Source organism: Tabrizicola sp., assembly GCF_022842145.1.
Taxonomy (GTDB): Bacteria; Pseudomonadota; Alphaproteobacteria; order Rhodobacterales; family Rhodobacteraceae; genus Tabrizicola.
Genome location: NZ_JALHQD010000001.1, coordinates 448541 through 504104, shown reverse-complemented (window position 1 = coordinate 504104; position 55564 = coordinate 448541). Strand labels below are relative to the sequence as shown.

Sequence of the window (55564 nt, the reverse complement as noted above, 5' to 3'; positions counted from 1 at the left end):
ACCTCAGCCAGACCCCGATCGAGCAGGAGCACATCCGCAGTGCGCTGTCCTTCGAACTCGGACGGTGCGAACTGGCGCGGGTCCGCCGTGCGATGGTCGGCCACCTGCGCAATATCGACGAAGAGCTGGCGCAAGGCGTCGCGCATGGGTTGGGGATGCCCGAACTGCCGCCGCCCGCCACGGCGGCACAGCCAACTCAGGACCTGCCCCCCTCGGACGCGCTGAGCATCCTGAAGAACGGCCCGATGAGCTTTGAAGGCCGTGTCATGGGTGTGCTGATCGCGGACGGGTTCGACGGCACGCTTCTGGACCGGCTGGCGGGCGCGGTGATGCAGGTGGGCGGCAAGATCAAGCTGATCGCGCCGCGCATCTATGGTGCGTTGGACGACCGGGGCGACCTGCGCGAGGCGCATTTCCCGGTGGCAGGCGGGCCTTCGGTGCTGTTTGACGCCGTGGCAGTCCTGGTCGGCCCCGAGGGCGAGGCGCAGATCGCGGCCATGCCCGAAGCGCAGAACTTCCTGCGCGACGCGTTTGCCCACGGGAAGTTCATCGGCCACGCGATGGCGGGTGAGCTGTTCAAGGCGGCTGGGTTGGAGGGCAAGGCAGACGACGGCTGCTTTGACCTGGGCCTCGTCGACGACGGCGAGACGGTGGATGCCTTTGTCGAATGCTGCAAGCTGCTGCGGCACTGGACGCGCGCCGGACTGGCCAAGACGGCGCCCTGAACGGGCGACACTTCGCAATCCAGAAAGGAAACTGAATGCGGACTTTGACGACGATTGCCCTGATCCTGCTGATTGTCGGCGGATTGAACTGGCTGGCCGTGGGCGCGGCCCAGACTGATCTTGTGGCGCTGCTTTTCGGCGGCCAGGATTCTCCTCTGGCCCGGATCGTTTACGTTCTGGTGGGAATTTCCGCGCTGATCGTGCTGTTCGCACTGCCCCGGCTGGTGTCGGACCATCGCGATCACCTGGGGGTGCCTCCGGTCCACCGGCCGTGATCCAGGAGCAGCGAAAAGGGGCCCGCCTGGCGGGCCCCTTTCCATATCGAACGGTGGTGCAGATATGGCACATCCAGCACGAGTTCGATCCGAGCAGGAACACCACCCCCAGCCCCGGGTTGGGTCTTTGAGACGGCTCACGGGGTACAGGCCCGGTGCAGGTCGCCGTCGTTCAGGAAAGGACTTGATATGACCAAAACACTCGCGCTCGCAGGGGCCAGCCTTCTGGCGCTTTGCGCTGCTACTGCCACCGCCCAGACTGAGATCACCGGGTTCGATGACATCGACGACCGCATCACCGATCTTGAGGAAGCCGCCACGGACGAGATCGAGCGCGGCGATGACCGCTTTCGCTATGGCAATCCCGAAGAACAGCAGGGCTTCTCTGGCTCGGCCTCGCTGGCCTATTCGGGCAAGACTGGGACCACCGAGTCCCAGGAACTGAGCGTCAGCACCCGGTTGCGCTATGCGACCGGCCCTTGGGTGCAGACGCTGGGCATAGCGCTGGACTTTGCCGAGGCTGAAGGCGTGCGGGACAAGGAAGATACGTTGATCGTCTATGACGCCAACTATTACTTCGACGACCGTTTCTACGCCTTCGTCCTTGGCCGAGCCGAGATCAACGGGCTGGCGATGGGAGACGACATCGAGACGGATGCCTTCATCGGGGTCGGTCCGGGCTACCGGGTCATCAACGAGGAAGACATGACCTGGCGCGTCCAGGCTGGCGTTGGCATCAGCTACCTGCGCGAGGGCGATGGCGACAGCGACACGGACGAGGGCGTGATCGCCAGCTCGCGCTTCTTCTACCGCTTCTCGCCCGATGTGTTCATGACCAACGACACCGATGTGCTGAATTCGGGTGACACGTTGCGGGTGAACAATGATCTGGGTGTCAGCTTCCAGATGACGGACGTGATGTCGACCCGACTGAGCTATGTCACTGACTACAACGAGGGACGCGAGATCCGGACCGACAACCGGGTCAGCCTGGCCATCGTTTACGGCTTCTAATACCTGCGGGGGGCGGCCTTGGTCGCCCCTTTCCGTCAGGCCGCGGCGGGAGCCACGACCGCTTCGGCGGGGGCGGTCAGGCGACAGACAAGGCCCGCCGGGTCATGGATGATTTCGACCGTGCCGCCCGTCTGCGCCGACAGGGCGTGCTTGATGACCTTGGACCCAAAGCCGGTGCGCTCGGGCCGGGTCACGGGCGGGCCGCCATGTTCGGTCCATTGCAGCGTGAAGTCCTGGCCTTTGTCCGACGGCTGCAACTGCCATTCGATCAGGATCTTGCCGGTGTCATTGCTGAGGGCGCCGTATTTCACCGCGTTGGTGCAAAGCTCGTGGATCGACATGCCGATGGCGGTGGCGACGTTGCCCTTGACCACAAGGTCTGGACCCTTCGTCTCGACCCGGTCGTGGGTGGTGCCGATGAAAGTGGCGACGCCGTTGCTGATCAGATGCCGCAGCGAGGTGCTTTTCCAGCCGGATTGCTTCAAAAGCCGGTTCGCCTCGCTGATGGCGTGCAGCCGGTCCGAAAAGACGCGCAGCGCCGTGTCATTGCCGGTGTCCGCAAAGGTTTGGCGGGCAACGGCCTGGATTGTCGCCAACAGGTTCTTCTCGCGGTGTTCCAGTTCGTCCCGCATGAGGTCGCGGGCTTCGTCGGCCTTTTGCCGGGCTTCACGGTTGGCGATGACCTCGGACAGGAAGGCGTCCAGCGCCGCACCCGCTTCGCCGATTTCGCCGTTGTCCTCGCTCATCCCGGTTCGGGCCGCAGTGTTGCCGCGTCTCCAGGCGGTGATCGTCTCGATCAGCGCCCCCACCGGCTGGGCTATGAAGACGCGCGCGGTATAAAGCGCCAGCATCGCCACCAGCACGGTGCCCAGAACCGCAAGGCCCAGCGCCTGAAGCACCACCGAACGCAGTGTCGCAAGCCCCTCTTCGATCGAATATCCAGCGCTTATGTACAGGCCCGAGGAATTCACCGCCGGCGGGTAATATCCAAGGATGCGCGGCGTGCCATCCCGGCTGACCATTTCCATCGAACCCGGGGTGGTTTCTTCAAGCAAGGGCATGAATTCCGGTCGGATCTTGGTGCCGACAAAGGTCTCCGGGTCCGGCACCCGCGCCAGCACCGTGCCGCTGCGGTCCACAATGGTCAACGAGTTGCCCGGGGACATCGATCGCGCCTGCAACCTTTCTTCCATCCAGGCAAGGTCAACAAGCGCCAACGCGATGCCGGAGGCGCCATTGCCCCCCCCGCCGATGCGTAAAGCGACTGGGAGGCGCTCTGCCCCGTCTTTGGCATCCTTCTGGTAGGTGCCGGACACCAGGTTCTCGGTCGTGGTCTCTGCCAGGAGGTCCTTTGAGACGAGGTCCAGATGCTCTGCCGTGGACGAGCCGCAGCGCAGGCTGCCGTCCGCGTTCAGGATGTAAAGTTCCGAAGCGAAAGGAACTGCCTTCACGGTGTCCGCCAGAAGTGCCGAACAGGCGGGACCATTCGCGTTCCGCACGACCGGCGCCGCGGCAAGGGTCCGCAGCACGCTTTCCAGACCCGCAAAGGTCTGCTCGACTTCCAGCGACACAAGCTCGGCCGTGCGCATCGCATCGCCGTGGAGTTCGGTGATGCGGTCGCGCTGAATCGTGATGATATTGGCGATCGCAATTGCCACGGCGGGCAAAAGGGCGACGGCCGTTACGACGAACAGACGGGACGAAAGCGACTTTAGCCGCATAGCTCGCCTCCCTTTTGTTATTGGGGTCAGTTTCACAACATTTGGCGGCTGATCAAGCTAAACCTCCGCCATAAGCGGCGCGGAAATCGACAACCTGACGTTGCCACGTGGGAAGGTTTGGCTCGCGACGTTCCGGCTTTGATGGATTCTTGCCCAGCAAGCCCAATTTTTCATCACAGGGGCGGGTTCGGTCAACGCAGGTCACCTTCGGGACCGGATCGCGAAAGACCGCAGGGCTGCAAGCACGTAGCTCTGGGGCGAAACCGCAGAAGGCCCACATGACTGCCTGTCCCGCCCTGCTTCCGGAACGCAGCAAAGGCGCTGCCCGCCTGTCCTTTCGCAGGACCGGGGCCTGGACGCGTCTGGCCGGCCTGCACCAGTCGGGTTCGGCCAAGGCTTTCGTGCACCCGACGGCCTTGGGACCCGAGGTGGTTTTCCTGAATACCTCCGGCGGGATGACCGGCGGCGACAGGCTTGCCTTCGGGCTGACGCTGGAGGCTGGTTGCCGGGTCACCGCCACCACCCAGACCGCCGAGCGCGCCTATCGCAGCAACGATGGCGTGGCGCGTGTCCTGATCGACCACGAGGTCGGGGCGGGCGGTCACCTGGACTGGCTGCCGCAAGAGACGATCCTGTTCGATCATTCCGCGCTGGACCGCGCCACCACCATCACCCTGGGCAAGGGTGCCTCCTGCCTGCTGATGGAGGCCGTCTTGCTGGGGCGCGCCGCGATGGGCGAGACGGTCCGGACCCTGAGCCTGACCGACCGCCGCAAGGTGCTGCGCGAGGGGACCCCCGTGCTTTACGAGCCGCTGCGGCTGACCGATGCGGCGCTGGTCGCCGGGACAGGCGTGTTGCAGGGCGCGCGGGCCTTCGCCTCGCTGGCCCTGGTCGGGCAGGGCGCAGAGGCGGCTTTGTCCGCGGTGGGTGCGGTTCTGGACGAACCCGGCGTCATTGCCGGGGCGTCGGGCTTCGATGGCAAACTGACGGTTCGGTTGATGGCGGCGGATGGCTGGCCCTTGCGGCGGCAGATCCTGCGGCTTCTTGCGGTCCTGCGCGATGCGCCGGTGCCGCGCGTCTGGCAGATGTAAGGAATATGAGATGAACCTGACCCCGCGCGAACGGGAAAAGCTGTTGGTCAGCGTCGCGGCGATGGTCGCCCGCGGTCGCCTGGCGCGTGGCGTCAAGCTGAACCACCCCGAGGCCGTGGCGCTGATCACCGACTTTGTCGTCGAAGGCGCCCGCGATGGCCGTTCGGTCGCAGACCTCATGGAGGCGGGCGCGCATGTCATCACCGCCGACCAGTGCATGTCCGGCATCCCCGAGATGATCCATTCGGTCCAGGTCGAAGCCACGTTTCCCGATGGGACCAAGCTGGTCACCGTCCACCACCCGATCCGCTGAGAGGTCCGTTCCATGAAGAAGCTCTGCACCGCTTTCGCCCTGGCGCCGTCCGCGGTACTTGCCCATCCCGGCGACCATCACGCCACGGGACTCCCCCACCTGCTGACCGAGCCCGACCACCTGGCGATGATCGCCGTCGTCGTGGGCGTTCTGGGCTATGCGCTATACCGCTGGGCGCGGTCATGATTCCGGGCGAAATCCTTGCCGCCGAGGGCGACATCGAGTTGAACGCGGGCCAGCCCGTCACCGTGCTGATGGTGGCCAATACGGGCGACCGTCCGGTGCAGGTCGGCAGCCACTACCACTTTGCCGAAACGAACGGCGCGCTGTCGTTCGACCGGGATGCGGCGCGGGGCCAGCGGCTGGACATTGCGGCCGGAACGGCAGTGCGCTTCGAGCCGGGGCAAAGCCGCGAAGTCCGGCTGGTGCCCTACGGCGGCGCGCGGGTGGTCTACGGGTTCAATCAGCAGGTGATGGGGCCCTTGGGATGATGCTTGACGTGACGGGCAGGCTGGGCGGACGGTGGGATTTCCTGCAACCGGAGATAGAATCCCATGTGTGACGCCTGCCTGATCGAGAACATCAAGTCTTCCATGCTGTCCCGCCGTGCGCTTTTTACCGGGGCTGCTGTCACGACCGCCGCCGTGGTCGCCACCGGCCTGACCACCGCGAAGCCCGCGCTTGCCCAGGCGTCGGGGAAGGTCGTGGACCTGACCCACGCCTATGACGGCGCCTTCCCGACCTTCGATGGCAATCCGGGCATCCTTTACGAGCCCGCCGTGAAGTTCGAGGGCAACGGCTACCAGCTGTGGAAGCTCACGATCTATGAGCACACCGGCACCCACATCGACGCGCCCCTGCACTTCACTGAGGACGGCACTTCTGTTGCCGATCTTGCGCCCGAGAAACTGGTCTGCCCGCTTTGTGTGCTGGACCTGACCGCCAAGGCCGCCGAAGATCCGAACGCGATGGTGGAACCCGCCGATATCGAGACCTGGGTCTCTGCCAACGGCGACATCCCCGCCGGGTCATGCGTGGCGATGCACTCCGGCTGGGCCGCCAAGGTCGCCGATCCCTCGTTCCGCAACACGCCCGATGGCAAGCTGGCCTTCCCCGGCTTTTCCAAGGCCGCGACGGACATGCTGGCCGGGCTGGACGTGGCCTGCATCGGGGTCGACACCCTTTCGCTGGACCCCGGCAATTCGCCCGATTTTGCCGTGCATTTCTCGTGGCTTCCCGGCGGCCGCTTCGGGATCGAGAACATGGCGAACCTTGACCAGTTGCCCCCCACCGGAGCGACCGTGTTCATCGGCGCGCCGAAGCACAAACAGGGCACCGGCGGACCGGCCCGCGTGATGGCGGTGGTCTGATGCCGGTCGTTTCGCTTCTGAACGACGGGGAGGCGGGGGCGGAAGCCCTCGCTGTCTTCGACGACATCCGCGCCAAGCGGCAGACGGACTACGTCAACAACTTCTGGCGCGCTCTGGCGCATGACCCGGCCACGCTGAAAGCCACGTGGGACCGTGTGCAAACCGTCATGTCCCCCGGCGCGCTGGACCCCTTGGTGAAGGAACTGATCTACGTCGCCGTCTCCACCGCCAACGGCTGCGACTACTGCGTCCACTCCCACACGGCCGCCGCAAGGGCCAAGGGCATGACCCCCGCCATGCATGGCGAGCTTCTGGCGGTCATTGCTATGGCCAGCCAGACCAATGCCCTGGCCACCGCGCTGTCGATCCCGGTCGATGAAAGGTTCAAGGCATGACTGATCCCGACGGACACCAAGAAGTGACCGGCGCTCGCAGCATGTCCGCCATCATACGGCGTTACCCCTTTGCCCGTCCGCCCGCCGCCACCACGGCGCGGGTTGGTGACTGGTTCAAGGAGAGAGCGCAATGTACCCGATAATGACCCCGACCCAGATGATCGACCTGTCGATGAAGACGGGCATGATGCTGGTGGAAGCGCAGATGGTGATCGGCATGCGGATGATGGGCATGGCCGGTTTCTGGCGTGTCCTGCCCAGCGAGAACGCCCGCATGTCGTCCGAGAAGGTCTCGGCCGTCAGCGCCTCGGCCTTTGCCACGTCGCGAGCCATCATGTCGGGCAAGTCCCCCGCCCTGATCGCCGAAGCCGCGCTGCGGCCTGTCGCCCGCACCACAAAGTCCAACGTCAAGCGCCTGGCCCGTCGCGGCCCCGGCAAACCCTGAGGTCACGATGCCCGCACTGATCAGCCGCCAGACCTATGCCAGCATGTACGGCCCCACCACCGGGGATCGGCTGCGCCTGGGCGACACCGACCTGATCGTCGAGGTGGAGCGGGACCTGACCACCTATGGGGAAGAGGTGAAGTTCGGCGGCGGCAAGGTGATCCGCGACGGGATGGGGCAGTCCCAGGTCTCCCGTGCCGGTGGCGCGGTGGACACGGTGATCACCAACGCGCTGATCATCGACCACTCCGGCATCTACAAGGCGGACGTCGGTTTGCGCGACGGGCTGATCGCGGCCATCGGCAAGGCGGGGAACCCGGATACGCAGACCGGGGTGACGATCATCATCGGGCCGGGAACCGAGATCATCGCGGGCGAAGGGCGCATCCTGACCGCCGGAGGGATGGACGCGCATATCCACTTCATCTGCCCGCAGCAGGTGGAGGACGCACTGCACTCTGGCATCACCACGATGTTGGGAGGCGGCACCGGCCCGGCGCACGGCACCTTGGCCACGACCTGCACGCCCGGCCCGTGGCATCTGGGGCGAATGATCCAGGCGGCGGATGCGCTGCCGATGAACCTGGCCTTTGCCGGAAAGGGCAATGCTTCCCTGCCCGAGGCGCTGGTGGAGCAGGTGCGTGGCGGGGCGGCGGCCTTGAAGTTGCATGAGGATTGGGGGACGACCCCCGGCGCCATCGACTGCTGTCTGGGCGTGGCCGACCAGATGGACGTGCAGGTGATGATCCACACCGACACGCTGAACGAATCCGGCTTCGTCGAGAACACCCTGGCCGCCTTCAAGGGCCGCACGATCCACGCCTTCCATACCGAAGGTGCTGGCGGGGGCCATGCGCCGGACATCATGAAGGTGGTGGGCTGGCAGAACGTGCTGCCGTCCTCGACCAACCCGACGATGCCCTACACGGTGAACACCGTGGAAGAGCATCTCGACATGCTGATGGTCTGCCACCACCTCGACAAGCGCATCCCCGAAGACGTGGCCTTCGCCGAAAGCCGCATCCGGCGCGAGACGATCGCGGCCGAGGATGTGCTGCATGACATGGGGGCGTTTTCAGTCATTTCCTCGGACAGCCAGGCGATGGGCCGGGTGGGCGAGGTGATCACCCGCACCTGGCAGACCGCCCACAAGATGCGCCAGCAGCGCGGGCGGTTGGCGGGCGAGGTGGGGCAGAACGACAATCTGCGCGTCCGGCGCTATATCGCGAAGTACACGATCAACCCGGCCATCGTGCACGGGATCAGCCAGCACATCGGCAGCGTCGAGGTGGGCAAGCGCGCCGATCTGGTGCTGTGGAACCCCGCCTTCTTCGGGGCCAAGCCCGAGATGGTGCTGATCGGCGGCATGATCACCGTGGCGCAGATGGGCGACCCGAACGGGTCGATCCCCGTCCAGCCGATGTATTCCCGCCCGATGTTCGGGGCCTTGGGGCGGGCAGTGGAACGCTCGGCGGTGGTGTTCGTCTCGAAGGCCGCGCAGGAGGACGACCTGCGGTCAAAGCTGGGCATCGCCAAAGCGACAGTGGCGGTCGAGAACACCCGCGCGGTCAACAAGCGCGACATGATCCACAACTCCGCCACCCCGAAGGTCGAGATCCACCCCGAGACCTACGAAGTCCGCGCCGATGGCGAAGTCATCACCTGCGCCCCTGCGACCGCGCTGCCGCTGGCGCAGCGCTACTTCCTGTTCTAAGCCATGACCCACCTGCTGAAAACCGCCCCGCCCTTGGCCCACGACCGCGTCGTCATGGACTACGACCAGCGCCTGATGCGCCGGAAGCTCCTGACCAGCGCGGGGGGCCGGGAGTTTCTGGTGGACCTGCCAAGCGTCACCAACCTGGACGATTACTGGGGCTTCGATGTTGACGGGATCGCCATCGAAATAGTCGCATCCCCCGAGGCCGTCCTTGTTATCACCGGCGACCTTACCCGCCTTGCCTGGCACATCGGCAACCGCCACACGCCCTGTCAGATCCTGCCCGACCGTCTGATCATCCGTGAGGATCACGTCCTGGAACGGATGCTGCAGGGCCTGAACGCCACGATCCGCCGCGAAAGCCTGCCGTTCAAGCCAGAGGGCGGGGCTTACGGCCACGGCCGGACGATGGGCCATTCGCACGGTGACGAGGCCGAGGCGGCCCAGTTCGGCTGGCACCACCACGGCGACGGGCAGATGCACTTCCACGCGCCCAAAACGACGTGAGCGCGCTTCTGACCCTTGTGCACTGGCTCTCGCCCGCCTTCCCGACGGGGGCCTTCGCCTATAGCCACGGGCTTGAAAGGGTGATCGCCGCCGGGGACGTGACCGACGCGTCAAGCTTCGAAGAATGGCTGCACAACATTCTGCACCACGGTGCGGGTTGGCAGGATGCGGTGCTGATGACCCATGCTTTGGCCGAAGATGCGGACCACGACGCGCTTAACGCGCTGGCCCGCGCCCTTGCCCCCTCGGCCGAGCGGCTGCAGGAAAGCGCCGAACAGGGGGCAGCCTTCGCGCGGATGGTTTCCGGGCTGTCGGGGCGCAGCCTGAAACCGCGGATGCTGCCCATTGCCATCGGCGAAGCTGCCGTGCCGCTTGCCCTCCCCCCCGGACAGGTCGCCCAGCTGTATCTGCAGAACTTCGCCAGCAACCTGACCACTATCGCCACCCGCCACGTCCCGCTTGGCCAGACCGACGGCCAGCGCGTCCTGAGCCGGCTTCTGCCCGAGATCGAGGTCCTTGGCACCCGGGCCGCGCTGGCCAGCCTTGACGACCTTGGCAGTTGCGCACTTGCGGCCGACCTTGCCGCATTCCAGCACGAAACCCAGGATGTAAGGATCTTCCGCACATGACAAACGGCCCCCTCCGCGTCGGCATCGGCGGTCCCGTCGGCGCTGGAAAGACCACGCTGACCGAAAAACTTGCCCGCATTCTTGGTCCGCGGCTGTCGATGGCTGTGATCACCAACGACATCTACACCCGCGAGGACGCCGAGGCGCTGACCCGCGCCCAGGTCCTTCCCGCAGCCCGCATCCTGGGGGTCGAAACCGGGGGCTGCCCGCACACCGCGATCCGCGAGGATGCATCCATCAACCTCGCCGCCATCGCCGATCTGAACAAGGCGTTCCCCGATCTGGATCTGATCCTGATCGAAAGCGGGGGCGACAATCTGGCCGCCACCTTCAGTCCGGAACTTGCCGACCTGACGATCTACGTCATCGACACCGCCGCCGGTCAGGACATCCCGCGCAAAAGGGGCCCTGGGGTGACGAAGTCCGACCTCCTCGTGGTCAACAAGACCGACCTTGCGCCGCATGTCGGCGTCGACCCGGTGCTGCTGGAGGCCGACACCGCCCGCGCACGGGGCGCGCGGCCTTATGTGATGGCCCAACTGCGCCACGGCAAAGGCGTGGACGAGGTGGTCGATTTCATCGTCATGCACGGCGGTCTGCGACTGAAGACTGACGCAGCGTAAGTCCGACTCACTGCACGACCGGCGGGCGGAAAGGGTCGACCTTTCCGCCCGTTGCCTTTTCCACAGGCCGCTTGCCCGCATCTTCGGCGCTTTTGCGTCTGCAGAATGCACGTTTTCCGCGCCGCAGCATTGATCACCGCCTAAATTTCAGCCGTGTGGCCCGGATCGCCCGCGCAGGGGACCCCGCGTACTATGCGCCATCCTCCCATGCAGCTTTCCTGATGCCAGCCGAGGCCGACGCCACGGCCCAGACAAATGCTCGAATGCCGGGCCACAGGTGCCGCGGCCAATGAAACAGGGGATTGAAGCAATGAAACTTACCAGACGGACCCTTTTGTCCAGCGCTGCTGCCGCCGCTGCCATGACCATGCCGCGCTTTGCCTTCGCGCAGGCCGAGACGATCAAGATCGGCGTTCTGCACTCGCTCTCCGGTACGATGGCGATTTCCGAGACGACGCTGAAAGACACCATGCTGATGCTGATCGAACAGCAGAACGCCAAGGGCGGTCTTCTGGGCAAGCAGCTGGAAGCCGTGGTCGTGGACCCGGCTTCGGATTGGCCGCTCTTCGCCGAAAAGGCGCGCGAACTGCTGACGGTGTCCAAGTGCGACGTGATGTTCGGCTGCTGGACCTCCGTGTCCCGCAAGTCCGTGCTGCCGGTGATCGAAGAGCTGAACGGCCTTCTGTTCTACCCGGTCCAGTACGAGGGTGAAGAGTCCTCGAAGAACGTCTTCTACACCGGCGCCGCCCCGAACCAGCAGGCGATCCCGGCGGTGGACTACTACCTGGAAGAGCTTGGCGTGCAGAAGTTCGCGCTTCTGGGCACCGACTACGTCTACCCGCGCACGACGAACAACATCCTTGAGGCCTACCTGATCTCGAAGGGCATCCCGAAGGAAGACATCTTCGTCAACTACACCCCGTTCGGCCACAGCGACTGGTCCAAGATCGTGGGCGACGTCGTGGCGCTGGGCGCGGACGGCAAGAAGGTCGGCGTCATCTCGACCATCAACGGCGATGCGAACATCGGCTTCTACAAGGAACTGGCCGCCGCTGGCGTCACCGCCGACACGCTGCCCGTCGTCGCCTTCTCGGTCGGTGAAGAGGAACTCTCGGGCCTCGACACCACGAACCTTGCCGGTCACCTGGCCGCCTGGAACTACTTCATGTCGGCCGACACCCCGGAAAACGCCGCTTTCATCGCGGCGTGGAAGGCGTTCATCAAGGACGACAAGCGCGTCACCAACGACCCGATGGAGGCCCACTACATCGGCTTCAACATGTGGGTGAACGCGGTCACGGCGGCGGGCACGACCGAAGTCGACGCCGTCCGCACCGCGATGTGGGGGCAGGAGTTCCCGAACCTCACCGGCGGCATGGCGGTGATGGGCACCAACCACCACCTGACCAAGCCAGTCCTGATCGGCGAGATCCGCGCCGACGGCCAGTTCGACATCATCAGCCAGACCGACCCGGTCCCCGGCGATGCCTGGACCGACTTCCTGCCGGAGTCGGCGGTGCTGGAAGCCGACTGGAAGGACCTGCAGTGCGGGATGTACAACAAGGACACCAAGACCTGTGTCCAGCTGACCTCCAACTACTGACGCAGAGGTGGGAGGGGGAACGCCCCCCTCCCACAGCCTCCCTTTCCCCGGACATCCCATGCGCCTGACCGCCCTTGTCGTCGCGGCCCTTTGCTGGCTTGCGCCTATGCCGACCCTCGCGCAGGAGGCGGCCCGGATCGTTCAGGAAAACCGCGACCAGATCGTAAAACCCTCGCGCCAGACCATCGGCCCGGTGATCACCGCGCTGGCAGCCAGCGGCGACCCGATGGCCGACGACATCCTCTCGGCCTGGGAGGCGAAGCGGCTGGTGATCCGCAAATCCGACGAGGCGTTGTTCCTGGCCCTGCCCGAGGGCGACGGCTTTGCGCTTACCGCACTGGACGGCACGCCTGCCGGGACTGCGGTCAAAGCCGATCTCACCGAATTGAAGCCCAACGCCGGGGTTCGTGGCCTGATCGCCACGGCACTGGTGCAGTTCACCCTGTCGGACCCCGACCCGGTCAAGCGGCAAGAGGCGCTGACCTCGATCGCGCAGGACCCCACTGCCGAGGCGCTGGAGCCATTGCGCGCCGCGATCGCCTCGGAAGCCGACCCGGCCATGAAAGCGCAGAAGGAACGGCTGGAACGCCTGCTGACCCTGCGCTTCGACCCTGCGTCCGAGGCCCGCGTTGCCGCCATCGACAGCTTCGGCGCGGACCTTGGCCTCGACCTTCGCGCCGCGCTGAACCCGCTGGTCGTCACCACGCGCGTCGCCTCGGCCACTCCGCCCGACGGCAACGTCGCCGGCGAGCTGCGGCTGGGCACCGACATCCCCGAGGACGAGGCCTATGCCCTTCTCGTCGCGGCCAATCTGGCCCCCGCCCGCCTGACGCTGGAAGAACAGCGCGCCGCCCTGCTGGCGAACCTGTCAGGTGGCATGGTCGGCGGCGTGCCAGTGGCCGAGCTGGACACCCAGGCCGCCCGCGACCGCGCCTATACCGCGCTGGAGGCCAGCGGGGCCGTCCCCGTTGCTGCCACCGACGACGAGGCAAAAGCCGCTCTTGCCACCGCGAAATTCTACGAGGTCTACGCCGAACCCGACCCCGCCGTGACCAGCGCCGCGCAGGCCGCGCTGGGCCGGATCGGCACCAAGGTCGGCGTCATGCAGACCGCCGACCTGGGCCTTGATGCGCTGTCGCTTGCTTCGATCTACTTCCTGGCCGCCATCGGCCTGGCGATCACCTTCGGCGTCATGGGCGTGATCAACATGGCGCATGGCGAGTTCATCACCATCGGTGCCTACACCGGCTATGTCGTCCAGCTGTTCGTGCCCGACTACACCCTCTCGATCCTCATTGCGCTGCCCCTTGCCTTCGCCATCACCTTCGGCGGCGGGGTGGCGATGGAGCGGCTGGTGATCCGCCATCTTTACAAGCGCCCGCTTGAGACCCTGCTGGCGACCTTCGGCATCTCCATCGCGCTGCAACAGATCCTGAAAAACGTTTTCGGCACACAGGCGCGGCCCCTCACCTCGCCTGCCTGGCTGGACGGGGCCTGGGTGCTGAACGACGTCGTGTCTATCAGCTATATCCGCATCGCGATCTTCGTGCTGGCGCTGATCTTCCTTGGCTTCTTTCTGTACCTGATGAAGCGCACCCGCCTTGGCCTTGAGGTCCGCGCTGTCACCCAGAACCCCGCGATGGCCGCCAGCATGGGGATCAACCCCGACCGGATCAACATGCTGACCTTCGGCCTTGGCTCAGGCATCGCGGGGATCGCCGGGGTCGCCATCGGCCTTTTCGCCAAGGTCACGTCGGAACTGGGGACCGACTACATCGTCCAAAGCTTCATGACCGTGGTCGTCGGTGGCGTCGGCAGCATTTGGGGCACGCTTGCGGGGGCCACGATGATCGGGGGCTTCCAGAAGGTGATCGAGTTCTTCAACCCCTCCAACACTTTGGCTGCGCAGACCTACATGATCCTCTTCATCATCCTTTTCATCCAGTTCCGGCCCCGCGGGATCATCGCCCTGCGCGGCCGCGCGGCAGGGGATTGAAGCCATGACCCGGATCCTTGCCGTCGCTTTGGCCACGACCCACTCGCCGACCCTCCCCCTTCTCGGGGAGAAGGAGGTACCCGGCCTCGCACCGGCGCCCCGAGCGGAGGCCACGAAATGACCCTGCTCCAGCCCCGCCATCGCTCGGCCCTGATCTTCATCGCCTGCCTTGCCGTCTTCACCATCGCCGTGACCATCGCCGCCCACTTCGGCCTCGTCTCCACATCCTTCGTGAAGACCCTGGGCAAGACCCTGTGCCTTTGCCTCGCCGCGCTGGCGATGGACCTGATCTGGGGTTACGCGGGTATCCTCAGCCTTGGTCACATGGCCTTCTTCGCCCTCGGCGGCTACATGATCGGCATGTGGCTAATGTATGCCCGGACCGAAGAGATCGTGGTCGCCTCGCTTCTGAACGGGGGCTTGCCCGCGACACCCGAGGAGATATCCCAAGGCATCGCCACGCAGATCTTCGGCGTCGTCGGAGCCTCGGACCTGCCCGCGATCTGGAGCTTTGCCTACAGTCTGCCTTTGCAACTGGCGTTGGTCGTCGCCGTCCCCGGCCTCCTGGCGCTGGTCTTCGGTTGGCTCGCCTTCCGCAGCCGCGTGACTGGCGTCTACCTGTCGATCCTGACCCAGGCGATGACCCTCGCGCTGGCGCTTTACCTCTTCCAGAACGACTCCGGCCTGCGCGGCAACAACGGCCTTTCGGGCCTGCAGAACCTGCCGGGAGTGACTGCCAGCCAAGACGCCGTCAGCCTGTGGTTCTTCTGGGCCTCTGCCGCAGCACTGGCAGTGGCCTACCTGACCCTCCACGCCATCGTTTCGGGCAAGTTCGGCAGCGTGATCCGCGCCATTCGCGATGACGAGGCTAGGGTGCGGTTCCTCGGCTACTCGGTCGAGGGCTACAAGCTCTTCGTCTTCACCCTGACCGCCGTGATCTGCGCCTTGGCCGGGGCGCTGTACTACCCCCAGGCGGGCATCATCAACCCGGCCGAACTGGCCCCCATCGCGTCGATCTACCTTGCCGTCTGGGTCGCCATCGGCGGGCGCGGCAGGCTTTACGGAGCCGTCATCGGGGCCGCCATCGTCTCGCTCCTGTCCAGTTGGTTCACCGGGGGCCGCGTGCCGTCGATCCCCCTCGGGTTTGCCACGATCAACTGGGTGGACTGGTGGCTGGTGCTGCTGGGTCTGACCTTCGTCTGCGTGACCCTGTTTGCGCCCAAAGGCATCGGTGGGCTGTTCGACCGCTTCGCAGGCGTCCTGACCCCCGACCGCAAAGGCGCACCACTGGGGCCCGACGACGGGTCGCTCATGGAACAGGAGGCGCAGAAATGACCGCGCTTCTGGAGGTTTCGGGGGTCACCGTCAGCTTCGACGGCTTCCGCGCGATCAACAACCTGACCTTTGCAATCCAGGCCGCCGAACTGCGCGCGATCATTGGCCCGAACGGCGCGGGCAAAAGCACCTTCATGGACATCGTCACCGGCAAGACCCGGCCCGACAGCGGCTCGGTCACCTTCGGAGAGAAGTCCCTGTCCCTCCTGAAGCTGTCCGAGGCAAAGATCGCCCGCGCCGGGATCGGTCGGAAATTCCAGCGCCCCACGGTGTTCGAGGACCAGACGGTGCACGAGAACCTGACCCTGGCGCTGAAAGCCGCGCGCAGCCCCTGGGCTGTGCTGGCCTGGCGCAAGACGGCACAGGATGAAGACCGCATCCAGGCGCTGGCCGCCCAGGTGGGGCTGGGTGACAGCCTGGACCGCAAGGCCGGCATCCTCAGCCACGGCCAGAAGCAATGGCTGGAAATCGCGATGCTGCTGGCGCAGGAGCCGCGCTTGCTGCTGGTCGACGAACCGGCGGCAGGGATGACGCTGGCGGAACGCGAGAAGACCACGGAACTCCTGGTGGACATCGCCAGGACCCGCGCCGTGGTGGTGGTGGAGCATGACATGGAGTTCGTGCGCCGCCTGAACTGCAAGGTCACCGTCCTGCACGAAGGCGCGGTGCTGGCCGAGGGGAGCCTGGATCACGTGACGAAGAACCAGGCGGTGATTGACGTCTATCTGGGGCGGGGCTGAGATGCTGAAGACCGAAGGCCTGACGCTGCACTATGGCGGCAGCCAGATCCTGCACGGGATCGACTTTCAGGCGAAGGCCGGGGAAGTCACCTGCATCATGGGGACCAACGGGGTGGGCAAGACCAGCTTCCTGAAGGCGCTGGCCGGAACGCATCCCCGGTCTGGCGGGACGGTGGAACTGGACGGCGAGAACCTCGGCCGCCTGCGCGCCCAGGACATGGCCCGCCGGGGTTTGGCCGTGGTGCCGCAGGGCCGGATGATCTTCCCGCTGCTGACGGTGCGCGAGAACCTGGAAACCGGCTTTGCGCTTCTGCCTAAGTCCGAGCACAAGGTCCCCGACGCGATCTACGACCTTTTCCCGGTCCTGAAGGACATGACCCACCGCCGCGGCGGGGACCTGTCGGGCGGCCAGCAGCAGCAGCTTGCCATCGCCCGGGCGATGATCATGAAGCCCAAGGTCCTGCTGCTGGACGAGCCTACCGAGGGCATCCAGCCCAACATCATCCAGCAGATCGGTCGGGTGATCACCTACCTGAAGGACCAGAAGACCATGGCGATCGTGCTGGTCGAACAGTACTTCGACTTTGCCTACGGCCTGGCCGACCAGTTCTACGTCTTGCGGCGTGGGGCGGTCTCGGCCTCGGGGCCGAAGTCGGGCTTCGACCAGGCGGCGCTGCGGGCCGAGGTGTCGGTCTAGCCCAACACCTTGTGCACCGTCGTTCGCCGCCTTGCAGGCCCGGCAAACGCAGAGAGCGCTTCATACAAGCTTCCAAGCGCAGCCGCGCCGCACCCGCGCGCTTCTGGACTACTTGGCGAAGAACCTTGCCGCCTCGCTGGCGGAGGTGTCAAGCCGAGGCGACCCCGGTCTCGGTCAGGATCACGTCCAGCCGGATATCGTGCGGCTGCGGGAAGATCGTCTCCAGCCGCGCTGACTGGAACCCGATCCCGATAGTGAAAGGCCTCGGCGACAGGGCCGCCAGCGTCCGGTCGAAGTACCCGCCACCGTAACCTAGCCGAAATGCGTCGCGGGTCCAGCCCATCACCGGGGCCAGCACGATCTCGGGCACCACCACCTCCGCCTCGGGCGGCGGCACCGGGATGTTCCAGTCGCCCCGCACCATCCTTGTCTCCGGCGTCCAGCGGCGGAACACCAGCGGAGCCTGCTTGACCTCGACCAAAGGCAGCGCCACCCGCACGCCTTGCCGGTGCAGCGCTTCCAGCACCGGGCGCAGGTCGGGTTCCCCCTTGATGGGCCAATAGCCCGAAAGGACCCGCCCGCGCAAATCCCCGAACCGGTCCCGCAGGAACCCACCCAGCGCCGCACACAAGGCCGCACTGACCGCCTGCCGCTCGGCCACGCTCAACCCGCCCCGCTTTGCACGCAGCCTCGCCCGCTCCGCCTTGCGCCAGCGCGCCACGTCCTCGGCCTGCTGCTGGTCGGCGTCCGACGGATCGAACCCCTCGGCCAGGCAGGGTGGAGAGGTACAGCGCCCCTTCACCGAAGTCGCTCCAGACAGGCTTCCGCCTCGGCCACCATCCGCCGCAACCGTTCGGCCGCCGGAAGCACCTCGCGGATCAAACCCGCGCCCTGGCCCGCGTAAAGCGCCATCTCTTCCAGCGACCCCGTCGTATGGCGCATCGGGGAATCGGTGGAATAGCGCAGCAAGGGCTGACCGCCATCCTCCGCAATCGCCTCGCGCGGAAGGGCGTCCGGGTCATGGCCCATCAGGTCTTCGCCCAAGGCATCGGTGATGCTGTTGCCGATCACCCGCACCGCGGCACCCTTGGGCCAGTTCAGCACGAAGACATCGGTCAGGACGGTATCGCCGCCCCCAGCCTCCACCACCCGCCGCTTGTGGTAGTCATGCGCCCAGGCCTCATCGGTGGCCAGGAACGCTGTCCCGCACTGCACGCCTTGCGCGCCAAGCGCCAGCGCTGCCGCCAACCCACGGCCGGACCCGATGCCGCCTGACACCACCACCGGCACCTGCGCCCGCTCCAGCACCTGCTCGGCCAGCGCAAAGGCCCCGATCCGGCCATGCACATGGCCCCCGGCTTCGATCCCCTGCGTGATGATGACGTCGGCCCCTGCGCCTTCGGCCGCCTCTGCCGCGGCCACCGTGCCGACCTGGTGCAGGACAAGACACCCCGCGCGCTTCACCCGCGCGATGACCTCGGGCATCGGGTCCCAGAAGAAGGTTAAGTGCCGGACACCCAGATCCAGGCAAAGCCCGATCTGGCGGTCCAGAAGGCCAGGGTCGGTTGCCGAGGGGATCACGTTCACCGCAAAGGGCCGGTTCGTCGCGGCACGCAGGGCCGTCACCTCGGCCTCGATCAGCGCGGGACTCTCCCGCACCATCCCCAGCATCGCGTATCCCCCAGCGTTGGCCACCGCCGCCGCAAGCTCGGACCGGGCAACCCCGCCCATCCCGGCCAGCAGGATCGGCACCTCGCAGCCCAGAAGATCGCACAATGGCGTCCGCAGCATCCCTGGTCCTCCACCGCAGGCAACGCCCCGCCGCGCCGCCGGTTCCTGCCTACCCAACACTGGCCTTTTGCCGGTGGCATCGCTAACCATACCAGTTCGACGGACCCGACAGGACCCTCCATGAAGCCCGAATTCCTGACCCTTGCCCGCCGATCCCTGCTGCTGGCAGCGTCGCCCGAACATGTGGCCAAGACCGTGCTGGACAGCGCCCATACCCGGACCTGCACCCGGGGCGAGACCATCTTTCTGCAGGGCGAACGGGCCAGCGCGATCTACATCGTCGCGGAAGGCTGGGTGAAGCTGTACCGCCTCGCTCCCTCGGGGACCGAGGCCGTGGTGGGCGTCTTCACCAAGGGTTCCAGCTTTGGCGAGGCGGTGGCGTTCCGCCACGACACCTATCCCGTGGCGGCCGAAGCGGTGACCGACTGCACCCTGATCCGGATCGAGGCCGACGTCCTTCTGCGCCAGATCCGCGAAAACCCCGAGGTCGCCATCGCGATCCTTTCGGCCACCTTCGTCCACCTGCACGGCCTTGTGGCCCAGGTCGAGGCGCTGAAAGCCCAGACTGGCGCGCAGCGGGTGGCGGAATTTCTGCTGGAACTCGCCCCTTGCCCGGACGGGGCCTGCGAGGTCACGCTACCCTATGACAAGGTCCTGATCGCGGGCCGCCTGGGGATGAAGCCGGAAAGCCTGAGCCGGGCCTTCGCGCGGCTGAAAGAGCAGGGGGTGACGATCCGGCAGACCATCGCCCATATCGACGATATCGCCGTCTTGCGCACCTATGTCGAAGAGGACCCGGCGCTGGCCTGGTCGAAGGGGGGACAATGACCGACCGTCTTGCACGGGCGCTGGCGCTGATCGACACCGCCAACGCCGCCGACCCGAAGGGCGAGGCTCTGGTCTACGGTCAGCGGATGACCCAGGAACTGGCGCGGCTGTTTCCCGGGGCGTCCGAGGTGTTGCAGGTGGCCGCACGCGGCCAGCATGTCGAACGCTGGCTTTTGCCTCGCTCGGACTACCCGGAGGGCAAGGCCGGCTACCTTGAGTGGCGGCGCGAGCAGGGGCGTCGGCATGGCGCGCGCGTCGCAGGGATCATGGCCGAGGTGGGGTTTCCGGCCGAGGACTGCGACCGCGTCGGAGTTCTTTTGCGCAAGGAAGGCCTCAAGCGCGACCCGGACGTGCAGGCTTTGGAGGACGTGATCTGCTTCGTCTTCCTGAAGTGGCACTTCGCCGACTTCGCGGCCGAAAGGGGCGCGGAGTCCACTCTGGACATCGTCAGGAAGACCGCCCGCAAGATGTCCGAGGATGGCCGCAAGCGGGTCCTGCAAGAGTTTGCATTGCCCGATGCCTTGGCCGAGGCGTTTCGCGCAGGGTGAGGGTGCCGGGCTGACGTCGTCCGGGCGGCTGATGCGCAATCTCCGGCGATCGTCACGGAACTGATGCGGCTGCGGATGGTTCATCTTCTGGCCGCGCATCCCCGCGCGATCCGCGAAAGGATCCGTCATGCTGAAACCATTGCTTTCCACCCTTGTCCTTGTGCTGGCCTCTCCTGTCCTGGCCGAACCCGATGCAGCCAAGGGCGAGACGTCCTTCCGCAAGTGCAAGTCCTGCCATTCCATCGTCGCCCCCGACGGAACCGAAGTGCAGAAGGGTGGCAAGACCGGCCCCAACCTCTGGGGTATCGTCGGCAATCCGGTCGCCTCGAACCCCGACTTCAAATATGGCGATGGGATCCTGGCCGCCAAAGCCAAGGGCGCGGTCTGGGACGAGGCGCAGCTGACCGCCTACCTGCAGGACCCCAATGCCTGGGTGAAGCAGGCGTCGGGCGATGAAGGAGCTTCGTCGAAGATGACCTTCAAGTTGCCGAAAGCCGAGGAAGCAGCCGACATTGCGGCCTATCTGGCGACGATCAAGTGACCTCTGGCGGGCGGTGCGTGGATTCGTGATGTACGGTCCGTGAATGCCCGCAGCCAAGCCTCTGATTTTCTTGGCCCCGGACATCGCACCACGCGTGGCGGCGTCGCTCTTGCCCGCCCGCCGCCCCCGCGCTAGGCTTTCCCCGACCTCAGCCGGAGACCCCGATGCACCCGATCGACCAGCGCCTTGCCGAGCTTGGCGTGACCCTACCCGACGCCCCCGCCCCGGCGGCGAACTACGTACCCTTCGTCCAGGTCGGGAACCTGGTCCACGTCTCGGGCCAGATCAGCCAGAACGAGCAGGGCCTCATCAAGGGCCGTCTGGGCGAGGACCTTTCCTTCGAACAGGGCGCCGAGGCCGCGAAACGCTGCGCGATCTCTCTCCTCGCCCAGCTGAAGAAGGCCACGGGCGGCGACTGGGACCGGCTGGACCGGGCGGTGAAGCTGGTGGGCTTCGTGAACTCCACCCCCGATTTCACCGACCAGCCCAAGGTCATCAACGGCGCCTCGGACTTCCTGGTCGCCGTCCTGGGCGATGCGGGCCGCCACGCCCGTTCCGCCGTCTCTGCGGCCTCGCTGCCGCTGGGGGTCGCTGTCGAGATCGAGGCGATCTTCGCCCTGAAATGACCACCTGAAATGACCCGCGTCCCACTACCCGACAGCTTCCTCCGCCTGCCGATCACCCACCGCGCCCTGCACGACCGGGCCGCGGGGCGGATCGAAAATTCGCCGTCCGCGATCAAGGCGGCGGTGCAGGCTGGCTACGGGATCGAAGTGGACCTCCAGCTTTCGTCGGACGGCGTGGCGATGGTTTTCCACGACGAAGAGCTGGACCGCCTGACCAATGAGGTCGGCCCGGTCAACGCCCGGACTGCGGCCGAACTGGGCCGCATCCCCCTGAAAGGGTCGACCGACACCATCCCCACCCTGGCCCAGGTCCTGGGGCTGATCGACGGCAAGGTCCCGCTCCTGATCGAGATCAAGGACCAGACGCTGGAAATGGCCCCGACCGACGGCAAGCTGGAAGCCGCGACGGCGGAGGACCTGCAGGACTACAAGGGCGAAGTCGCCCTGATGTCCTTCAACCCCCATTCCATCGCCCACATGGCCCGCCTGGCCCCGCACCTGCCACGCGGGCTCACCACCTCGGCCTACGACCCCGATGACTGGGCGCCGCTTCCGAAGGACGTCTGCGACCGGCTTCGCCTCATCCCGGACTATGACGCCACCGGGTCCAGCTTTATCAGCCACGAAGGGCGCGACCTTGGTCGGGACCGGGTGGCCGAACTGAAAGCCCAAGGCGCCAAGATCCTGTGCTGGACCATCCGCACGGCCGCGGACGAAGCCAGTGTCCGCCAGATTGCCGACAATGTGACCTTCGAGGGATACCGGGCCGCGCTTCCGACTTGACCTTCCCGCCCCGCCCGCCACCTATCCCCCTGACCCGAGGGCGCGCGAATGGCTGACCTGACCCTGCATGAAACCTTGTCCGAGATCGACGCCGCCGAGTGGGATGCGGTGGCTGCGCCCGAACAGGCCGATGGCCGCCCGCTGGACCCCTTCACCACGCACCGGTTCCTCGCGGCTCTGGAGGAGTCCCGATCCACCGGCGCGGGCTCCGGCTGGCAGGCGCGTCCGCTGGTCCTGCGCGACGGCGGCACGCTTCTCGCCGCAACGCCGCTTTATGTGAAGTCCCACAGTCAGGGCGAATACATTTTCGACCACGGCTGGGCCGACGCGCTGGAGCGGGCAGGGGGGCGCTACTACCCCAAGCTGCAGATCGCGGTGCCGTTCACTCCGGCCACCGGGCGGCGCTTCCTGGGCGACGCCGCCTACCGCGAGGTGCTGTGGCAAGGCGCCATCGCGGTCACGGCGCAGAACAAGCTTTCCAGCCTGCACGCCACCTTCTGCACTCAGGAGGAGGCGGAGGCGCTGGCTGGCGTGGAAGGCACGCTCCACCGCATCACCCAGCAGTTCCACTGGGAAAACCGCGGCTACGACAGCTTCGACGGATTCCTGGGTGACCTGGCCAGTCGCAAGCGGAAGATGATCCGCAAGGAACGCGAGACGGCCCGCGCCTCGGGCCTGACGATCCGCGCTTTGACCGGGGACGAGATCCAGCAGCAGCACTGGGATGCCTTCTGGCAGTTCTACCAGGACACCGGCAGCCGCAAATGGGGCACGCCTTACCTGACCCGCAAGGCGTTTACCCGCTTTCACGAGACGATGCGGAACGACATCCTGTTGGTCGTCGCCTGCGACGGCGACCGGCCCGTGGCCGGCGCGCTGAACTTCATCGGGCGCGAGACGCTGTATGGCCGCTACTGGGGTTGTACCGAGGACCACCCCTGCCTGCATTTCGAGCTGTGCTATTACCAGGCCATCGACTGGGCCATCGCCAACGGGCTGCAACGGGTGGAAGCAGGCGCACAGGGCGAGCACAAGCTGGCGCGCGGCTACTTGCCCACCGAGGTCCATTCCCTGCACTGGATCGCGGAACCCTCGTTCCGGACCGCGGTTGACCGCTACCTGCAGGCCGAACGCCGCGCCGTGGGCGAGGAGATCGAGGTGCTGACCTCCTACGGCCCCTTCCGCAAGCACGAGGGAAGGGAGTAGCCTGCCGCAACAAAAGGCCCCGATGCTGACCAGGCGCGCGACTCGCCCACGGGCGTTTCACAGCGGCGGATGTCCATGTCGGCAGCCAGATCGGCAGGGGGGATGCAGTTCGGCACAATCCTGGCCAACGACGTGCTGACCACTGACTGCTCGCGCCTCAAGGACCGCCCCGCGCTGCAGGCCACCAATGCCAAGGACAATGCCCTTATCCCGGAGACGAAGACATGACCCCGCTCCTGCCCGAAGCCGACCGCAAGATCCACCTGCCGCCCCTGGCCGAAACCGGCTGGGCCGCTGTTCCCGGCAAGGATGCGATCCGCAAGGTCTGGAAGTTCCGCAGTTTCAGCCAAGCCTGGGGCTTCATGTCCCGCGCGGCTTTGGCGGCGGAAAAGCTGAACCACCATCCCGAATGGCGGAACGTCTACAACCTGGTCGACGTGACGCTGACCACGCATGACTGCACCGGGATCAGCCAGCTGGACATCGACCTCGCGACCGCGATGGACAAGCTGGCCCCCGAAGCCCAGATCGAACGCAACCACGGCGAGCCGATCAGCTGCCTTTGCGAGTTGCGAGCCAGCAAGGCCTGATGTTGTCCGGTGCGGCTAATGCGTTCCGGTCTAGAGCAGCCCCGCCATCCGCGCGCCGGTCAGCAGGTCGGGCGCCAGATGATGCGCCCAGCGGCCCTGGCTTGGCACCACGTCCGGCACCTGCACCACCACGCATCCGGCGCGATGCGCGGCTTCGGCCCCGGTTTCGCTGTCCTCGAACACCAGGCAGCGCGAGGGGCTGACCCCGAACAGCGAGGCCGCCAGCAGATAGGGTTCCGGGTCGGGCTTCGGGGCGCGCACGTCGTCCAGAGTGACGACATGGGTGAAGGCATCGGCGATCCCGGCAATGCCCAGCTTGCGATGCGCGCCGATCCGTCCGGTCGAGGTGACGATGGCCAGGGGCGAGGACAGTGCGGGCAGAAGGTCCAGCGTGCCGGGCTTCAACGCAAGCCCGCTGTCCACGCCGTCGTTGAACCCCTTGCGCCAGTGCAGGTTGACTGCGTCGAGGTCAATTCCCGGTAGGGCGGCGCGGATGATCTGGGCGGCGGTGGGCTCGTCCTTGCCGACAAGGCCGTGCATGAAGGCGGTGTCCACATCATGCCCATGTGCGGCAAAAGCTGCCAAGCCGCTGGCCAGGGCGATGCTTTCGCTGTCGATCAGCGTGCCGTCAAGGTCGAAGAGAATGGCGTCGTACATCGGGGCCTCCGCGCGGAGGCATAGCCGATCACAGGTGCAGCCGGTAGTGGGTAAACCCATCACAGTCGCGGTCGATCGCCTGCGGACGATAGGCGGCAAGGTCGGAAAGGTGCGACGCCGCGCCGTCCCCTGCGGCCAGGGTGACGCTGGTGCCGGGCATCGGCAGGAAGTGCCAATGGCGGGCCGGCGCGGCTCCGACCTGGCGGCTGGCCTGAACGTGGGCCGCGATGATCGATTGCACCCGGGCGCCGTCGGTGAAGGCAACCTGCAGGTCGGCGGACGGGTCCTGCAGCCGCGCGCGACCGGCACGGTGGCTGTTGGTGACCAGCAGGAATTCGTCCTGCGGGGCCACGGGGCGGTCGCCATGCCGCAGGCCGGTGATCCGGCGGGCATCCGGCTGGACCAGGCGGCCCTGGCCATCGAAGCGCGCTGGCTGTGAAAGGTCGATGGCATAGGACAGCTGCGGAATTGCCTCGAAGATGAACGACGGCACGTCGGCGTCATGCAGGGGGGCGTCCACCGCGCCCGGCGTGATCCGGCGGAAGATTGCGGCAGACCGTTCCAGCCAGTCGGCGACCTCGGCCCCGGTGACGAGGAGGGTGACGATGGTGTTGGGAAACGGATAAAGGTCGGACAGGTTGCGCATCCGCAGCGGTCCGGCCGGGATCTCGGTAAAGTTCGCCGGTCCCCCGCGTCCCCCAGCCCGGAACGGGGTCGCCGACGACAGGATCGGCAGGCTGGCAAAGCTGGTCCCGGCCACGGCGGCGCGGACATGATGGGCCTTGGCCTCGGCGATCAGCGCCAATGCGGCCGAAGGGGCGGAGGTGGCAAAATGGGTATGCAGCGGGACCTCGGTCACGCCAAGCTGGCGCCGTGACCACGCCAGGGCTGCACGGTGATCGGGTGCCAGCGCCTGGTGCAGCGCGGGGGTCGGCGTCCGGTCGCTGCGATGGCCGATCCGGGCACTGGAGCCGACGACCTGCCAGCGGCGCCCTCCCAAGGTGCAGCGTTGCAACGTAAGGTCGATGATGCCGACGTGGTTGGCCGAATGCCCCGGCATCACCGCAGGCTTGCCGGCCAGAAGGCCCCGCACCGGATCGACGTCGGGCGACGTCGGATAACTTGGCCCCGGAAAAAGCTGGTGGCTATGGCCCGCGACGACGGCGTCGATCTCGGCCAGAGCAGCCAGAGCGGTGGCCATGTTCTCGCTGCCGTCCTCGGGGGCGATCTCGCCGATCCCGGTATGCGCCAAAGCCACGATGATGTCCGCACCCTGCGCGCGCAGCCGCGGCAACCAGGCGCGAGCCGCGGCCAGGATGTCGCGTGTGTGGACGCGCCCACCGGGCGTATCTCGGTCCCATTCGGCGATCTGCGGCGGCGCAAAGCCGATTACGCCCACCCGCAGGACATGGGCACGGCCCTCGGTGTCGAAGATCTGCCGCCGCAGGATGGTGAAGGGCGGGACCAGCGTTTCATCCCGGGCGGGGCTGGTACCCAGCCGCGTCGCGATGTTCGCCGATACGAAGGGAAAACGGGCTTCGACCAGCACCTCCGACAGAAAGCGCAAGCCATAGTCGAATTCGTGGTTTCCCAGCGTCGCCGCGTCATAGCCCAGCGTGTTGAAGGCGGTGATCACCGGATGCGCCCGGCGGCGGCGGGCGTTGGCGGCGAAATCGGCCAGGGGACTGCCCTGCAGAAAATCGCCGTTGTCGAACAAAAGGCAGTTCTGCGCTTCGCCGCGGGCCACGGCGATCTGCTGCGATATTGCCCCAAGGCCCAGATTCGCATCCGGTCGATTGGCGCAATAGTCATAAGGCATCAGGCTGGCATGGAGGTCACTGGTGGCGATGAGCCGAAGCGCTGCGGTCGGCCGGTGCGCAAGTCGGGTCTGCGCCGCGTCCGGGTCCCGGTCCTCGGTTTCGGAGGCCTGTGAATTCAGCAAACTGGAACGTGACACAGCGGGGACCTGATACATCAATCTTCCAACAACTGTCCAAACCTGAAAACTTAGAACTATTGCCTGCGGCCCGACCGCCAATACCGATCTTCAACTTCGGATGTATCGTTCCGGTTGTGTCAATGTTATGGCAAATTGTCGTTATTCGCGCGCAGGTTGTTAACGCAACGCGTGATGGGAATTGATCTTTCCGACAATGCGACTGAGGGTCCATTGCGAGGCGAATTAAAGCAATCGAGGTCGGGGCGGGCATGAAGATAGCAGAGACGGTGACCTTCGGCGGATCGGGCCTGGACCGGCACGCCGGGCTGCGCCGGGACGCGGCCGGTCTGGCCGAGGCGCTGGTGCAGGGGCGGGTCCTGCCGGTCTGGCGCGGCAAGCCGATGATGGACGGGGCGCGACTGGTCTGGGTTCCCGCGGGGCATCCGGTTCTGGCGCTGGCCGGGCCTCCTGTCTTCCTCGGCGTTGATGACGGGGTCCCGCGCTTTGCAGCCGACCTGTCGGACTGGTCGCCCGAGGCTGGTGCCGATGCGCCCGATGCAGGGTTCTTCGACGCGTCCGTGCAACGCCACCCCGCGCTGGGCGGCGGTGAGGGATTCGTTGAACTCCGCGGCGTGATGACCGACCTGACCCCGCGGGAGGCCGAACTGGTCGCCACCGCCAAGGCAGTCCTGCAATGGCACCGCAGCCACGGCTTCTGCTCGGCCTGCGGCGCGAAGTCGAACAGTGCGGTGGGCGGCTGGCAACGATCCTGTCCTGCCTGCGGAACGCAGCACTTCCCGCGCACCGATCCGGTTGTCATCATGCTGGTCACGCAGGGAAACTCGGTGCTGCTCGGGCGCAGCCCGGCCTGGCCCGAAGGCATGTTCTCGCTGCTAGCGGGATTCGTCGAACCGGGCGAAACGCTTGAAGCCGCCGTCCGCCGCGAGGTCCTGGAAGAAACCGGCGTGCCCTGCGGTGCGGTCACCTACCTTGCCAGCCAGCCCTGGCCCTTCCCGGCATCGCTGATGATCGGTGCCCGGACCGAAGCCCTGGGCCGCGAAATCCGCATCGACCCCGAAGAGCTGGAGCAGGCCCTGTGGCTGACCCGGGAAGAGCTGGTGGCAGCCTTTGCCGGGCTGCATCCCGTGGTCCGCCCGGCCCGAAACGGCTCGATTGCTCATTTCATTTTAAGCAACTGGCTTGCGGACCGGCTTGATTGAACCAATGTTGCAGGTGAAACCGGGATCTGAATTGCTGGGAGTATAGATGAAACTCACCGCGAAGACCGATATGGAGGTCCCTGCGGCCTTTCTCTTTGCCTCTCTGGTCGATCACGCAACCTGGGAACGTGAAGCCGTGCGCAACGGGGCCGAGGTCGAGCGCCCTCCCGGAAGCCCGGCCACGGGTCCCGGGGCAGAGTGGCGTATCCGCGGGCATTTCCGCGGCAAGCCGCGCAAGGTCCTGCTGAAGATCGCGGAAATGGTCGAAAACCAGCTTGTCGTCCTGTCGCTTGACGGCCCTTCGATCGAGGGCAGCGCCCGGTTCGAGGTGATGGTCCTGTCCCCCCGCCGCAGCCGCTTGCGCGTGGATGTCGAATTCAAGCCGAAAACCCTGGCCGCACGGCTTTTCATCAACACGATGCGGCTTGCCAAGGGACGGGTTCAGGCCAAGTTTGAAACCCGGCTGGGCCAGATGGGTGCGCGGATCAAGGACCGCTACGAACGCAGCCAGGTTCAGGCCTGAGGCCCGGCCTACCCGCGCTCGCGGTCAGCGGGGTAGACGCCCAGAATGCGCACTTCCGAGGTGAAGTAGCGCAATTCTTCAAGCGCCAGGGCCACATTCGGGTCCTCCGGGTGGCCCTCGATGTCGGCGTAGAACTCGGTCGCGGTGAAAGTGCCGCCGACCATGTAGCTTTCCAGCTTGGTCATGTTCACCCCGTTGGTCGCAAACCCTCCCATCGCCTTGTATAGCGCGGCCGGAATGTTGCGGACCCGGAAGGTGAAGGTGGTGATCATCTTGCCCTGGCCGCGGCGGGTCAGGTTGGGCTCGCGCGACATGACCAGGAAGCGGGTGGTGTTGTTGGCCTGATCCTCGATGTGACGGGCCAGCACGTCCAGCCCGTAAATCTCGGCTGCCAGTTCGCTTGCCAGTGCGGCCCTGGATCTGTCGCCCCCCTCGGCCACTTCGCGCGCCGCGCGGGCGTTGTCGCTGGAGACCTTGCCCAGGATGCCGTGCGCCTTCAGGAACCCCGCGCATTGCGGCAGGATCACCACATGGCCGTGCGCTTCCTTGACGTCCGCAAGCGACGCACCCTTCACGCCCAGAAGGTTGACATGCACCCGGACAAAGGCCTCGTCCACGATGTGCAGCCCCGCGCGTGGCAGCAACGAGTGGACGTCGGCGACCCGGCCATAGGTCGAATTCTCGACGGCGAGCATCCCGAGGTCGACGTCGCCCCGTGCGACCCGGTCGACCACTTCCTCGAACGTGGTGCTGGGAACGGGTTCGAAATCCGGACGCGACTGCTGGCAGGCCTGGTGCGAATAGGCACCAAGTTCCCCCTGAAACGCGATGCGACCGGCCATCTGACGTCATCCCCTGTCGAAAACCTGCCCCACGGGGCGTTTCGTCGCGCGTCTACACCTTGAAACCGGATGGTGGAAGCGGATACATACCGCGCAACTCGAGACCCCAGATAGGTGAACCATGTTCGACACGATGACGATGACCAAGACGGTGGGTGCGGTCTGCGGCTCGCTTCTGGTCCTGATGCTGGTGAACTGGGCGGGCGACGGGCTGTACACCGTTGGTGGCGGGGACCACGGCGGTGAACATGCCGAGGGTGAGATCACCCAGGCCTACACCATCGACACCGGCGAAGAAGAGGCAGCCCCTGCTGAAGGCGAAGGCGAACCGGTTGATGTCGCGGCCCTGGTTGCAGCAGGTGACGCGGCAGCCGGTGAGGCTGTGTTCAAGAAATGCGGCTCCTGCCACAAGCTGGACGGCTCGGATGGCGTTGGTCCGCACCTGAACGGTATTGTCGGCAAGATGCACGCCGCGTCCGAGGGCTATGCCTATTCCGAAGCGATGGCCGCCAAGTCTGCTGAGCCCTGGACCCCTGAAGCCCTGTATGCCTTCCTGGAAAACCCCAAGCAGGCGATCCCTGGCACCAAGATGGCCTTCGCCGGTCTGCCGAAGTCGGAAGACCGCGCCAACGTCATCGCTTACCTGGCCGCGAATCCCTGAGCTTCGCACGCTTTCGAACTGTGCAAAGCCGCCCCCTCGGGCGGCTTTTCCATTTTGCTCACGTAAACGCGCAGGCAATCGCGGCTTGTTGCCTCGACAAAGCGCAAAATAGGATAAATGAATAATCCAGACGGCAAGCAGGGGAGATTGGCGAATGCGGACAGGCAAGCGGGGGACAGCACAGGCAAAAGCGGCGCGGCTCAACTTGGGTCCGGTGTTCGCCACTGGCGCGCTGATCGCGGCACTTGGGGCTTTGGCCCTGCCGGTCCGGGCCGAAACCGTGATCACCTCGCATGGCATCTCCACCTTCGGTGACCTGGCCCTGCCAGCCGACTTCACCCACCTTCCTTACGTCAACCCCGACGCCCCCAAGGGCGGCGAGATGAGCCAGTGGGCCCCCGGCAGCTTTGACAGCTTCAATCCCTATGCCATCGCCGGCAACTCGGCTGCCCTCGCGTCGATCTTCTACGAATCCATCCTGACCGGCACCGCGGACGACATCAGCGCCGCCTACTGCCTTTTGTGCGAGACGATGGAATACCCCGAGGACCGGTCCTGGGTGATCTTCAACCTCCGCAAGGACGTGACCTTCTCCGACGGCTCGCCGATGACGGCGGAAGACGTGCTCTTCAGCTACGAGCTTTTCCGAGACAAGGGCATCCCGGAATACCGCAGCGTCGCAAACGCCAAGTTCCAGTCGGTCGAGGTCCTGGACCCCCATCGCATCAAGTTCACCTTCACTCCCGGCACGCCCTTCCGCGACATGCCGGGGCAGGCGGGCAGCCTGACGATCTTCTCCAAGAAGGACTACGAAGAGAACAAGCGCGACCTGGAGAAATCCAGCCTGGAACCCTTCCTTGGCACCGGGGCCTACGTGCTGGAAAGCTTCAAGCCCGGCCAGCAGGTCATCTACGCGCGCGACATGGACTACTGGGGCGAGAAGCATCCGCTGAACGTCGGCCAGAACAACTTTGACCGGATCCGCATCGAGTATTTCGCCGACGACAACGCCGCCTTCGAGGCGTTCAAGGGCGGGGTCTACACCTTCCGCAACGAAAGCCTGCCAAAGCGCTGGGCGCTGGAATACGAATTCCCCGCCGTGCAGTCGGGCGGCGTGGTCAAGGAAATCCTGCCTTCCGGCAATATCGCCGGCGGTCAGTCGATCATCTTCAACCTCCGCCGCGCGCAATTCCAGGACCCCCGTGTGCGTGAGGCGCTGGGCCTGATGTTCAACTTCGAATGGTCGAACAAGTCGCTGTTCTACGATCTGTTCGCCCGGGTGAACTCGATCTGGGAAAACTCGGACATGGCCGCCGTCGGCGCACCCACGCCGGAAGAGGTGGCAATCCTGCAGCCGCTGGTGGATGAAGGCCTGCTTCCCGCCAGCATCCTGACCGCCGAAGTGCCGGCGGGGTCCGTCTCCTCGGCGGACAATGCGCTGGACCGCAAGAACCTCCGCCGCGCTTCGCAGCTTCTGGACGAGGCAGGCTGGGTTGCCGGCGACGACGGCATCCGTCGCAACGACAAGGGCGAAACCTTGCGGATGGAGATGGTCCATTCCCGCACCGACCTTTTGCCGGTGATGAATGCCTATGTCGAAAACCTGCGGGCGCTGGGCGTGGATGCCAGCTTCGACATCATTGACGACCCGCAACTGCAAGAGCGCGCAAGCCCGCCGAACTTCGATTTCGACGCCCTGCCGACGACTGTCGTGAATGGCGGGCCAGAGCCGGGTGGCGTCCTGAAACAAGCCTGGGCCTCGGTCGCCAAGGACAACTCCAGCCGCAACCGGATGGGCTATGCCAACCCGGCAGTGGACAAGATGCTGGACCTGGTTGAATCCGCGGCAAGTCGGCAGGACCTGACCAATGTCATCAAGGCGCTGGACCGGGTGCTGCGGTCCGAATTCGTGATCGTCCCGCGTTACTACAAGAAGGACAACTGGGTCGCCTATTACAACATGTACGAACGGCCCGAGACGCTTCCGCCTTATGCGGTAGGCGAGCTTGCCTTCTGGTGGTACAACCCCGAAAAGGCCGAGGCACTGAAGGCCAGCGGCGCGTTGAAGTAACAGGATCGGTCGGGGACTTTGGGCGCCTACATCCTTCGCCGCTTGCTGCTGGTGATCCCGACGTTGTTCGGGGTCATGCTGATCAACTTCGCGCTGACCCAATTCGTCCCCGGCGGCCCGATCGAACAGGTCCTGGCCCGGCTGGAAGGCGAGGGCGACTCGATCCAGAACATCTCCGGCACCGAAGGTGGCGGGGTGCAAGAGGAAGACTCCGGCTATCAAGGCGCCCGCGGGTTGCCGCCGGAATTCCTGGCCAAGCTTGAGGTCCAGTTCGGTTTCGCCCGCATCGTCTGCGACGAAGGCTTTACCGGCGAGCCGTCCGTGACCGCGCCGGAGTGCCGGAAGGAAGCGATCCCTGCCACCGAACGGTTCTTCATGATGATGGGGAACTACCTGACCTTCGACTTCGGCGAGAGCTATTTCCGCTCGATCTCGGTCGTGGACCTGATCCTGGAAAAGATGCCGGTCTCGATCACCCTCGGCCTCTGGTCGACGCTGATCGCCTACCTGATCTCGATCCCCCTTGGCATCCGCAAGGCCGTCCGCGATGGCTCGCGCTTCGACACTTGGACCTCTGGCGTCATCATCGCCGCCTATGCGATCCCCGGCTTCCTGTTCGCGATCCTGTTGATGGTGATGTTCGCGGGCGGCAGCTATTTCCAGTGGTTTCCCCTGCGCGGGCTGACCAGCGACAACTTCGAAGAGCTGAGCCTTTGGGGCAAGATCGTCGACTACCTGTGGCACATCACCCTGCCGGTGACGGCGCAGCTGATATCGTCCTTCGCGGTCCTGACCCTGCTGACGAAGAACAGCTTCCTGGACGAGATCAAGAAGCAGTACGTCCTGACCGCCCGCGCCAAGGGCCTGTCCGAGGCGCGGGTCCTTTACGGACACGTCTTCCGCAACGCCATGCTGATCGTGATCGCGGGCTTCCCCAGCCTGTTTTTGGGCGTCTTCTTCGGATCAAGCCTGATCATCGAGGTGATCTTCTCGCTCGACGGGCTGGGCCAACTGGGCTTCAAATCCGCCGTCGAACGCGACTATCCGGTGATCTTCGGCACGCTGTTCGCGTTTGGCCTGATCGGCCTTGTCGTCGGCATCCTGTCGGACCTGATGTACGTGCTGGTCGACCCCCGCATCGACTTTGACAGGCGCGACTGATGGCTCTTTCGCCCCTGAACCAGCGCCGCTGGCGCAATTTCAAGTCCAACCGCCGCGCCTACTGGTCGCTGTGGATCTTCCTGATCCTTTACGGATTCTCGCTCTTTGCCGAGCTGATCGCAAACGACCGGCCCATCCTGGTGCAGTACCAGGGCAGGTATTACACCCCGGTCTTCAAGTTCTACCCCGAGGTGGCCTTCGGCGGCGACCTGCGCACGGAAGCCAACTACACAACGCCCGAGGTGCAATGTTTGATCGTCTCGGGCGGCTCGCTGGATTGCTGGGACGACCCCCGCGGCATCAAGGCCGAGGTTGAAACCCAGGGCACCGCTTTGGGTGAACCTGTGCAGCAGCAGGGCTGGATGGTCTGGCCGGTCATCCCCTACAAGTACAACAGCATCGTCGATACGGGCGGCGTGGCCCCCGGCCCACCTTCCGCGCAGAACTGGCTTGGCACCGACGACACCAGCCGCGACGTGCTGGCCCGGGTGATCTACGGCTTTCGCCTGTCCGTCACGTTCGCGCTGATCGTCGTGGCGCTGACCTCGGTCATCGGCATCGCTGCCGGGGCCGTGCAGGGCTATTTCGGCGGCCTGACCGACCTTCTCTTCCAGCGCTTCATCGAGCTTTGGTCCTCGGTCCCCACCCTCTACGTCATCATCATCATCACCGCGATCTGGGCCAAGAGTTTCTGGTTACTCGTCGCTCTCATGGTCATCTTCGGCTGGACCGGCCTTGTCGGTGTCGTCAGGGCCGAGTTCCTGCGCGCCCGCAACTTCGAATACGTCCGCGCCGCCAAGGCACTGGGCGTGTCTGACCCGCAGATCATGTTCCGCCACGTCCTGCCGAACGCGATGGTCGCCACGCTGACCATGCTGCCCTTCGCGATCACCGGCACCATCGCGGGCCTTGCCACGCTGGACTACCTCGGCTTCGGCCTGCCCTCGGACCTGCCGTCGCTCGGCCAGCTGACCCGGCAGGCGCAGCAGAACCTGCAGGCACCGTTCCTGGCCTTCACCGCCTTCTTCACCTTCGCCATCATGCTCTCGCTTCTTGTCTTCATCTTCGAGGGCGTCCGCGATGCCTTTGACCCGAGAAAGACCTTCAGATGAGCGTGCTGGAGGTCAAGGACCTGTCCGTCAGCTTCCGCCAGGACGGCCGCATCATCCAGGCCGTCAAGGGTGTCTCCTTCTTTGTCGACAAGGGCGAAACCGTAGCGCTGGTCGGCGAAAGCGGTTCCGGCAAGTCCGTCACGGCGCTGTCGACCGTCGGGCTGCTCTCAGACAGTGCCGAGGTGTCCGGCTCGGTCACCTATGCCGGCAAGCAAATGGTCGGAGCGTCCGAATCCGCCCTTCGCACGATCCGCGGCAACGACATCAGCTTCATCTTTCAGGAGCCGATGACCTCGCTGAACCCGCTTCACACCATCGAAAAGCAGCTGGCCGAGAGCCTCTCCCTGCACCAGGGCCTGAGCGGGGCCGCAGCGCGGGCCCGGATCATCGAGCTTCTGGGCAAGGTCGGCATCCGCGACGTCGAAAGCCGCCTGGGGGCCTATCCGCATCAACTGTCCGGGGGCCAACGCCAACGGGTGATGATCGCGATGGCGCTGGCCAACGGGCCAGAACTGCTGGTCGCGGATGAGCCCACCACGGCGCTGGACGTCACCATCCAGGCGCAGATCCTGGACCTCTTGGCCGATCTGAAAAAGGCCGAGGGTCTGAGCCTTCTTTTCATCACCCACGACCTTGGCATCGTCCGCCGCATCGCCGACCGGCTCTGCGTCATGCAGGGCGGCGAGATCGTCGAACAGGGTCCGACGGCCGAAATCTTCGCCAACCCGAAGCACCCCTATACGCAAAAGCTTCTCGCTGCCGAACAGAAGGGCGGCCCCGATCCCGTGCCCACCGGGTCGCAGGAAATCGTGCGGACGGAAAACCTTCGCGTCTGGTTCCCGATCCACAAGGGCTTTTTGCGCCGTACGGTCGGCCATGTGAAGGCCGTGAACGACGCGAACCTTTCCGTCCGGGCCGGGGAAACCCTGGGCATTGTCGGCGAAAGCGGGTCCGGCAAGACCACGCTGGCGCTCGCGATCTTGCGGCTGATGGGCTCGCAGGGGAAGGTCGTGTTCCTTGGCCGCGACATCAGCCGTCTGGACGAGACCTGGGATCAGGCGCAGTCCCGCCGCAGCGCCGACGCGGGGCCAGAGGGCTGGGACGAGTTGATCGATGCCGCCCGCTCGGCCTTCGGCAACACCAAAGGCCGCAAGGCGATGCGGGTGATCCGCCGCAACATGCAGGTGGTGTTCCAGGACCCCTACGGCAGTCTTTCGCCACGGATGACCGTGGAACAGATCATCGCCGAGGGCCTGGGCGTCCACGGCGTCGAACCCGGCCGCAACCGGACCGAGATGGTGGCCGAGATCATGCGCGAGGTCGGCCTCGACCCCGCGATGATGGCCCGCTATCCGCATGAATTCAGTGGTGGCCAGCGCCAGCGCATCGCCATCGCCCGCGCGATGATCCTGCGCCCGCTGCTGGTGGTGCTGGACGAACCGACCAGCGCGCTGGACATGACCGTGCAAGTCCAGATCGTCGAGCTTCTGCGTGAGCTGCAGCGGAAATGGGGCCTCGCCTACATCTTCATCAGCCACGACCTGCGGGTGATCCGCGCGATGGCGCACAAGGTCATGGTGATGCAGGCCGGAGATGTCGTGGAATCCGGCGATTGCGAGGCCGTGTTTACCGAACCGAAATCCGATTATACGAAGGCTCTGATGGCAGCTGCCTTCGGACCCGGAATGTGAAGCTTCTCTTCGTCCACCAGAACTTTCCCGGCCAGTTCCTGCACCTCGCGCCAGAGATGCAGCGCCTTGGGCATGACGTGCGCGCCTTGACCGATGCAACCAACGGCAAGACCGCGGACGTCCCGATCCTGCGCTACACGCACAAGGCGCAACCCCTTGATGCCAAGGCCACGCGGCTTGGGCGGACCTTCACCCAGATGGCCGACCGCGGCGTCTCCGTCGCCCGCCACGCGCGCCGGATGCGGGCCGAGGGCTATGTGCCCGACGTGATCTATGGCCATTCCGGTTGGGGCGAGACCCTGTTTCTGAAAGAGGTCTGGCCCGAAGCCAGGCTTCTGGTCTTTGCGGAATTCTACTACCGCGGCATAGGCGCGGATGTGGGCTTTGACCCGGAGTATCAGGTCCAGGGCTTCGATCAGGTGATGATCTCCCAATCCCGGGCGGCCTATCTTGCCCAGGCCCTGATCCATGCCGACGCGGGCGTGGCCCCGACCGAATGGCAGGCCAGCACCCATCCCCCGGTCCTGCGGCGCCAGCTTGAAGTGATCTTCGACGGGGTGGATTGCGACCGGCTGACACCGAACCCACAGGCCCGCTTCACCTTGCCGGATGGCCGGACCCTGCACCGCGGGGACGAGGTGGTGACCTTCGTCAACCGCAACCTCGAACCCTATCGCGGCTATCACATCTTCCTGCGCGCCTTGCCCGATGTCCTGGCTGCCCGGCCCGGCGCCCATGTCGTCATCGTCGGCGAAGACGGGGTGAGCTACGGCGCTGCGCCTCCGGGGGGTGGGACCTGGAAAGATCTGATCCTGAACGAGGTGAAGGATCGGCTGGACCTGTCCCGCGTCCACTTTGTCGGCAAGCTGCCTTATGACCACCTGGTCGACCTGATCCATGTTAGCCGCGTTCACGCCTACCTGACCTATCCTTTCGTCCTGTCCTGGTCGATGGTCGAGACGATGGCAGCCGGAACGCTTGTGATCGGCTCGAACACCGCGCCGGTGGCCGAGGTGATCACGGATGGCAAGACGGGCCGGATGGTTGATTTCTTCGACGTCAAGGGTTGGTCGGCGGCCCTGATCGACGCTCTCGCCCACCCCGAAGCCTATGAGCCGATGCGTGCTGCCGCCCGACAGATGGTGCGCGACCGCTACGACCTGCGCTCGGTCAGCCTGCCGAAACAGGTAGAGCTTCTGACCCGCCTGTCCCGAAGCTGAAGCTCTTGCGCCCTCAAACCGCCGAGGAGTGTTTGGCCTTCTCGCTGTCGTAGGCATCGAAGACCCGCGCGATCATCCGGGTCAGGGGCCGCGCGCGGTCGGGGATGTAGAACCCTTCGTCAGTTACCCGCACCATGTCACCGAACTCGGCCACCGCCCGTTGAAAGAGCGCATCCAGCCGGGCGGGCGTGACGTCAAAGTCGCGCAAGAGCTCGCCGCGCGAGACGAAGAAATCGCACATCAGCGCCTCGATGATCCGCGCCCGCAGCGTGTCTTCGCCGGCAAAGGCATGCCCCTTGTGGGTCGAGAACTGCCCGGCGCGGATCGCTTTGGTGTGCTGCGCAGTGCCCGAGGCATTCTGCGAGAAGCCCTGCGGGAACCGGCTGATCGACGAGGCGCCAAGCCCGATCAGCACGGGTGCCGTGTCATCGGTGTAGCCCTGGAAGTTCCGCCGCAAAGTCCCCGCCATCAGCGCCCGCGCCATCCCGTCCTCGGGCTTGGCGAAATGGTCGATCCCGACCTCGACGTAGCCGTCCCACAGGAACAGCTGCCGCGCCGTCTCGAACAGCGACAGCCGCTCTTGCGGCGTCGGCATCGCGTCCGAGGGGATCATCTGCTGCCGCCGGCTCATCCACGGCACATGGGCATAGCCGTAAAGCGCCACCCGGTCCGGAGACAGGGTCAGCAGCTTCTGCACGGAATCGGAAATCCGCGGCCCGGTCTGGAACGGCAGTCCGTACAGGATGTCGGCGTTCAGGCTGCCGATCCCCCGCGCCCGGATGCGCTCGGCCACGTCGCGGGTCAGCTGATAGCTTTGCTCGCGTCCGATCGCCTTCTGGATCAAGGGGTCGAAGTCCTGCACTCCGATCGAGGCGCGGTTCATGCCTGCCGCCGCAAGGGCATCCAGCCGCGCATCGTCAATCTCGTTGGGGTCGATCTCGACCGAGAACTCACCATCCTCGGCCAGCGGCACCACGTCGAACACGGTGTCGGCAAGGCTGCGCATCTGGTCCGCAGACAGCAATGTCGGCGTCCCGCCGCCCCAGTGCAGGCGCGAAAGCTGTACCCCGCGCGGCAGATGCGCCCGCAGAAGCGCCAATTCGGCCTTCAGCGTCTCGACATAGGCGATCACCGGCTCGTCCGAGGTCGTGCCTTGGGTCCGGCACGCGCAGAACCAGCACAATCTCCGGCAGAAAGGGACGTGTATGTATAGCGAAACTGCGCTACCCTCGGGGATCGACTGGATCCAGCGAGAAAAATCCGGCGGCCCGATGTCCGACCCGAAGTGCGGTGCTGTTGGATACGACGTGTAACGCGGTACGCGTGCGTCGAATAGCCCAAGCCGGGCGAGTTGCGGGTCATGTGTCATGCGTTTAAAATAGAAATGGTGTCAGGGGTGATCCTTGACTCAGATCAAGGGACGACAAGACCGATGCACGATCACTCCGTTCACGTTCAGTGCGGTGAGTGCCCGATCCGCCATCGGGCGGTCTGCGCGCGCTGCGAAACGGACGAGCTTTCGCGGCTGGAGCAGATTAAGTACTACCGCAGCTTCCAGGCTGGCCAGACCGTCATCTGGTCCGGCGACCGGATGGAGTTTGTCGGTTCGGTCGTCTCGGGCATCGCCACGCTGACCCAGACGATGGAAGATGGCCGCCGCCAGATGGTCGGGTTGCTGCTGCCGTCTGATTTCGTCGGTCGTCCGGGTCGGTCAACCGCAGCCTTCGACGTGACCGCAACCACCGACCTCGTGATGTGCTGCTTCCGTAAGAAGCCCTTCGAAGAGATGATGGTCGCCACCCCCCACATCGCCCAGCGGCTCTTGGAGATGACGCTGGATGAACTGGACGCCGCCCGGGAATGGATGCTGCTTCTGGGTCGAAAGACTGCCCGGGAAAAGATCGCCTCGCTGATCTCGATCATCGCCCGTCGCGACGCGGCCTTGCACGTGCGCAAGAAGGCGGGCGTCCTGTCGGTCGACCTTCCCCTTACCCGGGAAGAAATGGCGGATTATCTGGGCCTGACGCTGGAGACCGTGAGCCGCCAGATTTCCGCGCTGAAGAAGGACGGGGTGATCAGCCTGGAAGGCAACCGCCACGTCTCGATCCCCAACCTCGACCGCCTGCTGGAAGAGGCTGGCGACGACAGCGACGGCGGGATGCTGGTCTGAGCACCACGCGGGCGCGAACAGATTGTCCAATGTTATCAACGGATCCACTGGTGGCCGTTAACCGGCTGGTAACCAGTTCGCTTGGATCTTGGAGCGGTTCATGCTGACCTTCCACACCTGCGACGTCTTCACCGACCGCCCCTTCGCCGGCAATCCCTTGGCGATCGTCCTTGGTGCCGATGACCTGTCGACGGCGCAGATGCTGACCCTTGCGCGCGAATTCAACCTGTCCGAGACGATCTTCGTGCAGCGACCGGCAGACCCCTCCCACACCGCCCGCGTGCGCATCTTCTTTCCCACTGCCGAGATCCCTTTCGCCGGTCATCCCACCATCGGTTGCGCGATCCACCTTGCCACGGCCGCCGCCGGACCGGGGGATTTCGACAGCGAGATCGTGCTGGAGGAAGAGGCTGGCCTCGTCCCCGTCAAGGTCTGGCGCCGCGGGACCGCAACGCGGGCCGAGTTCGTCGCGCCGGTCCTTCCGCATGCCGTTCCCGATGCGCCCGACCTTGCCGCGGCGCTGGATCCGGTCCGGCTGGGGAGGGCTCTGGGCCTTGCGACGGACGACATCGGCTTTGCGGCTCATCGCCCCGGTCTCTGGCAGGGCGGGCCGCGTTTTCTGTACGCGCCCATTGCCTCGCTTGCGGCGCTGGCTCGGGCGCGTCCGATTCAGCCGGTCTGGTCCGAACAGATGCAGGCCGCCGGGGTCGACAGCATCTATCTGTACACGCCGGGGCCAGATTGCGACTTCCGCGCCCGCATGTTCTCGCCCACCGCAGGGATCCCCGAGGATCCCGCGACCGGGTCAGCCAGTGCGATCCTGGCCGCACAGCTTTTGGCTTCGGGCGGGTTGAGCGAGGGTGAGACGCAGCTTGCCTTGCGGCAGGGGGTCGAGATGGGCCGTCCCAGCGACATCGGTCTTGCGGTCGTGCAGCGCGGTGGCCGGTTGCAGCAGGTCCGCGTGGCGGGCAACGCAGTTCCCGTCGCGTCAGGGCAGATCCGGGCGCCGAAGGGATGAGGTGAGCCCCTGCGCGGGTCCCTCTGCGGCGCGGTGCTTGTCGGGAAGGTGTGCGGATCGCCCACCCTACGCCCAAGCGAATGTCCCAACGGATCGTGAATGCCGGCCCGCAAGTGCTTGGTCTTGATTGCTCAGCGGTTGCTTTAGCCCACCCGCGCGAATGTATCGGCCGAGGACAGGGCCCAGGCCTCGGCAAAGCGCGGGGACGAGGCCGGGTCAGCGGTCAACTGGCCCGGCGAAAGCTGTTCGTACTGCTCGGCCAGCGAGATCACCCGGTCCGACGAGGCCCTTCGCAGGAAGTGGTGCGGTTGCAGTTCGGACGGATGTGACAGGCCCGCCGCAGCCACCAGTTCGGCCAGGGCATGCAGCGTGTTGCGGTGGAAGCTTGCCACCCGTTCCGCCTTGTCGGGGACCACGATGGCCCGCTGCCGGAGCGGGTCCTGTGTGGCGACCCCGGTCGGGCAGGCCCCGGTATGGCAGGACTGCGCCTGGATGCAGCCGACCGCGAACATGAACCCCCGCGCCGCGTTGCACCAGTCGGCCCCCAATGCCAGCGTCCGCGCCATGTCGAAGGCCGAGGTGATCTTGCCAGACGCCCCGATCTGCACCCGGTCCCGCACCCCGATCCCGACAAGCGCATTGTGAACGAAGCTTAGTCCGTCCCGCAAAGGCATCCCGACATAGTCCATGAATTCCAAGGGTGCAGCGCCGGTCCCGCCCTCTTTCCCGTCGACGACGATGAAATCGGGGGTGATCCCGGTCGCCAGCATCGCCTTGCAGATCGCCATGAACTCCCACGGGTGGCCGATGCACAGCTTGACCCCGGCGGGCTTGCCCCCTGACAACTCGCGCATTTGCGCCACGAATTCCAGCAGGCCGACAGGGGTGGAGAAGACGGCATGGCTTGCCGGTGACACGCAGTCCTGTCCCATCGGCACGCCCCGGATGCGCGAGATTTCCTGAGTCACCTTGGCCGCCGGAAGCACCCCGCCGTGACCGGGCTTGGCCCCCTGCGAAAGCTTCAGTTCGACCATTCGGATCTGCGGGTCCTGAGCGGCCTCGGCGAACTTGGCCGGGTCAAAACCACCGTCCGCCCGGCGCGCCCCGAAGTAGCCCGATCCCAGCTCCCACACCAGATCACCGCCGTGTTCGCGGTGATAGGGCGAAACCCCGCCTTCCCCCGTGTCATGATAGAAGCCGCCCGACTTGGCTCCCTTGTTCAGGGCCCGGATCGCATTGGCAGAGAGCGACCCATAGCTCATCGCTGAAATGTTGAGGAGACTGGCGGAATAGGGCAGCGCCGTGCCTGCCCCGATCAGGGTCCGCAGCCCGTCATGCCCGACCGCCGCTTTCGGAGCGATGGAGTGGTGCAGCCATTCGTACTGTTCCTGATAGACGTCGAACTGGGTGCCGAAGGGCCGCTTGTCCAGCTCTCGCTTGGCGCGCTGGTAGACGATGGCGCGCTTGTCGCGGGGGAAGGGGGCGCCGTCCTTGTCGCCTTCGAAGAAATACTGCCGCATCTCGGGCCGGATCGCCTCCAGCAGAAAGCGCAGGTGGGCGGCGACCGGGTAGTTGCGCAAGACCGCGTGGCGGGTCTGGCGCAGATCGTGGACGCCAATCAGCACGGACGCCATGCACAGCGCGCCAAAGGGGAGGAGCCACCAGTCCTGCGCCGGAAAAGCCAGCATCAGCAGAGCCACGACGACCACCAGGATCGCGGGCCAGGTGATCAGGGCATAGCGCAGCGTGAAGACAGTCGACAGCATTCCGGCCCCCGGGTTCGGTTCGGCCAGCATTAAGCATGGAACTTGCGGTCCGGTTAACGGAATTTCAGAACGGCGCCGGTGCGGTGAAGCTGACCCAGGCGCCGGTGGTGGGATGGTGCAGCGCCAGCGTCTCGGCATGCAGCATCAGGCGGGGATGGCCGGGCAGCGTCTCGGGCGCGTAGATCTGATCGCCAAGGATCGGGTGGCCCAGCGACAGCATATGGACGCGCAACTGGTGGCTGCGCCCGGTGTGCGGAGTCAGGTGGACCCGGGTTTCGGTGTCGGTCCGGTCGATCACCTGCCAGTCGGTGACGGCTGGACGACCGTTCACCGGGTCGACCTTCTGCCGCGGGCGATACTCCCAATCGCTGCCGACCGGCAGATCAATTGTACCGCTGTCCTGCTCCAGACGGCCTTTCAGCCGGGCGATGTAGGTCTTCTTGGCGCGGCGGTTCTCGAACTCCTGCCCCAGAAAACCCTGCGCCTGCTTGGTTCGGGCGAAGATGATGACCCCGGAGGTGTCGCAGTCCAGCCGGTGCACCGTCAGCGCATCCCAGCGTGCGGCCTTGAGGCGGGTGATCAGGCAATCCTGCCGCCCCTCCAGCTTGCCCGGCACGGTAAGAAGGCCCGCGGGTTTGTCCACCACGATGACCGCCGCGTCCTCGTGCAGGATCTGCAAAGGGGTGTCCGGCGGATCGTAGGCGAAATCCGGGATGAGCGAAGGCCTATGCAATCCTGTGCCCTTCGGCTTTCAGGCGGGCGTGGAGATGGCGGATATGGGCGGGACCGACCTCGCAGCAGCCGCCGATCAGCGTGGCGCCTTGCGCGACCCAGCCCAGAGCGAAGTCGGTGTAGCGGTCCGGCGACAGGTCGTGGCGGGCGCAGTATTCCGGCGCGCTGGTGCCGTGGGTGTGCGGGGTGATCTCGGAGAAGCCATTGGCGTAGGCGCCGAAGGGCAGGCCGAGGGGTTTCAATGCGTCAAGCGCGGAGGACATCGCTTCGGGCATCGAGCAGTTGGCAAGGACGGCGTCGGCGGGGGTCTCTGCCAGGACCTCGGCCAGACGCGCAACAGGTTCGCCGGACCGCAGCTTCGTGCCGTCGCGGTCCTGGACGGAAACCGAAAGCCAGACCGGCCGGTCGGTAGTCCGCGCCCCTCTCAGCGCCCCGCGCGCAAGGTCGAGCGAGGAAATCGTCTCGATCAGGATCACATCGACATGGGCGGCCAGAAGGCGGGCCTTCTCGGCATAGAGTGCCGTCGAGACGTCCACGGGTGGGGTCAGGTCGGGGCGGTAGCTTTCGCCCAGCGGACCCATCGAGCCGGCAATCATCCCGCGACCCGCGCTGGCGCGGGCCTCATGCGCCTCGGCCAAGGCCCGCAGGTGGAGCGCGTGGTACAGGGCGTCGAGGCCCTGCGGTTGCAGCCGGTCGTGCAGGATGTTGTAGGTGTTGGTCGTGGCAAGGCTGGCCCCGGCCGCAAAGTAATCTTCGTGGATCGCGCGGACGAGGCCGGGGTGGTCCAGCATCACCCGCGTCGCCCACAGGGGGCCGGGGTCGGACCCGGCTCGGGCGATCAGTTCCTGGCCCATGCCGCCGTCGAGAAGAGTGATGGTGGTCATCTGTTGTCCTGTCGTTGCGCCTGGGGCTGGCCCTGGAGGGTTTCACACCCTCCAGACCTCCCGTGGGATATTTGCACAAAGATGAAAGCGCAACTCGGTCGGTCGGGTCAGGTCGCGTCCCGGAAGACTTCGGCGAGGAGAGGGACGAGCCAGTCTTCGTCGTCCCTAGTGAATGCGGCCTGGCTGTCGCTGTCCAGATCGAGGACACCGAGCAGCTCTCCACGGCCGTTCCACACTGGCAGGACAAGCTCGGATCGCGTGCTGGAGGAGCAGGCGATGTGACCGGGGAAGGCCTCGACGTCCGGCACGTTCTGGATCTGGCCGGTACGTGCGGCGGCACCGCAGACGCCGCGGCTGAACGGGATCACCAGACAGCCGTGGCCGCCCTGGTAGGGGCCGATCTTCAGAAGCTCGGGCGCCACGACGCGGTAAAAGCCGGTCCAGTCGGCGAAGGGGTGCGCGTGGTGGATTTCGCAGGCGACGGTGGCCATCAGCGCGACAGAGTCCGTCTCGCCCTGGGTCAGGGCGCGGATGCTGGCGCTGATCGCATCGCGGTCGAGAGTCGGGGCGGGCTCAGTAGCCAAGGGCGCAACCGTCCTTCCTGGGGTCGGAGGCGCCGATCAGCAGGTCGCCGTCGATGCGGATCGCCTGGGCGCCACCAAGGGGGGTGTCGGGAATGACCACCTTGTGGCCCATCGCGGCAAGGTCGGCACGGACGGCATCGCTGTAGCCGCGCTCGACCTCCATCCCGTCAGGGCCCGAGAAGCAGCGGGGCGCGTCGATCGCCGCCTGCGGATCAAGGCCGAAATCGGTGAGGTTGGAGACAAAGCGCGCATGGCCCGTGGGCTGGTAGGCCCCGCCCATGACGCCGAACGGCATGATCACGCGGCCGTTCTGGCGCAGCATGCCGGGGATGATGGTGTGCATCGGGCGCTTGCCCGGACCGGCCTCGTTCGGGTGGCCTTCCTGCAGGGTGAAGCCTGCGCCGCGGTTCTGGAAGTTGACCCCGAATTTCGAGGAGGCAAGCCCTGCGCCAAAGCCCCAGAAGATCGAGTAGATCAGCGACACCGCCATCCGGTCGCGGTCGACGACGGTGATATAGATCGTGTCGCGGTGCATCGCCTCGGTCAGCGGGGCCGCGGCGGGCATCGCGCGCCTGGGATCGATCAGCGCCGCAAGCTTCGCGGCCGTGTCATCGCTGAGCATGTGAGCAAGGCGGGTGGTGTGGTCGGGGTCGGCGATGAAGCGATTGCGGGCGTCATAGGCAAGCTTGGTCGCCTCGGCTTCGATATGGGCGCGCTGACTGCCGAAGGGGTCCATCGCCTTGAGGTCGAAGTGCTTGAGGATGTTGAGGAGAAGGATCGCCGTCGCGCCCTGGCCGTTTGGCGGGTGCTCGATCAGCTCGATCCCCTGGTACGGGCCGGAAACGGGCGTGGTGTAGTCGCAGGCGGTGGCGGCCAGGTCGTCATGGGTGTGGGTGCCGCCCAGAGCCTGCAGCGAGGTGATCATGTCCTCGGCCACTTCGCCCTCGTAGAACCCGGCGCGGCCGTCCTTTGCGATGCGGCGCAGGACTTCGGCCTGGCCGGGAGCGCGGAAGACCTGGCCGATGGTGGGCGCCTGGCCGTTCAGGGTGTAGAAATCGCGTGCGGCGCCCTTCAGGCAGGGCAGGTCGTCGGCCCAGTCGAATGCGACGCGGGGGGCGACGGGGATGCCTTCTTCGGCGTAGTGAATGGCGGGGGCAAGCACCTCGGCCAGCGACTTCAGGCCGTAGTCGGCGTTCAGGCGGCAGAAGGCGTCGATGGCGCCGGGCAGCGTGACCGATTCGATGGCCTGGATTGGCATCGCGGTCAGGCCCCTGGTGCGGAGGTCGGCAGCGTTCAACCCCTTGGGGGAGCGGCCGGAGCCATTCAGTGCGACAACCTCATCGGATCCGGCAGGCTTGAGGAGGACGAAGCAATCCCCACCGATCCCGGTCATCTGCGGCTCTGCAATGCCAAGGACGACGGCGCCGGCAAGGGCTGCATCGGCTGCGTTGCCGCCGGACTTCAGCACCTCGATCGCGACCTGGGCTGCGATGGGATGCGAGGTGGCGCACAGGCCGTTGCGGGCATAGACGGCCGAGCGGCCAGGCAGGTGAAGGTCGCGCATTGTTCCCCCGAATGCAGGTCCCTGTCGAAGCTAGGGCGCGGGGGCGGCGAAGCCAAGGGGAAAGGACCCCGACATCCGGGAGAGGGATGGACTGAGGATCCGGATGCCGGGGGCAGCCTTGACCGCCGCAGCGTCCGGATCGCCCGGCGCCGCGACGAAAGCAGGACGATCCCGCGGCAGGTTTGCGACCAGTTTCTAAAATCCGAACTGTCTAGGCCTGGGGGAGAAGGAAGCTGAGCCGGTTGCAGCCACCCGTCCGCAGATAGGTCAGATCATTCGTCAGGCTGTGGATCAGATGCCAGCCAAAGCCACCCTCGGGCAGATCCTCCAGCGCGGTGTCGGTGCTGGGAAGCTGCCCGACCGGCAGTCGTTCGTGCGGCATGGCGATGCCCTGGTCCACCACAAGACACTGCGTCCCATCTGCGACCGCAGTCAGCGTGACCCAGACCGGGCCCGGCCCGTCGGGGTATGCATGTTCGCCGATGTTGTTCAGCACTTCGGCCAGCACCAGTTCGGCGGTGCCGCGCCCATCGGGCGAAAGATCGCGCAGAGGCGGTGCGGCCAGCATCTGCGCCAGATTGTCCCGGACGGCGAGCGGGCTGGCCAGAAAGACCAGGTGCAGCCCGTCCGACCGACCATGAGGCTCAGGCGCTGGCTGCATGCGAGACGGCGACATCGACCGAGGGGTGAATGGTGAAGATGCTGTCCATCCGCGTCAGTCGGAACACCTTTTCGACCGTGGGGGTCAGGCCAGCAAGCTCCAGCACGCGGTCGGGGCCAAGCAGCTTCTTCACCGCGACGATGGCGCCCAGTCCTGACGAATCAAGAAACTGGACCCGGGCCAGGTCCAGGACCACGCGGTCCGGCCCGTTCTTCGTCACGTCCCGCATCTTTTCCTTGAACTGGATCGCGGTGGCCGCGTCGATACGGTCCTCGATCACCGTCACCGAGATCACCTTGGGTCTGGTCTGAGTCTGCAGTTGCATGTTGCACCCCTTTCTTGCGTTTCCCGCAGGCTAGGGTCAAAGGGTGAACAACTGGTAAGCGCCAACCGTCAGTTCAGCTGGAACGTCACCGGATAACGCCCGTCCTCGAAATCGCCGAAAAGATCGCCGAGATCGGGGTGATCGACCGGTTCGCCGGTTTCGTCGGGCACAAGGTTCTGCTCGGAGACATAGGCCACGTAGTAGCTTTGACCGTTTTCCGCGAGAAGGTGGTAGAAGGGCTGGTCCTTCGAGGGACGGCTCTCCTCGGGGATGTTGTCGTACCATTCGTCGGTGTTGGAAAACATCGCGTCCACGTCGAAGACGACACCCCGAAACGGATGCTTCCGGTGACGGAGCACCTGCCCGATATGGTACTTGGCGTGCGTCGTCTGCATGGCACAATCCCCCGGATTTTCTTTACGCCTTTGGAGGAAATCTGTCCACTTCGCCTCGCCACCCGCAGGGAAACAGTCTGTGGGCCATCGTCCTACAGTCCGGCCGCTCGCGGGTTTCTGATCTGCGGGTCGGGCATTCCCCATTTCATCCCCGCAGCGAATAAGCTAAAGTTGCTACAAAAGAAAAGTGCACGAGGGGCAAATGAGCAGGTTTCTCCGTGCGTCGCTGGTGGTCCTTTGCCTTGCATCCTGCGGGGGCGGTGGCAACTACTCGGCGCCGAGGCAGTTGGACGATGCATGTGCGATCATTCGCGAGCGGCCGCAGTACCTGCGGGCGATGACCGCGACCGAGCGGCGCTGGGGCATCCCGGTGCATGTCCAGATGGCGACGATCTACCAGGAATCGAAATTCATCGGTAATGCGCGCACCCCGCACACCTTTGCGCTGGGCGTGATTCCGATGGGGCGGCAAAGCACGGCCTATGGCTACAGCCAGGCCCTGAACGGCACCTGGGAGGAATACCAGGCCAGCGCCGGCGGGCGGCGGGCCAAGCGGGACGACATCGGTGACGCGACCGACTTCATGGGCTGGTACATGGACGAATCCGCGCGGTCGCTGGGGATATCCAAGGACGACGCCCGGGCGCAGTACCTGGCCTATCACGAGGGCCGGACGGGGTATTCGTCCCAGTCCTACCTGAACAAGCCCTGGCTGGTCGAAGTTGCGGCCGCGGTCGGGGCGCGGTCCGAGATGTACCGCGGACAGTTGGCCTACTGCCGCTGACGGAAGGTGGGCGCATCGCCCACCCTACGCTTGGCATGGCGCTGACGGTCCGGTCAGTTCCCCCGCTTGGCGGTTTCGGCGGTGATGTCGAACAGGCTTGCACCGAACCTGCCGCCCTTGCTCATCTCGCCCAGGATCACCGTGGTCTGCGCGCCAAGGTCGTCGGTGATGATCCACTGGCGCAGCTCGACGGGGTTGTCGGTGAAGACCAGTTCGATCGTGCCGTATTCCGGGCTCTCCGGGTCCTGCGCGGTGACGCGGGTCGAGGTGCCGTCATCGGAGTGTCCGACGACCATCTTGGCCCGGCCAAGGTCGATGTCGCGGCCTAGGATCAGGTTCAAGGGCGTCCGCTTCAGCGGATACTGTTCCGGCGGCTGGTTCGACTTGGCGTCGAAGATCGCGACCTGCTGGCCGCCTGCGATCACCAGGCTGCGGTCCGGCGGCGCGTATTCAAAGCGCACCCGGCCCGGGCGATGAATGTAGATCTTCCCGGTCGAGATCGAGCCGTCCGAATTGATCTGGGTGAAGTCCGCTTCCAGCGTCGTCAGCCCGTTCAGGTAATCCGACAGTGTGGCGAGGGAAATCTTTTCCGCCGCCGCGGGAAGCGGCAGGAGGAAAGCGAGCGGGGCCAGCAGGGCAAGACGACGGTTCATGCCTTGGAATATAGCAATGCCGTGGACGGGATGCACCCCCGCAGCCCGCTCTGTTGCAGGGACGTGCCGAGCGTGTGATGCGATTGTGAGGGAGGTTGCTTCGACTGACTTGCACATCCTCGCAAGGATTGTGCGTATTACCGGAAATTGAGCGCAGAACATTCGCAAGTACGCTGTAACCGCGCTGAACTTCCCCAAGAAATCCCACCCGATGCGCCATATCTTCCACGGCAATGCAACTGCTGGATGGATGGATCAGATGAAGGTCGTGGTGCTGGGCGCGGGCGTGATCGGGGTGACTTCGGCCTGGTATCTGGCAAAGGCCGGGCACGAGGTCACGGTCATCGACCGCCAGCCCGCCGCGGCGCTGGAGACCTCCTTCGCCAATGCGGGCGAGATCAGCCCCGGCTATTCCTCGCCCTGGGCGGCCCCCGGCATTCCGATGAAGGCGTTGAAGTGGATGTTCATGGAACATGCTCCGCTGATCATCCAGCCGCGTCCGGACTGGGCGAAACTGTCGTGGATGGCGCGGATGCTGATGAACTGCACCGCCGAAGCCTATGCGGTGAACAAGTCGCGCATGGTGCGGCTGGCCGAATACTCCCGCGACTGCCTGATGGAACTGCGCGCCGAAACCGGGATCTCCTACGATGAACGCACGCAAGGCACGCTGCAGCTTTTCCGCACTGAAAAGCAGGTTGCGGCGGCGGCAAAGGACATCGCGGTCCTGAAGGCCGATGGCGTCCCGTTCGAGGTGCTGGACGCCGACGCCTGCGTCGCAGCCGAGCCGGGCCTCGCCGGGGCCAGGGACAAGATCGCTGGCGGGTTGCGGCTTCCGGGCGACGAAACTGGTGACTGCTTCAAGTTCACCCAAAGCCTGGCCGACATGGCAAAGGCTCTGGGCGTCACGTTCCGCCACGGGGTTTCCATCGACCGGCTGGAAGCCTCGATGGGCCGGATCACCGCCGTCCATACCTCGGAAGGCCGCGTCACGGCGGATGCCTTCGTGGTCGCCCTGGGCTCGTATTCGCCCATGCTGGTGCGTGAGTTCGGGATCAAGCTGCCGGTCTACCCGGTCAAGGGATATTCCATCACCGTGCCGATTGTGGACGAGAGCCGCGCCCCGGTGTCGACCGTGATGGACGAGACGCACAAGATCGCCATCACCCGGCTTGGCGACCGCATCCGCGTCGGTGGCATGGCGGAAATCGCCGGGTTCGACACCAGCCTGTCGCCGAAGCGGCGGGCCACGCTGACCCACTCGGTCCAGGACCTGTTCGGTGGCGCGGGCGACCAGTCCCAGGCGAAGTTCTGGAGCGGCCTGCGCCCAATGACGCCGGACGGCACGCCCATCGTCGGACGGTCTCCGATCCAGAACCTGTTCCTGAACACCGGCCACGGCACGCTGGGCTGGACGATGGCGGCGGGCTCGGGCCGGGTTCTGGCCGACATCGTCAGCGGCCATCGGACCCAGATCGACGCTGCCGACCTTGGCCACGCCCGCTATCTGCGCGACGGAAGCAAGGGTCGTCGCCCCCAGTCCGGACTGCCGGTTCCGGCCTGACGGGCACCCACTTCACTAACTCGCGGTTGCATCCCGGATTGCCGGCTCCCGGTTGTGGCGAGCCCGATTACCCACTGGATTGAAACGCAATTTCGGCGCACACTCGGCGTCAAGCATCGCAGCGGGGAATGCAGTGGTGACAGCTGGGCGGAATGGACTGATCGATTACGGCCGGTTCCTGGCAGCCCTCGGGTTTGTCTGGTTCTTCAGTCAGGCGCCCGGCAACCGGATCGCCTATCTGTCGGTGCCCTTCCTGCTTGTGATCCTGACCCTGCCCATCACGGGGACCGTCGCCTCCAAGGCGCGGCGGCTGCTGATCCCCTTCGCCATCTGGTCGCTGGTCTTCGGGATCGTGCAGACGGCACTGGCGCTGAAGGCCCACGCGCCACCCCTGGGCTGGTGGGAGGATTACATGATCCTCACCGGCACCTGGTCGCATCTGTGGGTCCTGCCCTTCGCTTTCCTTGCCTCTGTGCTGGCGCCCTGGTTCCAGCACCCGTTGGCCTCGCTTGGAACCGCGCTGGTCGTGGCGCTGTTCATGTCCATCGAAGGCACGCCCGAAGCCGTTCCCTTCGGCCTGTGGAGCTTTGGCATCCTGCCGATCCTGGTCGGGATCGCCTTCTTTGCCTGGGGCTGGCGGCTGGCGGTGGTGACGCTGCTGCTCAGTTCCGCCATCCTGTTCATCGGTCGACCTGCGCCGGACAATGCCACGATCCTGCTCGGGACGGCACTTGCACTTTTGTGCATGGCGATCCGCCTGCCGGCCACCACCACCTCGGACTGGTGCGGCCGGATGTCGACGTGGATCATCCTGTCGCATCCGCTGGCGATCATCGTCGGGCAATCGCTGCGGATCACCTATATCGAGCTTGCACTTTTCTCGGTCGTGGTGAGCGTTATCATCGCGGTTATGCTGGACGCCGCGATGCAAGGCACCCGCCGCGAACTGCTGGAGCTGTCCTGACCTGCTAAAGCCGGATCGACTGTTCGACCCGCCGCAACTGCACCCGGGCCAGTCCGGGGTTTGCACTTTCACCGTCCATCGCCACGCAAAGGAATGTCCGTGCCGCATGGGTCAGCGGGCGGATCAGCAGGACCTGGCGGCCAAGGGTGACCAGAATGTCCTCGACGCGGTCGTCGACAAGCTCCATCGCCCGCACGGTGGCGCGGCCCAGCCCCACGGCGGCGGCCATGACCGCTTCGGTATCGTGCCGCCGGTCGTCCTGTTCGGCGGCCAGCACATGCCCTGTTGCACTGTCCACCAGCCAGGCACCAGCAAAGCCGCTGGTCCGGCGCAGGCTGGAGATGTCGACGTCATTGCCGCGCAGGAAGGTGCGGCGCGGGCGGACCGGCTGCGGCGCCGATAGGGGTTCCGGGAAGGCGACGCGGGCCACGGTCTCACCAGGTGCCATGGTCGGCACCAGACGGCGCAGAAGCACCACCTTGCGATCCTTCGGCTCTGGCTGCGGCAGCTTTTGCTGCCAGTCCGCGGCCGACTGGAACCGGGCAGAGGCCACGACCGCCATCGCCCGGTCGATGCTTTCCAGAAACCCGGTCGGATAGCCCGTGATCCGGCCCGCCAGCGGGCGGCAGGGGTCCGGCCGCTTTTCCGCCAGCGCCGAGAGGCGGCTTTGGCAGTCCTTCGGCGCCTCGCGGGTGATCGCATGGTACAACGACGCGCCCAGCGAATAGATGTCGCTCCAGGGTCCCGAATTGCCCGCAGCCGTATAGAGCTCGTGCGGCGAGTAGCCGTCCTTCACCACGCTGAGACCCGAATACTTCTGCGCCTCGCCTGCCGCACTGCGCCGCGCCGCGCCGAAGTCGATCAGGATCGGCTCGCCTTCCGGGGTCAGGAAGATGTTGTCCGGCGAGATGTCGCAATGAAGCAGCCCCCGCCCATGGATGTACCCGATGGCCGAAACCAACTTGCCCGCGATCGACACGATCTGGTCGGGCGTCAGCGCGCGCTTGCCTTCGTCGATGATCTCCAGCAGGTCGTGGCCCCGGATATGATCCATCGCCATATAGGCGGTATCATTGTCCTCGAACACCTGATGCACGCCGACGATGTTCGGGTGCGTCAGCAAAGCCAGGCTCCGCGCCTCGTTCAGGAAGCTTTTCACGATCCGCTGCATCTGGTCGCGCGTGCCCTGTGACCGCGCGCGAACCCGGCTGTCGGTGCGGCGGCAGAAGCTGCTGGAAAAGCACTCCTTGATCACGACATCCCGGTCCAGACTGTCCTTGGCCAGATAGGTGATCCCGAACCCGCCGCTGTTGATGAATCGGGTGATCCGGTACTGGCCGTGGAACAGCGACGTGCCGGGCAGAAGCTCGTCGCTATAGGCGGAACGGGTCAACGTATCCGAGGTATCGAATGCCATGTTCCACGGGCCCCCTAGCCCAAGACGCACCTGCCGGCCCCCACTGCAGCACAATGTCGATTCTGTGGCGAAAACCGGACACGATTTACAACTCTAGGTTGTGGTCGGATTGGGGCCGGATTGAGGCGCGATTGTGGTCGAAATGCCCAAATGATTAAGGGCCTGCCCGAACTGACCAGGAAGTTCCCTGCAGGGTCAACATTTGGTCAATCCCCCCGGGCCCGCCGCCACCAAGGGTCGTCACCGGCCATCAGAGCGGACACAGGTCAGCCTGTTCGAGACCCGCGAAGGCAAGTCAGCGGTGAAGACGCTAGGATGAAGCAGTCCGGTTTGGAACCGCGCCCTACCGCTCCTCGATCAGGATCTCGCGCTTGCCGACGTGGTTGGCGCGGGTGACCACGCCTTCCTCTTCCATCTGCTCCACCAGACGCGCGGCCTTGTTGTAGCCGATGCCCAGTTTCCGCTGGATGTAGCTGGTCGAGCACTTCCGGTCCTTCGCCACGATGGCGACGGCCTGGTCATACAGCGTGTCGTCGCCTTCCGAGTTCAGGCCCAGCACCGCGTCGATCTCGTTGTCGCGCTCGTCGTCCACGCTTTCGACGACGCCCGACATGTAGACCGGCGGCCCGAAGGACTTGAGGTGGTTGACGATCTCCTCCACTTCCTCGTCCGAAACGAAAGGCCCGTGGATACGGGTGATCTTCGCCCCGTTGCCCATGTAAAGCATGTCGCCCGCGCCCAGAAGCTGCTCCGCGCCCTGCTCGCCAAGGATGGTCCGCGAGTCGATCTTCGAGGTCACCTGGAAGGAGATCCGCGTCGGGAAGTTCGCCTTGATCGTGCCGGTGATCACGTCCACCGACGGCCGCTGCGTCGCCATGATCAGGTGGATACCGGAAGCCCGCGCCATCTGCGCCAGGCGCTGGATGCAGGCTTCAATTTCCTTGCCCGCGACCATCATCAGGTCTGCCATCTCGTCCACGATGACGACGATATAGGGGAAGGGCTGGGGCGCGAATTCCTCGGTCTCGAAGATCGGATCGCCGGTTTCCTCGTCGAACCCGGTCTGGATCGTGCGCTTGAACATCTCGTTCTTCGACAAGGCTTCACGCACCCGGCCGTTGTAACCCTCGATGTTCCGAACGCCCATCTTGGACATCTTGCGATAGCGTTCCTCCATCTCGCCCACGACCCACTTCAGGGCCACGACGGCCTTCTTCGGGTCGGTCACGACAGGCGACAGCAGATGCGGGATGCCGTCGTAGACGCTAAGTTCCAGCATCTTCGGGTCGATCATGATCAACCGGCATTCCTCGGGTGTCAGCTTGTAAAGGAGGCTCAGGATCATCGTGTTGATGGCCACCGATTTCCCCGACCCCGTGGTCCCGGCGATCAGGAGGTGAGGCATCTTCGCCAGGTTCGCCACCACCGGCTCGCCGCCGATGTCCTTGCCCAAGGCCAGCGGCAGCCGCATCTGGCTGTCGCCGAAATCGCGGGCCGACAGGATCTCGCGCAGGACCACCTTCTCGCGGTGGACGTTCGGCAGTTCGATGCCGATGACCGACCGGCCCGGAACGGTGGACACGCGGGCCGAGAGCGCTGACATGCTGCGGGCGATATCATCGGCCAGACCGATCACCCGGCTGGCTTTCAGACCGGGGGCCGGTTCCAACTCGTACATCGTCACAACCGGGCCGGGGCGGACCGCGGTGATCTCGCCCTTGACGCCATAGTCGTCTAGAACGCTTTCCAGCATCCGGGCGTTCTCTTCCAGCGCCTCGTCGGACAACTGGTTGCCCTGCACCTTGATCGGGGCCGACAGCAGGTTCAGCGGCGGCAATTCATAGACCTGCACCGGTTCCTCGAACCGAAGCGCGGGCTGGCTTTCCGCCACGGCCTGCCGCGACGGGGCGGGCTTCTTCACCGCATGCTGCACCACGGCCTTGCGGTCCGGGGCAAAACCCAGCGGGCGGATCGGAGGCAACTCATCCTCCAGTTCCTCCAGCGGGTAATCGTCCAGGTCGTCCTGATCGTCCCAGGACGCTTCTTCGGTAAAGGCGAGCGGTTCGTCCTCCTCGACCTCCGGCTCCCAGGCTGGGGCGGCGACGGACAGGGCGGTCCGGGGCAGGGGCCGCGTGTCGGCCATCAGCACGACTGGCCCCTTGGGACGCATCACCGGAGGCTCGACCCGGGCGGCGGTCGGCAGTGGCGGCGGGGCGACCGGGAAGTCGGGTGTCCGCATAACGCGGGTGCGGATCACGTCGGAAATCCGCGCCTTGATCCGGTCTTCCTGCGGCATCGAGGCGTCCCAGGTCGGCTCGATCTCGATCAATTCCGGTTCGGGCTGCGCCTTGCGACGCAGCCGCTCCAGAAGACCCAGCTTCTCCTTCACCGGGGCGGGCGCATACTCCGGTTCGGGCGCATAGCGCGGCTCCGACCGCAGCGAGGCAGGCATCGCCCGCGCAGGTGCGGCCCGCAGCGGCTCGGGTGCCATCGCGCCGGTGACGGGCGGCATCACCCGGCGTTGAGGCGCAGCGCCCTGTCCCATCGCGACCGGCGGTTCATAGCGCGCCGCGGCCACGCTGGCCTGCCGCGCCCGTGCCCGGTCCTGCAGGGCCGCCGCGCCATGCAACGCCCCGCGCGCGCCATAGCCAAGGCCCTGACGCAGCGCGGCATAGCCCATGATCGACCCCAGAAGCAGGAAGCGCTGGATCGCCTTCAGCTCCTCCATGTCGAAGCCGGTGACGAACAGCATCATCGTGATCAGGCCGCCGAAGGTCACCAGCGACAGGAACTTCAGCCCGAACCCGGCCGACCCCGGAATGACCCCGATCAGCGACCCCGTGACCGTGTCGCCGAACAACCCGCCCAGCCCGAAAG

Annotated in this window: 58 protein-coding genes (2 of these 58 cut by a window edge); 40 read left to right on the top strand and 18 right to left on the bottom strand. The window is 65.6% G+C overall.

Going from position 1 to position 55564, the window contains the following annotated elements; translation table 11 throughout:
• From Q0C42_RS02595 to Q0C42_RS02585, 3 genes are all read left to right on the top strand, one after another.
• Positions 1 to 725, top strand: partial view of a catalase gene (locus Q0C42_RS02595; protein ID WP_295071527.1) — the end only. The gene continues 1363 nt to the left of window position 1, outside the view; 725 of the gene's 2088 nt are visible here — the last part of the coding sequence; its start codon lies beyond the left edge, outside the window; its stop codon occupies positions 723 to 725.
• Positions 726 to 760: 35 nt separating this feature from the next.
• On the top strand, positions 761 to 1000 hold the full coding sequence (locus tag Q0C42_RS02590; protein WP_295071524.1) for a DUF378 domain-containing protein: 240 nt from the start codon (positions 761 to 763) through the stop codon (positions 998 to 1000).
• 189 nt (positions 1001 to 1189) lie between these two features.
• Positions 1190 to 2014 (top strand): DUF481 domain-containing protein, encoded by an 825-nt coding sequence (locus Q0C42_RS02585; protein WP_295071521.1) that lies wholly within the window; start codon positions 1190 to 1192, stop codon positions 2012 to 2014.
• 35 nt (positions 2015 to 2049) lie between these two features.
• On the opposite strand, the gene Q0C42_RS02580 is transcribed toward Q0C42_RS02585, so the two are convergent.
• On the bottom strand, positions 2050 to 3735 hold the full coding sequence (locus Q0C42_RS02580; RefSeq protein ID WP_295071518.1) for an HWE histidine kinase domain-containing protein: 1686 nt from the start codon (positions 3733 to 3735) through the stop codon (positions 2050 to 2052).
• A 278-nt stretch (positions 3736 to 4013) separates the two neighbouring features.
• Here Q0C42_RS02580 and Q0C42_RS02575 point away from each other — a divergent pair, with 278 nt between their 5' ends.
• The 16 genes from Q0C42_RS02575 to urtE all read left to right on the top strand — a co-directional run bounded on the left by Q0C42_RS02575 (position 4014) and on the right by urtE (position 17196).
• Positions 4014 to 4826: an urease accessory protein UreD gene (locus Q0C42_RS02575; protein WP_295071515.1), complete on the top strand. Its 813-nt coding sequence runs from the start codon at positions 4014 to 4016 to the stop codon at positions 4824 to 4826.
• A gap of 10 nt (positions 4827 to 4836) precedes the next feature.
• Complete coding sequence (locus tag Q0C42_RS02570; protein ID WP_295071512.1) at positions 4837 to 5139, top strand: urease subunit gamma; 303 nt, start codon at positions 4837 to 4839, stop codon at positions 5137 to 5139.
• 12 nt (positions 5140 to 5151) lie between these two features.
• Positions 5152 to 5325: a hypothetical protein gene (locus Q0C42_RS02565; protein ID WP_295071509.1), complete on the top strand. Its 174-nt coding sequence runs from the start codon at positions 5152 to 5154 to the stop codon at positions 5323 to 5325.
• Positions 5322 to 5630: an urease subunit beta gene (locus tag Q0C42_RS02560; RefSeq protein ID WP_295071507.1), complete on the top strand. Its 309-nt coding sequence runs from the start codon at positions 5322 to 5324 to the stop codon at positions 5628 to 5630. Before Q0C42_RS02565 ends, Q0C42_RS02560 begins: the two co-directional genes overlap by 4 nt.
• A 63-nt stretch (positions 5631 to 5693) precedes the next feature.
• The gene (locus tag Q0C42_RS02555) at positions 5694 to 6509 is read left to right on the top strand and encodes a cyclase family protein (protein ID WP_295071505.1); all 816 of its coding nucleotides are present in this window, start codon (positions 5694 to 5696) and stop codon (positions 6507 to 6509) included.
• Entirely contained in the window at positions 6509 to 6904 is a 396-nt protein-coding gene (locus tag Q0C42_RS02550; RefSeq protein WP_295071502.1) for a carboxymuconolactone decarboxylase family protein, read from the top strand. The genes Q0C42_RS02555 and Q0C42_RS02550 overlap by 1 nt, the downstream gene beginning before the upstream one ends.
• A 130-nt stretch (positions 6905 to 7034) precedes the next feature.
• The gene (locus Q0C42_RS02545; RefSeq protein WP_295071500.1) at positions 7035 to 7349 is read left to right on the top strand and encodes an antifreeze protein; all 315 of its coding nucleotides are present in this window, start codon (positions 7035 to 7037) and stop codon (positions 7347 to 7349) included.
• A 7-nt stretch (positions 7350 to 7356) separates the two neighbouring features.
• On the top strand, positions 7357 to 9063 hold the full coding sequence (gene ureC / locus Q0C42_RS02540) for an urease subunit alpha (RefSeq protein ID WP_295071498.1): 1707 nt from the start codon (positions 7357 to 7359) through the stop codon (positions 9061 to 9063).
• Between the two features lie 3 nt (positions 9064 to 9066).
• On the top strand, positions 9067 to 9573 hold the full coding sequence (locus tag Q0C42_RS02535; protein WP_295071496.1) for an urease accessory protein UreE: 507 nt from the start codon (positions 9067 to 9069) through the stop codon (positions 9571 to 9573).
• Entirely contained in the window at positions 9570 to 10202 is a 633-nt protein-coding gene (locus Q0C42_RS02530; RefSeq protein WP_295071493.1) for an urease accessory protein UreF, read from the top strand. The genes Q0C42_RS02535 and Q0C42_RS02530 overlap by 4 nt, the downstream gene beginning before the upstream one ends.
• Complete coding sequence (gene ureG, locus Q0C42_RS02525; protein ID WP_295071491.1) at positions 10199 to 10825, top strand: urease accessory protein UreG; 627 nt, start codon at positions 10199 to 10201, stop codon at positions 10823 to 10825. Before Q0C42_RS02530 ends, ureG begins: the two co-directional genes overlap by 4 nt.
• A 361-nt stretch (positions 10826 to 11186) precedes the next feature.
• Positions 11187 to 12428 (top strand): urea ABC transporter substrate-binding protein, encoded by a 1242-nt coding sequence (gene urtA, locus Q0C42_RS02520; protein ID WP_295072812.1) that lies wholly within the window; start codon positions 11187 to 11189, stop codon positions 12426 to 12428.
• A 58-nt stretch (positions 12429 to 12486) separates the two neighbouring features.
• Positions 12487 to 14424, top strand: coding sequence for an urea ABC transporter permease subunit UrtB (gene urtB / locus Q0C42_RS02515; protein WP_295071488.1), 1938 nt, complete (start codon positions 12487 to 12489; stop codon positions 14422 to 14424).
• 117 nt (positions 14425 to 14541) lie between these two features.
• Complete coding sequence (gene urtC, locus Q0C42_RS02510) at positions 14542 to 15759, top strand: urea ABC transporter permease subunit UrtC (protein WP_295071485.1); 1218 nt, start codon at positions 14542 to 14544, stop codon at positions 15757 to 15759.
• The gene (gene urtD, locus Q0C42_RS02505; RefSeq protein WP_295071482.1) at positions 15756 to 16499 is read left to right on the top strand and encodes an urea ABC transporter ATP-binding protein UrtD; all 744 of its coding nucleotides are present in this window, start codon (positions 15756 to 15758) and stop codon (positions 16497 to 16499) included. The genes urtC and urtD overlap by 4 nt, the downstream gene beginning before the upstream one ends.
• A gap of 1 nt (position 16500) precedes the next feature.
• On the top strand, positions 16501 to 17196 hold the full coding sequence (gene urtE / locus Q0C42_RS02500; RefSeq protein ID WP_295071480.1) for an urea ABC transporter ATP-binding subunit UrtE: 696 nt from the start codon (positions 16501 to 16503) through the stop codon (positions 17194 to 17196).
• A gap of 148 nt (positions 17197 to 17344) precedes the next feature.
• On the opposite strand, the gene Q0C42_RS02495 is transcribed toward urtE, so the two are convergent.
• Together Q0C42_RS02495 and Q0C42_RS02490 are read right to left on the bottom strand one after the other, a co-directional pair.
• Positions 17345 to 17998 carry a 5-formyltetrahydrofolate cyclo-ligase gene (locus Q0C42_RS02495; protein ID WP_295071477.1) on the bottom strand — a complete coding sequence of 218 codons (654 nt, stop codon included), beginning with the start codon at positions 17996 to 17998 and terminating at the stop codon, positions 17345 to 17347.
• Positions 17995 to 18987: a nitronate monooxygenase gene (locus tag Q0C42_RS02490; RefSeq protein ID WP_295071476.1), complete on the bottom strand. Its 993-nt coding sequence runs from the start codon at positions 18985 to 18987 to the stop codon at positions 17995 to 17997. The genes Q0C42_RS02495 and Q0C42_RS02490 overlap by 4 nt, the downstream gene beginning before the upstream one ends.
• A gap of 120 nt (positions 18988 to 19107) precedes the next feature.
• Here Q0C42_RS02490 and Q0C42_RS02485 point away from each other — a divergent pair, with 120 nt between their 5' ends.
• The 8 genes from Q0C42_RS02485 to Q0C42_RS02450 all read left to right on the top strand — a co-directional run bounded on the left by Q0C42_RS02485 (position 19108) and on the right by Q0C42_RS02450 (position 24109).
• Entirely contained in the window at positions 19108 to 19815 is a 708-nt protein-coding gene (locus Q0C42_RS02485; protein WP_295071473.1) for a Crp/Fnr family transcriptional regulator, read from the top strand.
• Positions 19812 to 20363, top strand: coding sequence for a DUF4202 domain-containing protein (locus Q0C42_RS02480; protein WP_295071470.1), 552 nt, complete (start codon positions 19812 to 19814; stop codon positions 20361 to 20363). Before Q0C42_RS02485 ends, Q0C42_RS02480 begins: the two co-directional genes overlap by 4 nt.
• A gap of 127 nt (positions 20364 to 20490) precedes the next feature.
• The gene (locus Q0C42_RS02475; RefSeq protein WP_295071467.1) at positions 20491 to 20904 is read left to right on the top strand and encodes a c-type cytochrome; all 414 of its coding nucleotides are present in this window, start codon (positions 20491 to 20493) and stop codon (positions 20902 to 20904) included.
• Between the two features lie 164 nt (positions 20905 to 21068).
• A complete protein-coding gene (locus Q0C42_RS02470) occupies positions 21069 to 21530 on the top strand; it encodes a RidA family protein (protein WP_295071464.1) in 462 nt (153 codons plus the stop codon).
• 9 nt (positions 21531 to 21539) lie between these two features.
• Positions 21540 to 22313: a glycerophosphodiester phosphodiesterase family protein gene (locus Q0C42_RS02465; RefSeq protein ID WP_295071461.1), complete on the top strand. Its 774-nt coding sequence runs from the start codon at positions 21540 to 21542 to the stop codon at positions 22311 to 22313.
• Between the two features lie 48 nt (positions 22314 to 22361).
• Complete coding sequence (locus Q0C42_RS02460; protein WP_295071458.1) at positions 22362 to 23519, top strand: GNAT family N-acetyltransferase; 1158 nt, start codon at positions 22362 to 22364, stop codon at positions 23517 to 23519.
• 75 nt (positions 23520 to 23594) lie between these two features.
• Positions 23595 to 23747: a hypothetical protein gene (locus Q0C42_RS02455; RefSeq protein WP_295071455.1), complete on the top strand. Its 153-nt coding sequence runs from the start codon at positions 23595 to 23597 to the stop codon at positions 23745 to 23747.
• Entirely contained in the window at positions 23744 to 24109 is a 366-nt protein-coding gene (locus Q0C42_RS02450; protein WP_295071453.1) for a 4a-hydroxytetrahydrobiopterin dehydratase, read from the top strand. The genes Q0C42_RS02455 and Q0C42_RS02450 overlap by 4 nt, the downstream gene beginning before the upstream one ends.
• A 30-nt stretch (positions 24110 to 24139) precedes the next feature.
• On the opposite strand, the gene Q0C42_RS02445 is transcribed toward Q0C42_RS02450, so the two are convergent.
• Both Q0C42_RS02445 and Q0C42_RS02440 read right to left on the bottom strand, forming a co-directional pair.
• Entirely contained in the window at positions 24140 to 24766 is a 627-nt protein-coding gene (locus Q0C42_RS02445) for an HAD family phosphatase (protein ID WP_295071450.1), read from the bottom strand.
• 28 nt (positions 24767 to 24794) lie between these two features.
• Positions 24795 to 26708: a bifunctional 2',3'-cyclic-nucleotide 2'-phosphodiesterase/3'-nucleotidase gene (locus Q0C42_RS02440; RefSeq protein WP_295071447.1), complete on the bottom strand. Its 1914-nt coding sequence runs from the start codon at positions 26706 to 26708 to the stop codon at positions 24795 to 24797.
• Positions 26709 to 26974: 266 nt separating this feature from the next.
• On the opposite strand from Q0C42_RS02440, the gene nudC reads away from it, so the two are divergent.
• Together nudC and Q0C42_RS02430 are read left to right on the top strand one after the other, a co-directional pair.
• Positions 26975 to 27925 carry an NAD(+) diphosphatase gene (gene nudC / locus Q0C42_RS02435; RefSeq protein WP_295071445.1) on the top strand — a complete coding sequence of 317 codons (951 nt, stop codon included), beginning with the start codon at positions 26975 to 26977 and terminating at the stop codon, positions 27923 to 27925.
• 46 nt (positions 27926 to 27971) lie between these two features.
• Complete coding sequence (locus tag Q0C42_RS02430) at positions 27972 to 28448, top strand: hypothetical protein (protein WP_295071442.1); 477 nt, start codon at positions 27972 to 27974, stop codon at positions 28446 to 28448.
• Positions 28449 to 28456: 8 nt separating this feature from the next.
• Here the strand turns inward: Q0C42_RS02430 and Q0C42_RS02425 are convergent, their stop codons facing one another.
• Positions 28457 to 29290 carry a prephenate dehydratase gene (locus tag Q0C42_RS02425; RefSeq protein WP_295071439.1) on the bottom strand — a complete coding sequence of 278 codons (834 nt, stop codon included), beginning with the start codon at positions 29288 to 29290 and terminating at the stop codon, positions 28457 to 28459.
• 121 nt (positions 29291 to 29411) lie between these two features.
• On the opposite strand from Q0C42_RS02425, the gene Q0C42_RS02420 reads away from it, so the two are divergent.
• From Q0C42_RS02420 to Q0C42_RS02395, 6 genes are all read left to right on the top strand, one after another.
• On the top strand, positions 29412 to 29951 hold the full coding sequence (locus Q0C42_RS02420) for a c-type cytochrome (protein WP_295071436.1): 540 nt from the start codon (positions 29412 to 29414) through the stop codon (positions 29949 to 29951).
• A gap of 154 nt (positions 29952 to 30105) precedes the next feature.
• The gene (locus Q0C42_RS02415) at positions 30106 to 32022 is read left to right on the top strand and encodes an extracellular solute-binding protein (protein ID WP_295071433.1); all 1917 of its coding nucleotides are present in this window, start codon (positions 30106 to 30108) and stop codon (positions 32020 to 32022) included.
• Positions 32023 to 32040: 18 nt separating this feature from the next.
• Entirely contained in the window at positions 32041 to 33183 is a 1143-nt protein-coding gene (locus Q0C42_RS02410) for a microcin C ABC transporter permease YejB (protein ID WP_295071430.1), read from the top strand.
• Positions 33183 to 34295 (top strand): ABC transporter permease, encoded by a 1113-nt coding sequence (locus Q0C42_RS02405; RefSeq protein WP_295071427.1) that lies wholly within the window; start codon positions 33183 to 33185, stop codon positions 34293 to 34295. Before Q0C42_RS02410 ends, Q0C42_RS02405 begins: the two co-directional genes overlap by 1 nt.
• Entirely contained in the window at positions 34292 to 35986 is a 1695-nt protein-coding gene (locus tag Q0C42_RS02400; RefSeq protein WP_295071425.1) for an ABC transporter ATP-binding protein, read from the top strand. The genes Q0C42_RS02405 and Q0C42_RS02400 overlap by 4 nt, the downstream gene beginning before the upstream one ends.
• Positions 35983 to 37206, top strand: coding sequence for a glycosyltransferase (locus Q0C42_RS02395; RefSeq protein WP_295071422.1), 1224 nt, complete (start codon positions 35983 to 35985; stop codon positions 37204 to 37206). The genes Q0C42_RS02400 and Q0C42_RS02395 overlap by 4 nt, the downstream gene beginning before the upstream one ends.
• Before the next feature lie 13 nt (positions 37207 to 37219).
• Here the strand turns inward: Q0C42_RS02395 and hemN are convergent, their stop codons facing one another.
• Positions 37220 to 38575 (bottom strand): oxygen-independent coproporphyrinogen III oxidase, encoded by a 1356-nt coding sequence (gene hemN, locus Q0C42_RS02390; RefSeq protein WP_295071419.1) that lies wholly within the window; start codon positions 38573 to 38575, stop codon positions 37220 to 37222.
• A 63-nt stretch (positions 38576 to 38638) separates the two neighbouring features.
• On the opposite strand from hemN, the gene fnrL reads away from it, so the two are divergent.
• Positions 38639 to 39376 (top strand): transcriptional regulator FnrL, encoded by a 738-nt coding sequence (gene fnrL / locus Q0C42_RS02385; RefSeq protein ID WP_295071416.1) that lies wholly within the window; start codon positions 38639 to 38641, stop codon positions 39374 to 39376.
• 100 nt (positions 39377 to 39476) lie between these two features.
• Positions 39477 to 40394, top strand: coding sequence for a PhzF family phenazine biosynthesis protein (locus Q0C42_RS02380; protein WP_295071413.1), 918 nt, complete (start codon positions 39477 to 39479; stop codon positions 40392 to 40394).
• A gap of 143 nt (positions 40395 to 40537) precedes the next feature.
• Here the strand turns inward: Q0C42_RS02380 and Q0C42_RS02375 are convergent, their stop codons facing one another.
• The 8 genes from Q0C42_RS02375 to hspQ all read right to left on the bottom strand — a co-directional run bounded on the left by Q0C42_RS02375 (position 40538) and on the right by hspQ (position 47305).
• A complete protein-coding gene (locus Q0C42_RS02375; RefSeq protein ID WP_295071410.1) occupies positions 40538 to 42190 on the bottom strand; it encodes an FMN-binding glutamate synthase family protein in 1653 nt (550 codons plus the stop codon).
• Positions 42191 to 42224: 34 nt separating this feature from the next.
• Positions 42225 to 42893, bottom strand: coding sequence for an RluA family pseudouridine synthase (locus Q0C42_RS02370; RefSeq protein ID WP_295071407.1), 669 nt, complete (start codon positions 42891 to 42893; stop codon positions 42225 to 42227).
• Positions 42886 to 43776 (bottom strand): homocysteine S-methyltransferase family protein, encoded by an 891-nt coding sequence (locus tag Q0C42_RS02365; protein ID WP_295071405.1) that lies wholly within the window; start codon positions 43774 to 43776, stop codon positions 42886 to 42888. The genes Q0C42_RS02370 and Q0C42_RS02365 overlap by 8 nt, the downstream gene beginning before the upstream one ends.
• A 107-nt stretch (positions 43777 to 43883) precedes the next feature.
• Positions 43884 to 44360, bottom strand: coding sequence for a GAF domain-containing protein (locus Q0C42_RS02360; protein WP_295071402.1), 477 nt, complete (start codon positions 44358 to 44360; stop codon positions 43884 to 43886).
• Positions 44350 to 45924 (bottom strand): gamma-glutamyltransferase family protein, encoded by a 1575-nt coding sequence (locus Q0C42_RS02355; RefSeq protein WP_295071400.1) that lies wholly within the window; start codon positions 45922 to 45924, stop codon positions 44350 to 44352. Before Q0C42_RS02355 ends, Q0C42_RS02360 begins: the two co-directional genes overlap by 11 nt.
• Positions 45925 to 46135: 211 nt before the next feature.
• Positions 46136 to 46585 carry an ATP-binding protein gene (locus Q0C42_RS02350; protein ID WP_295071397.1) on the bottom strand — a complete coding sequence of 150 codons (450 nt, stop codon included), beginning with the start codon at positions 46583 to 46585 and terminating at the stop codon, positions 46136 to 46138.
• The gene (locus tag Q0C42_RS02345; RefSeq protein WP_295071394.1) at positions 46569 to 46910 is read right to left on the bottom strand and encodes an STAS domain-containing protein; all 342 of its coding nucleotides are present in this window, start codon (positions 46908 to 46910) and stop codon (positions 46569 to 46571) included. The genes Q0C42_RS02350 and Q0C42_RS02345 overlap by 17 nt, the downstream gene beginning before the upstream one ends.
• A 68-nt stretch (positions 46911 to 46978) precedes the next feature.
• Positions 46979 to 47305, bottom strand: coding sequence for a heat shock protein HspQ (gene hspQ, locus Q0C42_RS02340; protein ID WP_295071391.1), 327 nt, complete (start codon positions 47303 to 47305; stop codon positions 46979 to 46981).
• Positions 47306 to 47507: 202 nt separating this feature from the next.
• Here hspQ and Q0C42_RS02335 point away from each other — a divergent pair, with 202 nt between their 5' ends.
• Positions 47508 to 48089: a lytic transglycosylase gene (locus tag Q0C42_RS02335; RefSeq protein ID WP_295071389.1), complete on the top strand. Its 582-nt coding sequence runs from the start codon at positions 47508 to 47510 to the stop codon at positions 48087 to 48089.
• A gap of 53 nt (positions 48090 to 48142) precedes the next feature.
• Here the strand turns inward: Q0C42_RS02335 and Q0C42_RS02330 are convergent, their stop codons facing one another.
• Positions 48143 to 48742: an outer membrane lipoprotein carrier protein LolA gene (locus Q0C42_RS02330; RefSeq protein WP_295071387.1), complete on the bottom strand. Its 600-nt coding sequence runs from the start codon at positions 48740 to 48742 to the stop codon at positions 48143 to 48145.
• A 160-nt stretch (positions 48743 to 48902) separates the two neighbouring features.
• Here Q0C42_RS02330 and Q0C42_RS02325 point away from each other — a divergent pair, with 160 nt between their 5' ends.
• The gene (locus tag Q0C42_RS02325; RefSeq protein ID WP_367115716.1) at positions 48903 to 50306 is read left to right on the top strand and encodes a D-amino acid dehydrogenase; all 1404 of its coding nucleotides are present in this window, start codon (positions 48903 to 48905) and stop codon (positions 50304 to 50306) included.
• A gap of 136 nt (positions 50307 to 50442) precedes the next feature.
• Positions 50443 to 51270 carry a hypothetical protein gene (locus Q0C42_RS02320; protein ID WP_295071386.1) on the top strand — a complete coding sequence of 276 codons (828 nt, stop codon included), beginning with the start codon at positions 50443 to 50445 and terminating at the stop codon, positions 51268 to 51270.
• A gap of 4 nt (positions 51271 to 51274) precedes the next feature.
• Here the strand turns inward: Q0C42_RS02320 and Q0C42_RS02315 are convergent, their stop codons facing one another.
• Both Q0C42_RS02315 and Q0C42_RS02310 read right to left on the bottom strand, forming a co-directional pair.
• The gene (locus Q0C42_RS02315) at positions 51275 to 52687 is read right to left on the bottom strand and encodes a serine/threonine-protein kinase (RefSeq protein ID WP_295071383.1); all 1413 of its coding nucleotides are present in this window, start codon (positions 52685 to 52687) and stop codon (positions 51275 to 51277) included.
• Between the two features lie 343 nt (positions 52688 to 53030).
• A protein-coding gene (locus tag Q0C42_RS02310) for a DNA translocase FtsK (protein WP_295071381.1) crosses the window boundary here: on the bottom strand, positions 53031 to 55564 show its 3' portion. Its footprint extends 412 nt past the window's final position; the window shows 2534 of its 2946 coding nt (coding positions 413-2946); the start codon falls outside the window, past its right edge; its stop codon occupies positions 53031 to 53033.

Bases quoted from the DNA above. Each gene is read 5' to 3' on its own strand.
- Q0C42_RS02590 (WP_295071524.1), top strand. From the start codon at position 761: ATGCGGACTTTGACGACGATTGCCCTGATCCTGCTGATTGTCGGCGGA.
- Q0C42_RS02585 (WP_295071521.1), top strand. From the start codon at position 1,190: ATGACCAAAACACTCGCGCTCGCAGGGGCCAGCCTTCTGGCGCTTTGC.
- Q0C42_RS02580 (WP_295071518.1), bottom strand. From the start codon at position 3,735: ATGCGGCTAAAGTCGCTTTCGTCCCGTCTGTTCGTCGTAACGGCCGTC.
- Q0C42_RS02575 (WP_295071515.1), top strand. From the start codon at position 4,014: ATGACTGCCTGTCCCGCCCTGCTTCCGGAACGCAGCAAAGGCGCTGCC.
- Q0C42_RS02570 (WP_295071512.1), top strand. From the start codon at position 4,837: ATGAACCTGACCCCGCGCGAACGGGAAAAGCTGTTGGTCAGCGTCGCG.
- Q0C42_RS02565 (WP_295071509.1), top strand. From the start codon at position 5,152: ATGAAGAAGCTCTGCACCGCTTTCGCCCTGGCGCCGTCCGCGGTACTT.
- Q0C42_RS02560 (WP_295071507.1), top strand. From the start codon at position 5,322: ATGATTCCGGGCGAAATCCTTGCCGCCGAGGGCGACATCGAGTTGAAC.
- Q0C42_RS02555 (WP_295071505.1), top strand. From the start codon at position 5,694: ATGTGTGACGCCTGCCTGATCGAGAACATCAAGTCTTCCATGCTGTCC.
- Q0C42_RS02550 (WP_295071502.1), top strand. From the start codon at position 6,509: ATGCCGGTCGTTTCGCTTCTGAACGACGGGGAGGCGGGGGCGGAAGCC.
- Q0C42_RS02545 (WP_295071500.1), top strand. From the start codon at position 7,035: ATGTACCCGATAATGACCCCGACCCAGATGATCGACCTGTCGATGAAG.
- ureC (WP_295071498.1), top strand. From the start codon at position 7,357: ATGCCCGCACTGATCAGCCGCCAGACCTATGCCAGCATGTACGGCCCC.
- Q0C42_RS02535 (WP_295071496.1), top strand. From the start codon at position 9,067: ATGACCCACCTGCTGAAAACCGCCCCGCCCTTGGCCCACGACCGCGTC.
- ureG (WP_295071491.1), top strand. From the start codon at position 10,199: ATGACAAACGGCCCCCTCCGCGTCGGCATCGGCGGTCCCGTCGGCGCT.
- urtA (WP_295072812.1), top strand. From the start codon at position 11,187: ATGACCATGCCGCGCTTTGCCTTCGCGCAGGCCGAGACGATCAAGATC.
- urtB (WP_295071488.1), top strand. From the start codon at position 12,487: ATGCGCCTGACCGCCCTTGTCGTCGCGGCCCTTTGCTGGCTTGCGCCT.
- urtC (WP_295071485.1), top strand. From the start codon at position 14,542: ATGACCCTGCTCCAGCCCCGCCATCGCTCGGCCCTGATCTTCATCGCC.
- urtD (WP_295071482.1), top strand. From the start codon at position 15,756: ATGACCGCGCTTCTGGAGGTTTCGGGGGTCACCGTCAGCTTCGACGGC.
- urtE (WP_295071480.1), top strand. From the start codon at position 16,501: ATGCTGAAGACCGAAGGCCTGACGCTGCACTATGGCGGCAGCCAGATC.
- Q0C42_RS02490 (WP_295071476.1), bottom strand. From the start codon at position 18,987: ATGCTGCGGACGCCATTGTGCGATCTTCTGGGCTGCGAGGTGCCGATC.
- Q0C42_RS02485 (WP_295071473.1), top strand. From the start codon at position 19,108: ATGAAGCCCGAATTCCTGACCCTTGCCCGCCGATCCCTGCTGCTGGCA.
- Q0C42_RS02480 (WP_295071470.1), top strand. From the start codon at position 19,812: ATGACCGACCGTCTTGCACGGGCGCTGGCGCTGATCGACACCGCCAAC.
- Q0C42_RS02475 (WP_295071467.1), top strand. From the start codon at position 20,491: ATGCTGAAACCATTGCTTTCCACCCTTGTCCTTGTGCTGGCCTCTCCT.
- Q0C42_RS02470 (WP_295071464.1), top strand. From the start codon at position 21,069: ATGCACCCGATCGACCAGCGCCTTGCCGAGCTTGGCGTGACCCTACCC.
- Q0C42_RS02465 (WP_295071461.1), top strand. From the start codon at position 21,540: ATGACCCGCGTCCCACTACCCGACAGCTTCCTCCGCCTGCCGATCACC.
- Q0C42_RS02460 (WP_295071458.1), top strand. From the start codon at position 22,362: ATGGCTGACCTGACCCTGCATGAAACCTTGTCCGAGATCGACGCCGCC.
- Q0C42_RS02455 (WP_295071455.1), top strand. From the start codon at position 23,595: ATGTCGGCAGCCAGATCGGCAGGGGGGATGCAGTTCGGCACAATCCTG.
- Q0C42_RS02450 (WP_295071453.1), top strand. From the start codon at position 23,744: ATGACCCCGCTCCTGCCCGAAGCCGACCGCAAGATCCACCTGCCGCCC.
- Q0C42_RS02445 (WP_295071450.1), bottom strand. From the start codon at position 24,766: ATGTACGACGCCATTCTCTTCGACCTTGACGGCACGCTGATCGACAGC.
- nudC (WP_295071445.1), top strand. From the start codon at position 26,975: ATGAAGATAGCAGAGACGGTGACCTTCGGCGGATCGGGCCTGGACCGG.
- Q0C42_RS02430 (WP_295071442.1), top strand. From the start codon at position 27,972: ATGAAACTCACCGCGAAGACCGATATGGAGGTCCCTGCGGCCTTTCTC.
- Q0C42_RS02425 (WP_295071439.1), bottom strand. From the start codon at position 29,290: ATGGCCGGTCGCATCGCGTTTCAGGGGGAACTTGGTGCCTATTCGCAC.
- Q0C42_RS02420 (WP_295071436.1), top strand. From the start codon at position 29,412: ATGTTCGACACGATGACGATGACCAAGACGGTGGGTGCGGTCTGCGGC.
- Q0C42_RS02415 (WP_295071433.1), top strand. From the start codon at position 30,106: ATGCGGACAGGCAAGCGGGGGACAGCACAGGCAAAAGCGGCGCGGCTC.
- Q0C42_RS02405 (WP_295071427.1), top strand. From the start codon at position 33,183: ATGGCTCTTTCGCCCCTGAACCAGCGCCGCTGGCGCAATTTCAAGTCC.
- Q0C42_RS02400 (WP_295071425.1), top strand. From the start codon at position 34,292: ATGAGCGTGCTGGAGGTCAAGGACCTGTCCGTCAGCTTCCGCCAGGAC.
- hemN (WP_295071419.1), bottom strand. From the start codon at position 38,575: ATGACACATGACCCGCAACTCGCCCGGCTTGGGCTATTCGACGCACGC.
- fnrL (WP_295071416.1), top strand. From the start codon at position 38,639: ATGCACGATCACTCCGTTCACGTTCAGTGCGGTGAGTGCCCGATCCGC.
- Q0C42_RS02380 (WP_295071413.1), top strand. From the start codon at position 39,477: ATGCTGACCTTCCACACCTGCGACGTCTTCACCGACCGCCCCTTCGCC.
- Q0C42_RS02375 (WP_295071410.1), bottom strand. From the start codon at position 42,190: ATGCTGGCCGAACCGAACCCGGGGGCCGGAATGCTGTCGACTGTCTTC.
- Q0C42_RS02365 (WP_295071405.1), bottom strand. From the start codon at position 43,776: ATGACCACCATCACTCTTCTCGACGGCGGCATGGGCCAGGAACTGATC.
- Q0C42_RS02355 (WP_295071400.1), bottom strand. From the start codon at position 45,924: ATGCGCGACCTTCACCTGCCTGGCCGCTCGGCCGTCTATGCCCGCAAC.
- Q0C42_RS02350 (WP_295071397.1), bottom strand. From the start codon at position 46,585: ATGCAGCCAGCGCCTGAGCCTCATGGTCGGTCGGACGGGCTGCACCTG.
- Q0C42_RS02345 (WP_295071394.1), bottom strand. From the start codon at position 46,910: ATGCAACTGCAGACTCAGACCAGACCCAAGGTGATCTCGGTGACGGTG.
- hspQ (WP_295071391.1), bottom strand. From the start codon at position 47,305: ATGCAGACGACGCACGCCAAGTACCATATCGGGCAGGTGCTCCGTCAC.
- Q0C42_RS02335 (WP_295071389.1), top strand. From the start codon at position 47,508: ATGAGCAGGTTTCTCCGTGCGTCGCTGGTGGTCCTTTGCCTTGCATCC.
- Q0C42_RS02330 (WP_295071387.1), bottom strand. From the start codon at position 48,742: ATGAACCGTCGTCTTGCCCTGCTGGCCCCGCTCGCTTTCCTCCTGCCG.
- Q0C42_RS02315 (WP_295071383.1), bottom strand. From the start codon at position 52,687: ATGGCATTCGATACCTCGGATACGTTGACCCGTTCCGCCTATAGCGAC.